The organism is Streptomyces sp. NPDC002536 (assembly GCF_053594995.1).
Window position 1 is genome coordinate 1 of record NZ_JBSFWU010000060.1, and the last position, 48,125, is coordinate 48,125.

The 48,125-nt window shown below is 71.4% G+C and carries 43 protein-coding genes and 1 pseudogene; 23 read left to right on the forward strand and 21 right to left on the reverse strand.

Annotated features, from left to right (window positions below; translation table 11 throughout):
- Positions 1 to 262, forward strand: a 262-nt coding sequence (locus ACWD4B_RS21855) for a zinc ribbon domain-containing protein (protein WP_451422296.1), incomplete at its 5' end; no start/stop codon positions are given.
- A gap of 169 nt (positions 263 to 431) precedes the next feature.
- On the opposite strand, the gene ACWD4B_RS21860 is transcribed toward ACWD4B_RS21855, so the two are convergent.
- From ACWD4B_RS21860 to ACWD4B_RS21870, 3 genes are all read right to left on the reverse strand, one after another.
- Positions 432 to 1,808, reverse strand: a complete 1,377-nt coding sequence (locus ACWD4B_RS21860; protein WP_336415124.1) for a cytochrome P450 — start codon at positions 1,806 to 1,808, stop codon at positions 432 to 434.
- Positions 1,809 to 2,055: 247 nt separating this feature from the next.
- On the reverse strand, positions 2,056 to 2,712 hold the full coding sequence (locus ACWD4B_RS21865) for an NADPH-dependent FMN reductase (RefSeq protein ID WP_451422297.1): 657 nt from the start codon (positions 2,710 to 2,712) through the stop codon (positions 2,056 to 2,058).
- A gap of 78 nt (positions 2,713 to 2,790) precedes the next feature.
- Positions 2,791 to 3,801, reverse strand: a complete 1,011-nt coding sequence (locus ACWD4B_RS21870; RefSeq protein WP_451422298.1) for an alpha/beta hydrolase — start codon at positions 3,799 to 3,801, stop codon at positions 2,791 to 2,793.
- Positions 3,802 to 4,029: 228 nt separating this feature from the next.
- On the opposite strand from ACWD4B_RS21870, the gene ACWD4B_RS21875 reads away from it, so the two are divergent.
- Together ACWD4B_RS21875 and ACWD4B_RS21880 are read left to right on the forward strand one after the other, a co-directional pair.
- On the forward strand, positions 4,030 to 5,775 hold the full coding sequence (locus ACWD4B_RS21875; protein WP_451422299.1) for a pyruvate dehydrogenase: 1,746 nt from the start codon (positions 4,030 to 4,032) through the stop codon (positions 5,773 to 5,775).
- Between the two features lie 63 nt (positions 5,776 to 5,838).
- Positions 5,839 to 7,119: an erythromycin esterase family protein gene (locus ACWD4B_RS21880; RefSeq protein ID WP_451422300.1), complete on the forward strand. Its 1,281-nt coding sequence runs from the start codon at positions 5,839 to 5,841 to the stop codon at positions 7,117 to 7,119.
- An 11-nt stretch (positions 7,120 to 7,130) separates the two neighbouring features.
- On the opposite strand, the pseudogene ACWD4B_RS21885 reads toward ACWD4B_RS21880, so the two are convergent.
- Positions 7,131 to 7,361: pseudogene (locus ACWD4B_RS21885) on the reverse strand (transposase); the annotation flags it as partial.
- A gap of 68 nt (positions 7,362 to 7,429) precedes the next feature.
- Here ACWD4B_RS21885 and ACWD4B_RS21890 point away from each other — a divergent pair.
- The 3 genes from ACWD4B_RS21890 (at position 7,430) to ACWD4B_RS21900 (ending at position 10,862) form a co-directional block, all read left to right on the forward strand.
- Positions 7,430 to 8,650: an RNA-guided endonuclease InsQ/TnpB family protein gene (locus tag ACWD4B_RS21890; RefSeq protein WP_451422330.1), complete on the forward strand. Its 1,221-nt coding sequence runs from the start codon at positions 7,430 to 7,432 to the stop codon at positions 8,648 to 8,650.
- A gap of 102 nt (positions 8,651 to 8,752) precedes the next feature.
- Entirely contained in the window at positions 8,753 to 9,430 is a 678-nt protein-coding gene (locus tag ACWD4B_RS21895; RefSeq protein ID WP_451422301.1) for a WD40/YVTN/BNR-like repeat-containing protein, read from the forward strand.
- A 181-nt stretch (positions 9,431 to 9,611) separates the two neighbouring features.
- Entirely contained in the window at positions 9,612 to 10,862 is a 1,251-nt protein-coding gene (locus ACWD4B_RS21900) for a cytochrome P450 family protein (RefSeq protein ID WP_451422302.1), read from the forward strand.
- Here ACWD4B_RS21900 and ACWD4B_RS21905 read toward each other — a convergent pair.
- Positions 10,852 to 11,091: a hypothetical protein gene (locus ACWD4B_RS21905; protein ID WP_451422303.1), complete on the reverse strand. Its 240-nt coding sequence runs from the start codon at positions 11,089 to 11,091 to the stop codon at positions 10,852 to 10,854. The genes ACWD4B_RS21900 and ACWD4B_RS21905 overlap by 11 nt on opposite strands.
- A gap of 121 nt (positions 11,092 to 11,212) precedes the next feature.
- Here ACWD4B_RS21905 and ACWD4B_RS21910 point away from each other — a divergent pair, with 121 nt between their 5' ends.
- Positions 11,213 to 11,479, forward strand: a complete 267-nt coding sequence (locus ACWD4B_RS21910; RefSeq protein ID WP_336415208.1) for a GlsB/YeaQ/YmgE family stress response membrane protein — start codon at positions 11,213 to 11,215, stop codon at positions 11,477 to 11,479.
- A gap of 90 nt (positions 11,480 to 11,569) precedes the next feature.
- Positions 11,570 to 12,178 (forward strand): TMEM175 family protein, encoded by a 609-nt coding sequence (locus ACWD4B_RS21915; RefSeq protein WP_451422304.1) that lies wholly within the window; start codon positions 11,570 to 11,572, stop codon positions 12,176 to 12,178.
- Here the strand turns inward: ACWD4B_RS21915 and ACWD4B_RS21920 are convergent.
- Positions 12,159 to 13,082: an AEC family transporter gene (locus ACWD4B_RS21920; protein WP_451422305.1), complete on the reverse strand. Its 924-nt coding sequence runs from the start codon at positions 13,080 to 13,082 to the stop codon at positions 12,159 to 12,161. The two genes, ACWD4B_RS21915 and ACWD4B_RS21920, sit on opposite strands and share 20 nt — an antisense overlap.
- 143 nt (positions 13,083 to 13,225) lie before the next feature.
- Between ACWD4B_RS21920 and ACWD4B_RS21925 the strand changes: the two genes are divergently transcribed.
- The 3 genes from ACWD4B_RS21925 (at position 13,226) to ACWD4B_RS21935 (ending at position 17,491) form a co-directional block, all read left to right on the forward strand.
- On the forward strand, positions 13,226 to 15,094 hold the full coding sequence (locus ACWD4B_RS21925) for a CASTOR/POLLUX-related putative ion channel (protein WP_451422306.1): 1,869 nt from the start codon (positions 13,226 to 13,228) through the stop codon (positions 15,092 to 15,094).
- 32 nt (positions 15,095 to 15,126) lie between these two features.
- Positions 15,127 to 16,851, forward strand: a complete 1,725-nt coding sequence (gene polX / locus ACWD4B_RS21930) for a DNA polymerase/3'-5' exonuclease PolX (protein WP_451422307.1) — start codon at positions 15,127 to 15,129, stop codon at positions 16,849 to 16,851.
- A 109-nt stretch (positions 16,852 to 16,960) separates the two neighbouring features.
- A complete protein-coding gene (locus tag ACWD4B_RS21935; RefSeq protein WP_451422308.1) occupies positions 16,961 to 17,491 on the forward strand; it encodes a hypothetical protein in 531 nt (176 codons plus the stop codon).
- Between the two features lie 57 nt (positions 17,492 to 17,548).
- Here ACWD4B_RS21935 and ACWD4B_RS21940 read toward each other — a convergent pair whose 3' ends face one another.
- From ACWD4B_RS21940 to ACWD4B_RS21965, 6 genes are all read right to left on the reverse strand, one after another.
- Entirely contained in the window at positions 17,549 to 19,000 is a 1,452-nt protein-coding gene (locus ACWD4B_RS21940; RefSeq protein WP_451422331.1) for an FtsW/RodA/SpoVE family cell cycle protein, read from the reverse strand.
- A 19-nt stretch (positions 19,001 to 19,019) separates the two neighbouring features.
- On the reverse strand, positions 19,020 to 20,357 hold the full coding sequence (locus ACWD4B_RS21945; RefSeq protein WP_451422309.1) for an LCP family protein: 1,338 nt from the start codon (positions 20,355 to 20,357) through the stop codon (positions 19,020 to 19,022).
- The gene (locus tag ACWD4B_RS21950) at positions 20,338 to 20,847 is read right to left on the reverse strand and encodes a DUF6542 domain-containing protein (RefSeq protein ID WP_451422310.1); all 510 of its coding nucleotides are present in this window, start codon (positions 20,845 to 20,847) and stop codon (positions 20,338 to 20,340) included. The genes ACWD4B_RS21945 and ACWD4B_RS21950 overlap by 20 nt, the downstream gene beginning before the upstream one ends.
- Before the next feature lie 221 nt (positions 20,848 to 21,068).
- Complete coding sequence (locus tag ACWD4B_RS21955) at positions 21,069 to 22,655, reverse strand: M4 family metallopeptidase (protein WP_451422332.1); 1,587 nt, start codon at positions 22,653 to 22,655, stop codon at positions 21,069 to 21,071.
- A 362-nt stretch (positions 22,656 to 23,017) separates the two neighbouring features.
- Positions 23,018 to 24,058, reverse strand: coding sequence for a methyltransferase (locus ACWD4B_RS21960; protein ID WP_451422311.1), 1,041 nt, complete (start codon positions 24,056 to 24,058; stop codon positions 23,018 to 23,020).
- Between the two features lie 300 nt (positions 24,059 to 24,358).
- Positions 24,359 to 25,345: an Lrp/AsnC family transcriptional regulator gene (locus ACWD4B_RS21965; protein WP_451422312.1), complete on the reverse strand. Its 987-nt coding sequence runs from the start codon at positions 25,343 to 25,345 to the stop codon at positions 24,359 to 24,361.
- A 146-nt stretch (positions 25,346 to 25,491) separates the two neighbouring features.
- Here ACWD4B_RS21965 and ACWD4B_RS21970 point away from each other — a divergent pair, with 146 nt between their 5' ends.
- The 3 genes from ACWD4B_RS21970 (at position 25,492) to ACWD4B_RS21980 (ending at position 28,593) form a co-directional block, all read left to right on the forward strand.
- Positions 25,492 to 26,958 (forward strand): MFS transporter, encoded by a 1,467-nt coding sequence (locus tag ACWD4B_RS21970; protein WP_451422313.1) that lies wholly within the window; start codon positions 25,492 to 25,494, stop codon positions 26,956 to 26,958.
- A 178-nt stretch (positions 26,959 to 27,136) separates the two neighbouring features.
- On the forward strand, positions 27,137 to 27,772 hold the full coding sequence (locus ACWD4B_RS21975) for a DUF4956 domain-containing protein (protein ID WP_451422314.1): 636 nt from the start codon (positions 27,137 to 27,139) through the stop codon (positions 27,770 to 27,772).
- Complete coding sequence (locus ACWD4B_RS21980) at positions 27,769 to 28,593, forward strand: polyphosphate polymerase domain-containing protein (RefSeq protein ID WP_451422315.1); 825 nt, start codon at positions 27,769 to 27,771, stop codon at positions 28,591 to 28,593. Before ACWD4B_RS21975 ends, ACWD4B_RS21980 begins: the two co-directional genes overlap by 4 nt.
- Positions 28,594 to 28,606: 13 nt before the next feature.
- On the opposite strand, the gene ACWD4B_RS21985 is transcribed toward ACWD4B_RS21980, so the two are convergent.
- Positions 28,607 to 29,812 carry a cytochrome P450 gene (locus ACWD4B_RS21985; protein WP_451422316.1) on the reverse strand — a complete coding sequence of 402 codons (1,206 nt, stop codon included), beginning with the start codon at positions 29,810 to 29,812 and terminating at the stop codon, positions 28,607 to 28,609.
- 259 nt (positions 29,813 to 30,071) lie between these two features.
- Here ACWD4B_RS21985 and ACWD4B_RS21990 point away from each other — a divergent pair, with 259 nt between their 5' ends.
- A complete protein-coding gene (locus ACWD4B_RS21990) occupies positions 30,072 to 31,091 on the forward strand; it encodes a DUF1259 domain-containing protein (RefSeq protein WP_451422317.1) in 1,020 nt (339 codons plus the stop codon).
- Between the two features lie 17 nt (positions 31,092 to 31,108).
- Here ACWD4B_RS21990 and ACWD4B_RS21995 read toward each other — a convergent pair whose 3' ends face one another.
- The 3 genes from ACWD4B_RS21995 to ACWD4B_RS22005 form a co-directional block, all read right to left on the reverse strand.
- Positions 31,109 to 31,270 carry a hypothetical protein gene (locus ACWD4B_RS21995; RefSeq protein ID WP_451422318.1) on the reverse strand — a complete coding sequence of 54 codons (162 nt, stop codon included), beginning with the start codon at positions 31,268 to 31,270 and terminating at the stop codon, positions 31,109 to 31,111.
- A 153-nt stretch (positions 31,271 to 31,423) separates the two neighbouring features.
- Positions 31,424 to 32,410, reverse strand: a complete 987-nt coding sequence (locus tag ACWD4B_RS22000; protein ID WP_451422319.1) for a CapA family protein — start codon at positions 32,408 to 32,410, stop codon at positions 31,424 to 31,426.
- An 85-nt stretch (positions 32,411 to 32,495) separates the two neighbouring features.
- Positions 32,496 to 33,065 carry a sugar O-acetyltransferase gene (locus ACWD4B_RS22005; protein WP_336417190.1) on the reverse strand — a complete coding sequence of 190 codons (570 nt, stop codon included), beginning with the start codon at positions 33,063 to 33,065 and terminating at the stop codon, positions 32,496 to 32,498.
- Between the two features lie 151 nt (positions 33,066 to 33,216).
- Between ACWD4B_RS22005 and ACWD4B_RS22010 the strand changes: the two genes are divergently transcribed.
- Together ACWD4B_RS22010 and ACWD4B_RS22015 are read left to right on the forward strand one after the other, a co-directional pair.
- On the forward strand, positions 33,217 to 34,260 hold the full coding sequence (locus ACWD4B_RS22010; RefSeq protein WP_451422320.1) for an ArsR/SmtB family transcription factor: 1,044 nt from the start codon (positions 33,217 to 33,219) through the stop codon (positions 34,258 to 34,260).
- Between the two features lie 220 nt (positions 34,261 to 34,480).
- On the forward strand, positions 34,481 to 34,846 hold the full coding sequence (locus ACWD4B_RS22015) for a hypothetical protein (RefSeq protein WP_414170275.1): 366 nt from the start codon (positions 34,481 to 34,483) through the stop codon (positions 34,844 to 34,846).
- Positions 34,847 to 34,855: 9 nt separating this feature from the next.
- Here ACWD4B_RS22015 and ACWD4B_RS22020 read toward each other — a convergent pair whose 3' ends face one another.
- Entirely contained in the window at positions 34,856 to 35,182 is a 327-nt protein-coding gene (locus ACWD4B_RS22020) for a putative quinol monooxygenase (RefSeq protein WP_451422321.1), read from the reverse strand.
- A 411-nt stretch (positions 35,183 to 35,593) separates the two neighbouring features.
- On the opposite strand from ACWD4B_RS22020, the gene ACWD4B_RS22025 reads away from it, so the two are divergent.
- The 4 genes from ACWD4B_RS22025 to ACWD4B_RS22040 all read left to right on the forward strand — a co-directional run bounded on the left by ACWD4B_RS22025 (position 35,594) and on the right by ACWD4B_RS22040 (position 42,705).
- Positions 35,594 to 39,475, forward strand: a complete 3,882-nt coding sequence (locus ACWD4B_RS22025; protein WP_451422322.1) for an nSTAND1 domain-containing NTPase — start codon at positions 35,594 to 35,596, stop codon at positions 39,473 to 39,475.
- 61 nt (positions 39,476 to 39,536) lie between these two features.
- A complete protein-coding gene (locus tag ACWD4B_RS22030) occupies positions 39,537 to 40,475 on the forward strand; it encodes a RimK family alpha-L-glutamate ligase (protein ID WP_451422323.1) in 939 nt (312 codons plus the stop codon).
- 11 nt (positions 40,476 to 40,486) lie between these two features.
- Entirely contained in the window at positions 40,487 to 40,990 is a 504-nt protein-coding gene (locus tag ACWD4B_RS22035; protein ID WP_451422324.1) for a nucleoside deaminase, read from the forward strand.
- A gap of 242 nt (positions 40,991 to 41,232) precedes the next feature.
- Complete coding sequence (locus ACWD4B_RS22040) at positions 41,233 to 42,705, forward strand: hypothetical protein (protein WP_451422325.1); 1,473 nt, start codon at positions 41,233 to 41,235, stop codon at positions 42,703 to 42,705.
- Between the two features lie 55 nt (positions 42,706 to 42,760).
- On the opposite strand, the gene ACWD4B_RS22045 is transcribed toward ACWD4B_RS22040, so the two are convergent.
- The 4 genes from ACWD4B_RS22045 to ACWD4B_RS22060 all read right to left on the reverse strand — a co-directional run bounded on the left by ACWD4B_RS22045 (position 42,761) and on the right by ACWD4B_RS22060 (position 46,245).
- On the reverse strand, positions 42,761 to 43,465 hold the full coding sequence (locus ACWD4B_RS22045; protein WP_451422326.1) for a class I SAM-dependent methyltransferase: 705 nt from the start codon (positions 43,463 to 43,465) through the stop codon (positions 42,761 to 42,763).
- 115 nt (positions 43,466 to 43,580) lie between these two features.
- Positions 43,581 to 44,207 carry a disulfide bond formation protein B gene (locus ACWD4B_RS22050; protein WP_451422327.1) on the reverse strand — a complete coding sequence of 209 codons (627 nt, stop codon included), beginning with the start codon at positions 44,205 to 44,207 and terminating at the stop codon, positions 43,581 to 43,583.
- A gap of 22 nt (positions 44,208 to 44,229) precedes the next feature.
- On the reverse strand, positions 44,230 to 44,391 hold the full coding sequence (locus tag ACWD4B_RS22055) for a hypothetical protein (protein WP_336417180.1): 162 nt from the start codon (positions 44,389 to 44,391) through the stop codon (positions 44,230 to 44,232).
- A 177-nt stretch (positions 44,392 to 44,568) separates the two neighbouring features.
- Positions 44,569 to 46,245 carry a bifunctional 3'-5' exonuclease/DNA polymerase gene (locus tag ACWD4B_RS22060; RefSeq protein WP_451422328.1) on the reverse strand — a complete coding sequence of 559 codons (1,677 nt, stop codon included), beginning with the start codon at positions 46,243 to 46,245 and terminating at the stop codon, positions 44,569 to 44,571.
- 261 nt (positions 46,246 to 46,506) lie between these two features.
- Between ACWD4B_RS22060 and ACWD4B_RS22065 the strand changes: the two genes are divergently transcribed.
- Positions 46,507 to 46,740 (forward strand): chaplin, encoded by a 234-nt coding sequence (locus tag ACWD4B_RS22065; RefSeq protein ID WP_336417178.1) that lies wholly within the window; start codon positions 46,507 to 46,509, stop codon positions 46,738 to 46,740.
- 215 nt (positions 46,741 to 46,955) lie between these two features.
- Complete coding sequence (gene ligD / locus ACWD4B_RS22070; protein ID WP_451422329.1) at positions 46,956 to 47,969, forward strand: non-homologous end-joining DNA ligase; 1,014 nt, start codon at positions 46,956 to 46,958, stop codon at positions 47,967 to 47,969.
- Positions 47,970 to 48,125 lie beyond the last annotated feature (156 nt).

The window sequence follows — 48,125 nt, forward strand, 5'->3', positions numbered from 1 at the left end:
GGCCGGCCGGTTCGAGCCCACCAGCCAGGTGTGCTCCGCCTGCGGTCACCGCGACGGCCCCAAACCCCTGCATGTACGGAAGTGGACCTGCACGGCCTGCAGCACCGTTCACGACCGGGACCACAACGCCGCGAAGAACGTGAAATCGGCCGCCGGACTGGCGGTTGCAGCCTGTGGAGCGCCGGTAAGACCAGAACCCGTTCTGGCACAGCGCGACGAAGCAGGAAGCCACGGAAGCCCGCCCGAAACCCGCGCCGCGTAGCGGCACAGTACCGAGCAGGCAGGCCAGAATCTCCCTCCTCCAGGAGGGAGAGCAAGTCAATTCCTCGGCATACTCGCCTCGTTGAAGGCCTCCGAGGGACCGTGGACGTACTGCGCGATCGGCTATGACAACGCGGACAACCCGACACCGCCGAAGACCGTCGGCCTTCCTACCCCGTAGGCGACTTCGCCGCGCGCAGCGTGGCACGCAGGGGGCCGTCCGGCTGGATCAGCAGGGCGGCCTTCGGCCGTACCGGGCCGGGGTCGACGTCCACGTGGAAGCGCTGGGCGAGCGTGGCGAGCAGCAACGCGGCCTCGACCTGGGCGAATCGTGCGCCGAGGCAGGTGCGCTGTCCCCCGCCGAAGGGGAACCAGGCGTGGGCGGGCACCGCCTCGGACGTGCCGGGGTCCCAGCGTTCGGGGCGGAAGGCGCCCGGGTCGGCGAACCAGCGCGGGTCGCGGTGCGCGGTCCACTGGCTGCACCACACCTTCATGCCGGCCGCGACGGGCCGGCCGCCGAGGACGGCACCCTTGCGGGCGACGGCGGAGTGCAGCCAGACGGGCGGGTAGAGCCGCAGCGACTCCTTGACGATCTGCTGGGTCCACGGCAGGCGTTCGTAGTCGTCGATGCCCGGCGGCCGCCCGCCGAGGACGCGTTGCAGTTCGTCGTCGAGCCGGGCCCGCACCTGCGGGGCGCCGGCCAGCAGGTACCAGGTCCAGGTCAGGGTCGTGGACGTGGTCTCGTGGCCGGCCGCCCAGAGCGTGACCGCCTCGTCCCGCACCTCCTGGGCGGAGAGCGGCCGGCCGTCCTCGTCGCGGGCCGCGAGCAGCCGGCTGAGCAGGTCGTCACGGTCCTCGGCGTCCGCTCCGGCGGCCCGGCGCGCACCGATCAGCCGGTGGACCTCCGCGTCGATGGTCGCCACGGCGGCGTCCACCCGGCGCCGTGCGGGGGTGCGCACCCAGCCGGGCAGGAAGAGACTCATGCTGCGCAGCTCGGCCCCGACCTCGTGCTGGGCCACGATCATGGCGTCGCCGAGCGCGCCGCCCTGGTCGCCGATGTCGTTGCCGAACAGGGTGCGGACCACCACGCGCTGGGTGAGCAGCGCCATGTCCCGCAGTACGTCGATGCGTTGGCCGTCGCGCCAGCGGTCGGCGACGGACTGCGCGCAGTCGACCATGGTGGACGCGTAGAGGCGCACCTGGCGGGGTCTGACGGTCGGCTGGACCAGGGACCGTTTGCGGCGCCACTCGGCGCCCTTGCTGAGGATGACGCTCTGCCCGGCGACGCGCCGGAACGCCCAGCCCACGTCGAGGATGTCGAAGGTCTGCTCCACCGCTCCCAGCAGTTCGCCGATGTGCTCGGGGTGCGAGACGAACAGGCTGCGCAGGGGCCCGAGCGACCAGGTCACGCCGTCGCCGTACTCGTCGCGCAGCCGGGTGAGGAAGGTCAGCGGGTCCCGGCCGAAGGCGGGGAGGTTGCCGAGCAGCGGCAGGCCGCGCGGGCCGGCGACGGGACGGAACGGAAGGACGGCGGGCGCGGCGGCCATGGCGGGAACCTCCGGGCGGCGGCACGGCCGCCCTGGCAGACAGTGGATCCCCTGATGGTGGCGTGCCCCCGGCGCAGGCAAAAGACGCAGATCGGGTGATACGGGCACAGACGTGCGGGCCGGGGCGCCTGTAAGGGGCGCGGGGAACTGCGCGATCAGCCACGACGCGCCCGCAGGTCGGTCGCGCCCACGCGGCGGAGCCGCGCAATGTCACAGCCCCGCGCCCCTACGGGGCGCCGAACGCGCCCTAATCCTGCGCGCGCTGCGTCAGCGGCGCATCCGTGCGGTCGCCGAGGAACTCGTACCAGCGCCGCTGCAAGCACACGTACCGGGTGTCCGCCTCGACCAGGCTCAGGAACGACGACACGGTCTCCCCGAGCCGGTCCTGCAGCCCGGTGTCGGACAACTGCCCGTCCGCGAGCATCTCGTGCGCCTTGGCCAGGCTGAACATGTCGGGGTACACCCGCGTGCCGAGGTGTTCGAGTGGGACCCGCAGGGCCCACAGCCCGCGGTTGCCGCCGACCATGGACGGGGAGGCCGACGCCAGCAGGGCCTGCTTGTCCTTGAACGGCTGCGGCCGGACCCGGGAGACCCAGTCGACGGCGTTCTTCAGTACACCGGGTACGGAGGCGTTGTACTCCGGCGAGGAGATGACGAAGGCGTCGCAGGCGTCCAGCCGTTCGCACAGCGCCCTGGCCCCCGGCGGGATGCCCTCGGCGGCCTCCACGTCGCCGTCGTAGAGCGGCATGGGGAAGTCCGCCAGCCGGACCGCATCGGCCACGGCGCCCGTGCCCTCGACGAGGCGCGCCAGGAGCGCGGCGAGACGGGTGTTGAGCGAGTCGGCGCGCAGCGAGGCGCTCAGGACCAGGACACGGATCGGGGCGGGTGCGGCATCGGTGGCCATGGCGCCCATCATGGCGGCGCCGGGGGCGCACGGCCACCCGGCGGGCGCCGGTCCGGTGAGTCCGTCACGGGTGCGGGATCACGGGTGCGGGACCGGTGCCTCCATGTGGGAGCTGATCCACTGGATGGGCCCCTCCCCCATGCTGGGCACGTACGTCCGCGCGTTGTGCGAGCCGTTGGGTATCTCGCGCAGCATCGTGTGGACGGGGCCGGTGTTGCCGTAGGTGGCGATGAACTGCTTCACGTCCGCCATGGCCTTCTTCTCCTTGGTGCCGACCTGGAAGGCGATGTAGACGTCCGGCCCGCCGGCGGCGATCAACTCCTTCGCCAGCACCTGCGGATTGTTCTGCTGCCGCTCCTGCTCGTGGCTGGCCCACAGCCGGGAGTCGGGCACGATGTCGGGGCCGGAGGCGATCACGGCCTTGAACTTGTCCGGCTTCTGCAGCACGGACTTCAGCCCCGCGAAGCCGCCGGTGGACGAGCCCATGAAGCACCAGCCGTCCCGGGACCTCAGCGTACGGAAGTTGGCCTTGACCAGATCGGGCACGTCCTCGGTGAGCCAGGTGCCCATTTTCGGCTGACCGGGGATGTCGCTGGCGTCGTAGTACACGCCCTTGCTCTCGGGAACCGGGTTCAGCACCGGCATGACCACGAGGAACGGGAGGCTCTTGCCCTCCTCGGCCCACGTGGTGATGGAGGACTGCAGATGCAGGTCGGTGCCCATCCAGTAGTTCTTCGGGAAGCCCGCGCCCCCGGGCAGGGCGATCATCACGGGGAAGCCGCTCTTCGCGTACGCCGGGTCGTCGTACTGCTTCGGGGCCCACACCCACACCGGGCCGGTGAAACCCGACTTGGCTCCGTGCAGGGTCGTCACGGCGATCTTCGTGCCGTCGTCCAGGGTGCTCTCGACCCGGAAGTCGGCCTCGGGCCCGGTGGGCAGCAGTGTCCGGGGGTCGGTGCTCTGCGTGGCCTGCCCGCCGCTGGGCTTCTTGCCGAACCTGATGGATTCGCCCTTGTCCGAGAAGACTCCGAAGTGGTCGAGCACCGGCCACGCGATGAGCCCGAGGACCACCAGGGAGGCCAGGACCACGCACCACTTCCTGGCGCGTGATATTCGATCACGCGCCTTCGATCGGTGAGTGCTTCCGGGCGAGTAGGACATCGCAATTCTCCAAGGGAATTCTCGCCTCCGGCCCCTGTGGTGCGCAGAACGGATGGGCCGTTCGGGTGACGCCCGTACATTCCACGGGCCGATGGCACAGGCGCGCGTTCCGTGGGTTGATGGGGGAAGAGACGGCCACGGAGGGCAGGTGCGCACATGGCGAAGCAGACGGTCGCCGAGCAGTTCGTGGACATCCTGGTACGCGCCGGGGTGCAGCGGCTCTACGGGGTGGTCGGCGACAGCCTCAACCCCGTCGTCGACGCCGTGCGCCGGCACCCCGGCATCGAGTGGATCCAGGTCCGCCACGAGGAGACCGCCGCCTTCGCCGCGGGCGCCGAGGCCCAGCTGACCGGCACGCTCGCCGCGTGCGCGGGCTCGTGCGGCCCGGGCAATCTGCACCTGATCAACGGGCTGTACGACGCGCACCGTTCGATGGCCCCGGTCCTCGCGCTCGCCTCGCACATCCCGAGCAGCGAGATCGGCACCGGGTTCTTCCAGGAGACGCACCCGGACCGGCTCTTCCAGGAGTGCAGCCACTACAGCGAACTCGTCTCCAGCCCCCGCCAGATGCCCCGGGTGCTGCAGACCGGCATCCAGCACGCGGTCGGGCAGGGCGGCGTGAGCGTCGTCGCACTGCCCGGCGACATCGCCGCCGCCCCGGCCCCCGAGCGCACCGCCGAGCACGCGCTGGTCACCAGCCGCCCCTCGGTACGGCCCGGCGACGCGGAGATCGCCGCCCTGGCCCGCATGGTCGACCAGGCGGAGAAGGTGACCCTCTTCTGCGGCAGCGGCACCGCGGGCGCCCACGACGAGGTGATGGCGTTCGCGGAACGGGTGAAGTCCCCGGTCGGGCACGCCCTGCGCGGCAAGGAGTGGATCCAGTACGAGAACCCGTACGACGTGGGCATGAGCGGCCTGCTCGGGTACGGCGCGGCCTACGAGGCCACCCACGAGTGCGACCTGCTGCTCCTGCTCGGCACCGACTTCCCGTACAACGCCTTCCTCCCCCACGACGGCGTAAAGATCGCGCAGGTGGACGTGCGGCCCGAACACCTGGGCCGGCGCGTCAAACTCGACCTCGCGGTGTGGGGCGACGTCCGCGAGACGCTGCGCTGCCTGACCCCGCAGGTCCGGCCCAAGGAGAACCGGAAGTTCCTCGACAGGATGCTCAAGAACCACGCCGACGCCCTCGAAGGCGTCGTGAAGGCCTATACGCGCAACGTCGAGAAGCACACGCCGGTCCACCCCGAGTACGTGGCCTCCGTGCTGGACGAAGAGGCTGCCGACGACGCCGTGTTCACCGTCGACACCGGCATGAACAACGTGTGGGCCGCCCGCTATCTCACCCCCAACGGCCGCCGCCGCGTGATCGGTTCCTTCACGCACGGCTCGATGGCCAACGCCCTGCCGCAGGCCATCGGCGCCCAGCTGCTCGACCGCCGCCGCCAGGTCGTCTCGATGTCCGGCGACGGCGGGTTCACGATGCTGATGGGCGACTTCCTCACCCTGGTCCAGTACGACCTGCCGGTCAAAGTGGTGCTGTTCGACAACTCCTCGCTGGGCATGGTCGAACTGGAGATGCTGGTGAGCGGCCTCCCCTCCTACGGGACCACCAACCACAACCCCGACTTCGCCGCCATCGCCCGGGCGGCGGGCGCCTTCGGCGTGCGGGTCGAGAAGCCCAAGCATGTGCGCAGTGCGCTCCGCGACGCCTTCCGGCACAAGGGCCCGGCGCTCGTGGACGTCGTCACGGACCCCAACGCCCTGTCCATTCCCCCGAAGATCACCGCGGAGATGGTCGGCGGATTCGCCGTGTCCGCAGGGAAGATCGTCCTGGACGGCGGGGTGGGCCGCATGCTCCAGATGGCCCGCTCCAACCTGCGCAACGTGCCGCGGCCGTGAGCGAGGCACGGGGCGCCCCGATATTCGATCGCAGCACCGTCGCGTGCCGGATACCGTGACCGCATGCCTCCTGTACACGACGACGCCTTTGCCGCTTGGCTCCGCGCCGACACCGCGCCGCTCGACGGTCTCGACCCCGACACCTCGCTCGACGACCTGGAGCCGCTGCGGGAGGCCGTCGGCGACGCCCGTGTGGTCGCGATCGGGGAGAGCTCGCACTTCATCGAGGAGTTCGCCCGCGCCCGCCACCGCATCCTGCGCTTCCTCGTGGAGCGCTGCGGCTTCACCGTCTTCGCGTTCGAGTACGGCTTCAGCGAGGCTTTCGCCGTCGACGCGTGGGCCAGGGGCGCGGGCGAGGAGGCCGACCTCGACGAACTCGCCCCCGCAGCACTGCCCGTGGGCATCCACGAGCCGCTGCGCTATCTGCGCCGGTACAACACCCGCGCGGCCCGCCCGGTGCAGTTCGCTGGTGTCGACATCCCCGAGGCGGGCGGCTCGCTGCTGCCCGCGCTGATCCCGGTGCTGACGTACCTGCGCGAGACCGACCCGGCCGCCGTGCCGCTGGCCGAACAGGCGATCGGCATCGCCGAGCGCTTCGCGGCCCCGTCCATGCCCGTCTCCGCGCCCGCCTGGGCCCGCCTGGGCACCGCCGACCAGGACGCCCTCAGCGCCCTGCTGATGCGGCTGTCCACCCGGTTCCGGGCCGTCGAGCCGCTGTACGTGGCCCACAGCGGCCAGGACGCCTACGACCTGGCGCTGCGGCGCGTGGAAGGCGCCTGCCACACCGACTACACCTTCCGCGCCATGTCCGAACTGTTCGCCGGCAAGGGGCTGCCCGCCGATACCTCGGCCCGCGAGGTCTACATGGCCGGCTCCGTGCTCTGGCACCTGGAGCACTCCGCGCCGGGCACCCGGATCGTGCTCGCGGCCCACAACGCCCATATCCAGAAGGCGCCCGTCGCGCACGGCGGCACGCTCTCCGCCTTCCCCATGGGGCAGCACCTGCACCGCACCCTCGGCGACGACTACTTCGCGCTCGGCCTCACCAGCACCGGCGGCGACACCGCGGAGATGCGCCTGGACGAGAACACCCGCTTCGGCTTCGCCGTCGAGCCCACCCCGCTCGGCTCCCCCGAACCGGGCAGCATCGAGGCCGCGTTCGCCGCGGCGGCCCCCGGAGCCGGTCTCGCCGCGCTGCGCGGCGCGCCCCGCTCGTCGCCCGGGCCCGACCGGATCCGGATGCAGGGCGCATACCTGCACACGCCCGTCCTGGAGGCCTTCGACGGCATACTGCACGTCCCGGAGTCCACGGTGTTCAAAGGTCTCAACGCGTTCGGCTTCTGATTTCTTCTGAGGGCGTCGAACTCCTGGCGCAGGCGTCGCCAGAACACGCCCTTGGGGGAGTTGACGAGTTTGGCCACGGGGGCCGTTGGTGGAAAGTACACCAGCAGATGGGCTTGTTTGTCCGCGCCGTTGAACCCCACGAGCTCACGCTCGAGGTCTCCTCCCCCCATGCGCCGAAGATGAAAGCACTCGAACACCTCGCGCCGGAAAGTGGTCACAAAAATCAAGTGACCGTGCACCACGAAAGCAGAGTTCCGGCTAGTGCGAACATCCTTTGTCGGCCATAACGCACGTATGTATGCTGCTCACCATGCAGCTCCGGTATGCCTTCAGGTTGTACCCGGAGCCTGGCCAACGCACCGCGCTGGCACGGGCATTCGGGTGCGCTCGCGTCGTGTTCAACGACGCTTTGCGAGCCCGTGAGGGTGCCCGCGCCCAAGGTCTGCCGTTCGTCAAGTCGGCGGAGCTGTCCAGGGCGCTGACGGTCGCGAAGAGTACGCCCGAGCGGGCGTGGCTGGGCGAGGTGTCCTCCGTAGTACTGCAACAGTCCCTCCGAGACCTGGACACCGCCTACCGAAACTTCATCGACGGCCTCAAGGGAAAGCGGCCGAAGGTGGGGCCACCCCGATTGAAATCCCGCAAGGATGCACGGCAGGCGATCCGGTTCACCGCGAACGCCCGCTGGAAGATCACCAGCCGGGGTCGGCTGTCGCTGCCGAAGATCGGCGAAATCAAGGTGAAATGGTCGCGGGAGCTGCCTGTGACGCCGTCGAGCGTGACAGTGGTCAAAGATGCGGCCGGGCGGTACTTCGCGAGCTTCGTCATCGACACCGATTGCGCCACGGATCAGGCCCGCTGGGGTGCCCTCGATCCGGATGCCGCGATCGGCATCGACCTGGGCCTGACCCACTTCGCGACTCTCTCGGACGGCACAAAGATCGACAGTCCGCGGTTTTTGCGCCGGGCGGAGAAGAAGCTGAAGAAGGCACAGCGGAAGCTATCGCGCAAACAGAAGGGAACGAAGAACCGGGCCAAAGCCCGCCTGAAGCTTGCCCGTGCTCATGCCAGGGTGGTCGACGCGCGTAAGGAGTTTCACCACCAGCTCTCCACGAAGCTGATCCGCGAGAACCAAGCGGTCGCGGTGGAGGATCTGGCAGTGTCCGGGCTCGCGCGCAGCAGGCTGGCCAAGAGCGTGCATGATGCGGGTTGGTCGCAGTTCGTGTCCATGCTCGAGTACAAAGCACAGCGATACGGGCGCGCGTTCGTGAAGGTCGGCCGGTTCGAGCCGACCAGCCAGGTGTGCTCCGACTGTGGCCACAGGGACGGACCCAAACCTCTAAACGTGCGGGAGTGGACCTGCCCCGCCTGCGGCACCCGGCACGACCGGGACCACAATGCCGCGAAAAATGTGAAAGCGGCCGCCGGACTGGTGGCATCAGCCTGCGGAGTGCCAGTAAGACCAGGACCCGTCCTGGCGCAGCGCGATGAAACAGGAAGTCACGGAATCTCGCCTGAATCCTGCGCCGCGTAGCGGCACAGCAGCGAGTGAGACGGCCAGAATCTACCTCCATCAGGAGGGAGAACAAGTCAACAGTACGGCAGTTGTGCCCGTTCCACCGACGGCGGCGCGACGATGACGTCCTTCGACTCCGCCACCACCGCGGACCGCCGCAACTGGTTCACGCCGGTGCAGTTCGACCCGGTGGACCCGCGCGTCCTGTACTACGGCGGCAACCGGCTCAACCGCTCGGCCGACGGCGGGGCGACCTGGAAGCCGATCAGCCCGGACCTGACCGGCGGCCCCGGCCGCGACACCTACCCGTACGGCACGATCACCACGGTCGCGGCGGCACGCGACGGCGCCACCGTGTGGGCGGGCACCGACGACGGCCGCCTCTGGGTGACCCGCGACCTGGGCCGTCACTGGTCCGAAGTGCTCCACGGGCAGCCGTGGGTGACCCGGGTGACCGCCGACCCCCGCAACCCGTCAGGGGCCTGGGTCGCGCTCTCCGGCTACCGCTCCGGCTCGCCCCTGCCCCACCTGCTGCACACCGCCGATGCCGGACGCACCTGGACCGACCTGTCCGGGAACCTGCCCCAGGCCCCGGTCAACGACGTGCTGAGCGGGGACGACGGCAGGCTCTACGCGGCCACCGACCAAGGGGTGTTCACGCGCACGGCCCGCGGCTGGCACCGCCTCGGCTCCGGCCTCCCGCTGGTCCCCGTGCCGGGCATCGCGTACGATCACGCCGCCCACCGGCTGGTGGCCGCCACGTTCGGGCGCGGCTTCTACGCCATCCCCGTCCCGTAGCACCACCCCCACGGAGACGGTCTTCCGGAGATCCCCCTCACATCGCCCCGCTGTGCGCCGGTGATAGAAATGAGTCCGCCGCGCCGGACCGGCCAGGGGAACTGACGCAACGTCAGAAGTGCCGACCGGCACGACCGTGCCGGGCCGGGGCGCCGTCCCCGTACCCGCAGCAAGAGAGCACATGAACACTCAGCACACCGCAACCGCCTGCCCGTTCGCCCTCGACCCGGCCGCATCCGACGTCCACGGCGAGGCGGCCCGGCTGCGCGCCCTCGGACCCGCCGCGCGCGTCGAGCTGCCCGGCGGCGTGCAGGCCTGGTCGGTGACCGACACCGCCCTGGCCAAGCGGCTGCTCACCGACGCCCGCGTCTCCAAGGACGCCCACCGGCACTGGCCCGCCCTCATCGACGGCGAGATCCCCGAGGACTGGCCGCTGCGCTCCTGGGTGGACGTGCGCAACGCGCTCACCGCCTACGGCGACGAGCACACCCGGCTGCGCCGGCTGATCGGCACCGCCTTCGGGCCGCGCCGCGTACGGGCCCTGGCCCCGGCCGTCGAGGAGATCACCGCAGATCTCCTCGACGGGCTCGCCCCGGACGAGGACGGCGTGGTCGACCTGCGCGCCGCGTTCGCGTGGCTGCTGCCCCTGCGCGTCGTCAACACCCTGCTCGGCGTCCCCGATGCGATGCACGACTCCTTCCGCACCGCAGTCGGCGGCCTCTTCGACACCAGCGCCTCCGAGGAGGAGGCCATGGCGAACGTGCAGACGGTGTACGGGCTGCTGACGGAGCTCGTCGCCGTCAAGCGGGAGACCCCGGGCGACGACGTGACCAGCGTGCTCATCGGGGCGCGCGACGACGAGGCCGGCACCCGGCTGAGCGAGCAGGAGCTGCTCGACAGCCTGCTGCTGCTCATCGGCGCCGGGCACGAGACGACCGTCAACCTCCTCGACCACGCGATCGTCAACCTGCTCACCCACCCCGGCCAGCTGGACCTGGTCCGCGAGGGGCGGGCCGGATGGTCGGACGTCATCGAGGAGACACTGCGGCACCAGTCGCCGGTGGCGACGGTCCTGCCGCGCTTCGCGGTCGAGGACATCCACGTCCCGGAGTCCGGCGTGACCATCCGCCGGGGCGAGATGATCGTCGTCAACTTCGCCGCCATCGGACGCGACCCGCGCGTACACGGCGAGGACGCCGACCGCTTCGACATCGTCCGGCCGGGCCGCCGCGAGCACTTGTCCTTCGGCCACGGCACCCACTACTGCCTGGGCGCCGAGCTGGCCCGCCTGGAGGCCCGGATCGCCCTGCCCGCGCTCTTCGAGCGGTTCCCGGACCTGGCGCTCGCGGTGCCGGCGGAGGAGCTGCGGCCGCTGGAGTCGTTCATCTCCAACGGCCACCGCACGCTGCCGGTCCGCACGGTCAGGGGCTGACTGCGTCGAAGCCGTAGCGCAGCGGCTCGGCGGCGACCCGCAGATCGCGGCGGTAGACGTACATCGCCGCCACCTGCATGGCGGGTCCGTCGGCCGGCGGGTTCTCGACGGCGCACGGCCGGGTGACCTGGACGACACCCGGCCGGTCCGCCACCCGGATCCGCAGGCCGTCGGCGGGCCCACCGTCGAGGACCGCCGTCTCCCACATGGTCACACCGTCCTGAGTCATGATCGACACCATACTTCAGCACTTACGCAAGTATGCAATCGCCGGGCATGCAACCCCGTCGGCCGGGCATGCGTCCGTGAACAGTACAGACGTAGCAACAACGGAAGGCAGGACCACCACCATGGGCATCCTCGGCTGGATCATTCTGGGGCTGCTGGCAGGCGCGATCGCGAAGATCCTGCTTCCCGGCCGCGACCCGGGCGGCTTCATCGGCACCACGCTCATCGGCGTCGCGGGGGCGTTCGTCGGCGGCTGGCTGTCCGCGAAGTTCCTCCACAAGCCCATCGCCAAGCACTTCTTCGACGCACCCACCTGGGGTGCGGCGATCGTCGGCTCGCTGGTGCTGCTGATCGGCTACCGGATCCTCTTCGGGAACTCACGGGACTGAGCGACGCCCAGTCCGTGCACTCTTCACCCGATCGCGTGGTTTCGGGCGGATCATACGCAAAACACACCCGGCGTCCCCCAGCCTGGGGGCGTGGCGCGCGAAACGTACGCGATCGACGTGGACCGGCTGCTGGCGTTCTCCGATGCGGTGATCGCCATCGCCATCACCCTGCTGGCGCTCGAACTCCATGTGCCCGACGGCCTCCCGGCGGCGGAGCTCGGTCACGCCCTGCACGAACTGCTGATGAAGGTCTACGCCTATCTGCTCACGTTCGTCGTGATCGGCCTGCTGTGGCTCGCGCACCACAGGCTGTTCGGCATGGTCGCCACGCTTGACCGCACCATGGTGCGCCTGGAGCTCGGCCTGCTGGCCGTCATCGCCGCGCTGCCGTTCCCGACCCGGTTGATCAGCGAATACGGCCAGACCGCCGCCGCCACGGCCGTCTACGGCGGCACCCTCGCGACGGCCGCCGCCCTGATGACCGTCATGTGCCTGCGCCTGCGTCGCCCCGGGCCGCTGCGCGCACCCGGAGTGACGCAACAGCAGGTGAAGCAGACCGTGTTCGGCAGTGCCACGTTTGCCGCCGTGTTCGCCACATCGGTCCCGCTGGCCTTCGCTTCACCCACGCTGGCCAAGTACTGGTGGTGGCTGGCCTTCCTGGTCCGGCTGGCGCCCCGCTTCAGGCAAGCAGCCACGTGATCAGCGACAGCGTGCCGAACGACAGCAGCGTCGACCCCACCACGGTGTCCCTCGCCACGTCGGTGCGCAGCCGGTACTCGGCGGCGTAGATGAACGCGTTCTGTGCCGTCGGCAGGCCCGCGCACAGGGTCGCGGCCAGCAGCGTGTGCCGGTCCAGGCCGAAGGCCCAGCGGCCGAGCGCGTAGGCGGCCGCCGGCTGCACGGCGACTTTCAGCACCACGAGGGCGAGCCGCTCGGCAAGTTCCTTGGCGTCCGGAAGCACCCGGGTGTTGAGGGACATGCCGAGTGCGAACAGCGCGGTCGGCACCCCGGCGCCGCCGATCATGTGCAGTGGCTGGACGACGACTCCGGGCAGTCGCAAGCCCGCCGCGGAGACGGCCACCCCGGCCGCGGCGGACCCGATGACCGCGTTGCGCAGGGGCAGTTGCGCCAGGCGCCGCCAGCGGCCCCGCGCGCTCCGGTGGGCGTCGAGTTCGATCATCACCATGATCAGCGGAGTGACCACCAGCATCTGGAACACGGCCGCGGCGGCGATGAACGAGGTGTCCCCCAGCACCCCGAGCGCCACCGGGATGCCGAGGTTGGCCGAGTTGACGTAGGACGCGGCCATGGCGTTCACGGCCCGGTCGGCCGGACGCATCGGCCAGAGCAGCCGGCAGAGCAGCAGCGTCGCCGCGAACACCAGGACCAGGCTGAGCGCGAACACGGCGACCCCGGGGTCCGCGATCCTGCCCAGGGGTGCCTGGGACAGGGTGAGGAACAGCAGGGCCGGCATCGCGCACACGAAGGCGAAGCGGGCGAGCACGGGCTGGGCCTGCGGGCCGAGTATCCCGGTGCGCCCCGCGCCCCAACCCGCCGCCGTCACCGCCCAGATGGGAACGAAGCCCGATATGACCGACTGCACAGCACTCCACCCATTCGCCGGACGTCCATGATCCACTGCCCACAGTTGCATGCATGCTTTACGGAATCCACGGAGGTCGCGTGCAACTGCACGGTCCCGTGCGGGTAGAGCTCTCTATCCGTACCGGACGACGGGGGATGCACATGAAACGACGGGACCGGCTGCGGTACTGGTTCGACAGCACGATGGACCGCGGCACACCGGCTCTGATCGGCTGGCTGGCGCTGGCCTCCGTGGTGCTGATAGCCGTCACCGCCACGCTCGTCGTGCTGTTCACCGACACCGACACCGCGCGCAACGGCGGCTGGCTGGGCGTGGCCTGGATGAGCCTGCTGCGCGCCATGGACCCCGCCACCATGGGCAACGACACCGGAACTCCGGTGTTCCTGGGGCTGATGCTGCTGGTGACAGTGGGCGGGATCTTCATCGTCAGCACCCTCATCGGTGTGCTGACCACGGGCCTGGACCACCGGATCCAGCAGCTGCGCAAGGGCCGTTCGCAGCTCCTGGAGCGCGGGCACACCATCGTGCTGGGCTGGTCGGAACAGGTCTTCACGGTGATCGAGGAGCTCGTGATGGCCAATCAGAGCGAGCGCCGCTCGTGCGTGGCCGTCCTCGCGGACCGCGACAAGATCGACATGGAGGAGCAGATCCGGATGCGCGTCCCCGACACGGGCCGCACCAAGGTGGTCTGCCGGTCCGGCAATCCGCTCAAGCAGGACGACCTGGAGCTGGTCAGTCCGGACACCGCCAAGTCCGTCATGGTGCTGCCGGCGTTCGGGCCCGACAGCGACACGACGGTCATCAAGACACTGCTGGTGCTCAACAACAGGGCCTGGACCAAGGGCCGTCCGCCGGTGGTCGCCGCGGTGCAGGACTCGGGCAACCTGGCGGCCGCCCGGCTCGCCGCGGGCGCGAACGGCCTGGTCATCGACGCCGACGACCTCGCCGTGCGCCTGGTGGTGCAGTCGCACCGGCAGACCGGGCTGTCCACCGTGTGGAACGAGCTCCTGAGCTTCTACGGCAACGAGTTCTACATCCACCATGCCCCGGCGCTCGCCGGCTCGTCCTACGGCGACGCGCTGAACCGCTACGGCGCCGGCATACCGGTCGGGCTGTTCCGGCAGGACGGCCGGATACTGGTCAAGCCCGCGATGGACACTCCCATCACCGCGGACGACAGGATCGTCGTGGTGGCCGAGGACGACACGCTCATCCGGCTCGCCCACTCCGCTCCCCCGGTCGTCGAGCAGGCCATCGTCCCCCCGTCCACGAGGCCGCCGAAGCCCGGCCGGACGCTGCTGGTCGGCTGGAACGCCCGGGCCGCCAAGACCATTGAGCTGCTGGACCGGTTCGCCCTGCCCGGCTCGGCCCTCGACGTCGCCTCTCCCGTCCGCCCCGACGCGCTCTCGAACGTCACGACCGCGAACCTCGCCCTCGGGCACAAGCGCTGCGAACCGACCGGCCGGCAGTCGCTGGAGGAGCTGGACCCCGGGGGCTACCAGCACATCATCGTGCTCTCGGACGACACCCACGACCCCGAACACGCCGACAACCGCACCCTGGTGACGCTGCTTCATCTGAGGGACATCGACGTCGGCCTGGGCGACCCGTACTCGATCGTCTCGGAGATGAACCACGACAACAACCGCGAGGTGGCCCAGGTCACCAAGGCCGACGACTTCATCGTCAGCACCAAGCTCGTCAGCCTGATGCTCTCCCAGCTCTCCGAGGACGTGGACGTGTACGCCCTCCTGAGCGCGCTCTTCGACCCCGAGGGGCCGGAGATCTACCTCAAGCCGGCCGGCGACTACCTCCGGCCCGGCGCCGAGGCCACCTTCGCCACCGCCATCGAGGCGGCCCGGCGGCGCGGGGAGACCGCCATCGGCTACCGGCTCGACAGCACCCGCGAGACGCCGCCCGCCTACGGCATCCACCTCAACCCGCCGAAAGCCGCGCCACTCACCCTGCACGAGGAGGACCACCTGGTCGTCATCGCCGATCACGAGTAGCCGGACCCCCGGGCCGGTGGCACGCTGAACACATGGGCCGGCCCAACGAGGAGGTCGAGGCGCTGCTGCAGGAGTACGCGGACCTCGTCGCGATCTCCGGCGGCGACGCCTTCAAGGCGCGCGCCTACGAGAAGGCCGCCCGGGCCATCGGCGGCCACCCCACGGACGTCTCCACACTCGACGCCAAGGGCCTGCAGGAGATCCCCAACGTCGGCAGGTCGATCGCCGAGAAGGTCGTGGAGTTCCTGAGCACGGGCCGGGTCGCCGCCGTCGAGGAGACCCGGGCGTCGGTCCCGGCCGGGGTCCGGGAGCTGCTCGGCATCCCCATGCTCGGGCCCAGGAAGGCCATGACCCTCTACGAGGAGCTGCAGATCTCCTCCGTGGAGCAGTTGCTCGACGCCGTCCACGAGCACCGGCTGCGCGATCTGAAGGGCTTCGGGGAGAAGACCGAGGCGAACATCCTGCACGGCATCGCCCTGATGCAGAAGGCCGGCAAGCGGATCCTGATCAGCGCCGCCACGGACGTCGCGGACCAGGTGGTCGCGGACCTGTCGCAGGTGGAGGGGTGCGAGGGGTGCGCGTACGCGGGGTCGCTGCGGCGGATGCAGGAGACCATCGGGGACATCGACGTGCTGGTGGCCGCCGAGGCGTCCGGCCCCTTCATGGAGGCGTTCAGCAGCCTGCCGTACGCCGCCGAAGTCATCGCGGGCGGGCGGAAGAAGACGTCCATCCGCACCACCAAGGGCCTTCAGGTCGACCTGCGGGTGCTGCCGCCGGAATCCTGGGGCGCGGGCCTGCTGTACTTCACCGGTTCCAAGGCGCACAACATCCGCATCCGCGAGCTCGCGGTGCGGGACGGGCTCAAGCTCTCCGAGTACGGCCTCTTCCGGACCGAGGACGGCGTGAAGGTCGTCTCGGAGACCGAGGAGGAGATCTACGCCCGGCTCGGTCTGCCCTGGATCCCGCCCACCCTGCGCGAGGACCGCGGCGAGATCGCCGCCGGGCTGCGCGACGAACTCCCCGAGCCGGTCGAGGAAAGCGACATCCGGGGCGACCTGCACACCCACACCGACCTCACGGACGGCCTCGCCTCCCTGGAGGACATGGTCACCGCGGCCGCGGCCCGCGGCTACGCGTACTACGCCGTCACCGACCACGCCCCGAACCTGTACATGCAGCGGATGACCGACGCCAAGATCCTGGCGCAGCGCGAGCAGGTGCGGAAGCTCGACGGCAAGCACCGCCGGATGCGGCTGCTGCACGGCACCGAGCTCAACATCGGTCCGGACGGCGAGGTGGACTGGCCGGACGACTTCCTCGCGGGGTTCGACCTGTGCGTCGCCTCGGTGCACTCCCACTTCAACCAGAGCCGCGAGAAGCTGACGCGCCGGCTCGTGCGTGCCTGCGAGAACCCGCACGTGGCGGTCATCGGCCACCCCACCACCCGGCTGATCGGCAAACGCCCCGGGATCGACGCCGACTTCGACGCGGTCTTCGCGGCGTGCGCGCGCACGGGCACGGCCCTGGAGATCAATGCGCACCCCGAGCGGCTGGACCTGTGCGACGAGGACATCCTGCGTGCCAAGCGGTACGGCGTGAAGTTCGCGGTGAACACGGATGCGCACGCCACGACGCACCTGCCGTACATGCGGTACGGCGTGGGCACGGCGCAGCGCGGCTGGCTGACCAAGGACGACGTGATCAACACCTGGCCCCTGCAACGGCTGCGGCGCTTCCTGGCCGGGCCGAGAACATGATCGTTGACCAGGAATTCACTCTTCAGGCCCTGTTCACGGGGCACTTCACGATGCTGTCATGAACGCAACACCCCGGAAACCTCCGGGTCTTCATCGTGCGGAGCCCCCCATGAACTCCCTGCGCCGTATCACGGCCGCGGCAGCATGCCTGCTTCTCCCGACCGCCGGAGTGGCCCTCACCGGCGGCACCGCCCACGCGGCCGGCGCCTCCTCGTGCAGCCAGGCGAACCTGCCGCTGCCCGACCCGTCCTGCCAGCCCGGTGCCTTCAACCCGGACGTCACCCAGGCCACCATAGGCTCGACGATCTGCGTGTCGGGCTGGACGAAGACCGTCCGCCCGCCGGCCTCGTACACCAACAAGCTCAAGGCACAGCAGATCACCCAGTACGGGTACGACGACACCGACCCCGCCGACTACGAAGAGGACCACTTCGTCCCGCTGGAGCTGGGCGGTGCGCCCAGGGACGCCAAGAACCTGTGGCCCGAGCCCCGTTACGGGAACGAGCAGGCAGGCGACAAGGACCAGGTGGAGAACAAGCTCAAGCAGGCCGTCTGCAGCGGCACCGTCACCCTCGACGCCGCTCGCAACGCGATCGTCACCGACTGGACGACGGCCCTGTCGAACCTCGGTCTGGAGTAACAGAAAGGGCCCTCCGGGACGGGGAGTTGCGTCCTGGAGGGCCCGTCGGGCGCGCCCTTATCCGAGGGCGACGCCCTGCTGCAGGGCCCGGCCCGCCCGGATCTCCTCGGCGGACAGCGTGACCGTCCCGTCCGGGTCGGGTCCCGGTTCGAGCTGGGTGCGTCCCGCCGCGTCGCTCAGCTTCAACAGCAGGGCGACCAGCAGCCAGTTGGCGAGCATCGACGAGCCGCCCTGGGCGAGGAACGGCAGAGCCTTGCCGGTGAGCGGAATGAGGCCGCTGGCACCGCCCGCCACCACGAACACCTGCAGCACGAGCGCGGCCGCCAGGCCCGACGCCAGCAGCTTGCCGAAGGGGTCGGTCAGCACCAGGGCGGTGCGCAGCCCACGTTCGGCGAGCAGGGCGTACACCAGCAGGAGCGCCAGCACGCCCGCGGCGCCCAGTTCCTCGCCGACGGTGGTGAGGATGAAGTCGCTGCGGCCCGCGAAGCCGATCAGCCACGGGTAGCCCTGGCCGAGGCCGGAGCCCAGGATGCCGCCGCTGCCGAAGCTGAACATCGCCTGGGCGCCCTGCTCGGAGATCAGGCCGGGCGGCGGGTGGGGCAGGTAGATGTCCATCGGGTGCAGCCAGGCGACCACGCGGCCGTGCACGTGCGGTTCCATCGAGCCGACGACCCCGGCGCCGACGCACGCCAGCAGCAGGCCGATGACCACCCAGCCGGTGCGCTCGGTGGCCACGTACAGCATCACCACGAAGATCCCGAAGAAGATCAGCGAGGTGCCCAGGTCGCGCTCGAAGATCAGCACCAGCAGGCTGGCGGCCCAGATGGCCACCACCGGGCCGAGGTTGCGGCCGCGCGGCAGGTACATCCCCAGCACCCGGCGGCTGGCCAGGGCGAGCGCATCACGCTGGACCATCAGGTAGCCGGCGAAGAAGATCGTGATGACGAGCTTGGTGAACTCGTCCGGCTCGAAGGAGAATCCGCCCAGCCGGATCCAGCGCTTGGCCCCGTAGGTGTCGCCGGGGAAGAACGCCGGGGCCGCCAGCAGCACCAGCGCGCCCGCCATGAGCACATACGTGTAGCGCTGGAGGATGCGGTGGTGCTTGAGCCCGACCGTCACGGCGACGAAGGCCGCGACGCCGATGCACAGCCACATCACCTGGCCGCCGGCGACGGGCGCGGACTTGTACTTGGCCGCGTACGAGATGTCGAGCCGGTGCAGCAGCACCAGGCCCATCCCGCTGAGGAACACCGCCAGGGGCAGGATGAGGGGGTCCGCGTACGGGGCGAAGCGCCGCACGGCGAGGTGGGCCAGCACGGCGACCGCCCCCAGCCCGCACACCTGCAGGGCGAACGCGCCGGGGATCCCCCCGTGCAGAGCGCACTCCGCGTCGGCGTCCGCGAACGCGGCGGTCAGCACCGCGAAGAGCACCAGCACCAGCTCGGTGTTCCGGCGGCGCCGGACCCCGTCGGCCCCGGCGCCCGTCGGCACCCGCCGTGCTCCCGGCAGGCCCCGGCCCGGCCGGATGTCAGTCAACACAGGGAATTCCCCCCATTTTCACGGTCGCCCCCGCCTGCTCGTCGTCCGATGCGGACGGGGATGCACTCGGGGCCGGTGAGGAGTCCGCCGCGGGAGCGGAGGACTGTCCGGCGGACGGCGACGGCGTGCCCCCGGATTTGGCGTCGGCGGTGCCGTCGGACGGGGTGGGAGAGGAGGACGGGGCCTGGCCGGTGGCCGCCCGCACGATCTCCTTGATCTTATCGGGGTCGACGAGGTTCACGTCCTCTCCCGCGCGCGTGGCGAACCCGGTGATGGGCAGGGTGTGGAAGTCCACCTTGCCGCCGGTGAGGCTGGGGACCTGCTGCATGAAGTCCAGGACGTCCCAGGAGCTGTCGAGCACGACGTCCTTCTTGACGGTGTCGAACAGGCCCTGGAGCTTGCCGAGATCGCCCCAGACGCCCTCCGACTTGAGCTTGTGCGTGACGGACGACAGGAACGCCTGCTGGCGGTGGGTGCGGTCCAGGTCGCCGTTGTCGAGACCGTGCCGCTGGCGCACGAAGGCCAGCGCCTGCTTGGGATTGAGCTCCTGGAGGCCGGCGGGGAAGTCGGCACCGGAGTACCTGTCCTTCACCGGGTGGTTGAGGCACACCTGGATGGGCTGGAGCACCTTGGCGATGTCGTAGAAGCCCAGCAGGTTGACCTCGGCGAAGTGGTCGATCGGGACGCCGAGGAAGCTCTGCACGGTCGCCAGCGTCGCCTCGCGGCCCGCTTCGCGGCTCCGGTGCTCCAGGTCGGGCCCCTTGACGCCCTCCGCGTCGAGCTTCTCCCGCTCCTTGGTGTAGGCGATGGAGTACGCCTCCTTGATCTTGAAGTGCCCCTGGGGGGAGCCGTCCCCGTTGAGGGTCTGCACATAGTCGTCCCGCGGGACGGAGAAGGCGGTGGCCCGGCCGCCGTCCGCAGGTATGTGCATCAGGATCAGGGTGTTGGTGTTGTAGTAGCCGATCTCGCTCGACCCGGCGTGCAGTTCGTCCTGGACGAACTCCTTCGGCAGGTCGTTGCCGTCCATGTCCTTGCGGGAGTCCAGGCCGACCAGCAGGAGGTTGACCGAGTTGTCCAGGTGCTTGGGCGCGCGCTTGCGGATCGCGTCCAGCGCGTCGGACGTCTTCAGCCCGTTGGTCAGCGAGTGGTGCGCGAACCAGCCGACGCCGCTGACCGCGAGGACGGCCGAGGAGACGGCGCACACCACGAACCGGGCGGCCACGACGGACCGGGAGGTCTTCCTCTTCTTCGCGGCGTTCTTCGCGTTCTTCGCGTTCTTCTTCGTACCCGGGGTATCCCGGTCCCGCTCATCCTTGTGCTCGGACATCGCCGCTCCTCCCACGACGGCGGGAGCGGACGAAGCGCACCCCCACAACGATCAACACGGCGGCCTCCGCGGCAGCCATCGCCGGAAACGCGTCCACGGCCCAGCGCACCGCCTCGGCCGGCAGTGCCGCGCCCTTGCCGGAGGACGTACCCGTGACGAGCGCCACAGCCATCGTCACGGCGGCGGCCACCGGGGGCGGCGCGGGGACCACCCACCACAGCTGGGCCGGGCGGACGGCCGCCCCCGCCCAGACGGCGGCCAGCACCAGCCCCACGGCGAAGCCCCAGCCCACGTGCGGCCCGGCGGCCCGGTCCGCGCAGGCGCCCAGCACCGGCAGCAGGGGGGCGATCAGCAGCGCCCGGCGGGCCGGGCGCGCCCCCTTGCAGGCGCGGTGCTGCCCCCGCCCCCGGCGTCCGGCGGACGGGCCGCCGGGCGCACGCGGCGCCGGGATCGTTCCCGGATCGGCCGAGGTCACCCTGGGATTGGTCACGGTCACACCCCCACGCTCAGGCCGGTATCGCCCGACGACGACTAAGACGGTCGTCTGCGAGACTTGGTGCGGCACACTTTGATTGCATACTTGCGCAACTTAGCAAACTACAGCGCAATCGTGCGCCCCGCACCGCTCCTCACCAGCAATGGAGCGAAAAAACACACTGCCGCCGCACTCGGATGTGCGGCGGCAGCTCGGCATGACTCGGTATGACGGGGTCAGGAGACGTTGACGGCCGTCCAGGCGGCCCCGACGGTCTGGTACTCGGTGCTGTCGGCGCCGTAGAGGTCCGCAGTCGCCTGCAGGGTCGCCTGGCGGGCGCCCGCGTAGTCGGTGCTGGAGGTGAAGTACGTGGTCAGCGCCTTGTACCAGATGGCCAGCGCCTTGTCCCGGCCGATGCCGGAGACGGTGGAGCCGTCGGCGGTGGGGCTGTTGTAGCCGACCCCGTTGATCGTCTTCGCCCCGCTGCCCTCGGAGAGCAGGTAGAAGAAGTGGTTGGCGATGCCGGACGAGTAGTGCACGTCCACGTTGCCGGCGTCCGCACTCCAGGAGTCCAGCGAGGAGCCGTCCTTGCTGGGCTGGTCCATGTAGCGCAGCGGGGTGCCGTCGCCGTTGATGTTGATCTGCTCGCCGATGAGGTAGTTGCCGGGGTTGTTGGCGTTGTGGGCGAAGAACTCGACGCCGGTGCCCATGATGTCGCTGGTCGCCTCGTTCAGGCCGCCGGACTCACCGCTGTAGGTCAGGCCCGCCGTGGCCGAGGTCACACCGTGCGTCATCTCGTGCCCGACGACGTCGAGCGAGGTGAGCGGGTGGGTGTTGCTCTGGCCGTCGCCGTAGGTCATGCAGAAGCAGGAGTCGTCCCAGAACGCGTTCACGTAGTTGCTGCCGTAGTGGACGCGGGAGTAGGAGGCGACGCCGTCGTTGCGGATGCCGCTGCGGCCGAAGGTCTGCTTGTAGAAGTCCCAGGTCTCCTGCGCACCGTAGTGCGCGTCCACGGCGGCGCTCTGGCTGTTGCTCGCGCTGCCGTTGCCCCAGACGTCCGAGGAGTTGGTGAAGAGCGTGCCGCTGCCGGAGGTGCCGCCGCGCAGGTTCGTGGTCTTGTGGCCGCCGCGCGTGGAGTCGAGCAGCTGGTAGGAGCTGCCGCTCTTCGTCGTGGTGATGTTCACGTTGCCGCTGTAGACGCCGGTGCCGGTGCCGGTCTCGATGCCGTCGAAGGAGTACAGCTTCTTGCCGGTGGTGGCGTCGGTGATCACGTGCAGCTGGCTGGGGGTGCCGTCCTTCTGGACGCCCGTGACCACGGCCTCCCACGCCAGGACGGGCTTGCCGGAGGCGGCCCAGACGACCTTGCGCACGTTGTTCTTCGCCGGGGCGGCGAGCTTCTCGTCCGAGGCGTGCGCCATCGCCTTGTTCTGCGCCACGGAGGCGGAGACCTTCGGGGTGGTGCTGGGGACGGCGATGTCGTGCGAGGTCGCCTTGGTGATGCTGCGCTTCTTGCCCTTGACGTGCACGACGAGGTCGCCGCCGAGGACGGGCAGCCCGGCGTACGTCCGCTCGTAGCGGGTGTGCACGGTGCCGTCGGCGTCCTTGACGACGTCCTTGACCACCAGTCGCTCCTGCGACCCCAGGCCCAGCGAGTGCGCGGTGGAGGACGCTCCGTCCCGGGCCGCCGATATCAGCGCGGTGTGCTGGGCGGGGGTCGGCTGGGCGGTCGCGGCGCTCCTCGCGATGCTGGGGTCGGCGTCGGCGGTCCCGACCTGGGCGCCCAGCGCCACCATGGCGGCCGTGGCGACGAAGGCGGCGCTCATGCGCGTACGGCGGGACGTGCCGGCGACGTGGGGGGTAGATCTCACACGAACTCCTCTGGCCTGGCCGCCTGTCGGCGGCCTGCTCTGACCCGGCGACGGGATGCCGGCGGGGTGGTGCCTGTCCTGCGTTCGGTGGGGTGCTCGCGCACGTTCGCCACCGGGCCGGCCGAAGAGCCGCCCGGGGTCTGCGGTGCGAGTGGGGTGAGCTTGCCATCGAACAGGCGTCGTTGACAGGTCCACGAAGAAAAACTTGGTCGTCAGTTGACCGTTGAGAGCGAGAAGGTGTCCGTTATCCGGAATCAGGAAGCGGAGCCCACCATTTCCCGTCGACTCTCATATCCGCCCCGTCACCATCCGTGAGATCAGGCGGACTTGGCCTCCACCACGGCCTCCACGACCGACAGCGTCGAAGCCGTGGGCAGAATGCGCGTCAGGCGCAGGCCCGCTGCGGACAGCAGGCGGTGGAATTCCTGCGCGCTGCGCTCGCGCCCGTCGAGCGACGTCATCATCAGCACGTCGAGGATCTTTCCCGGATGCGGCTCGTTGCCCTGCGGAATGACGGCGTCGACGACCAGCAGCCGGCTGCCGGTCGTCATCGCGGCCCGGCAGGCGCGCAGGATGCGCAGGCAGTCCTCGTCGTCCCAGTCGTGCAGGATCCGCTTCATCAGGTACACCTCGGCACCGGAGGGCACGGAGGCGAAGAAGTCGCCGGGGCACGCCTGCCAGCGCCCGGCCAGCTCCGGCCCGTCGAGGGTGTGGTCGCGCAGCACCTGTTCCCGGTCGTACAGAACCCCGCGGAGCCCCGGGTTCCGCACGAGGGTACGGCGCAGCAGCCCGCCGCGGCCGCCGCCGATGTCGACGACGGTGCCGCACTCCGGAAAGGCACAGGCGGCGGCGATGGCGTCGTCCTCGCTCGTGGACAGGCCCGCCATACCGGTGTCGAAATCCTCGCCGGCCTGCGGGATGCGGGCGAGGTGCTCGAAGAACGGCGCCCCGAAGATCTCCTCGAAGACCGTGTGCCCGGCGCGGACGGTGTCCTCCAGGCGCTCGGCGGGCTTCCAGAACGTCTCGTCCGTGAGCATGACCACCGCGGTGCGCAGGGACGACGGCCCGTCCGAGCGCAGGAGCGAGGCGGCCGGGGTGAGGCGGAAGGCGCCCGTGACGTCCTCGGCGAACACCCCGCGCGTGGCCAGCAGGCGCAGGGCGCGGCGCAGGTGCGGGGCGCTGACGCCGGTCAGGGAGGCGAGTTCCTCGGCGGTGCGCGGGCCGGCGGTGAGGTGGTCGGCCACTTCGAGGCGCGCCGCGGTGCGCAGGGCGGCGGAGTGCAGGTAGCCCAGCGCGTGTTCGGTCAGCAGCGCGGCGAGGGAGTCCTCGGCGGCGCGGTGCGGCCGGGCCTCGTCCATGGCTGCTCCTCCTCCTGGCGGTGGGGGGTGTCCGATGGGTCAGTGCGGGCCCTGCGGTGTCTGGTGCTGGGGGCACCTCCCAGCGGTAGCTGGGGGAGCATCGCCCTCGGACTGGGCGTCCTTGGGTGATGCGACAACGCAGCGAGGCGCCGTACTGGGGGCACCCCCAGCGGTAGCTGGGGGAGCCGCAGGGCCCGTGCTGACCCATCGGACACCCCCTGGTCCGGCACCACCCTGGCCGGGACGGACGCCGGGCGCCAGAGCGCCTTTCCGCCATGCGCGGTGGAGGCTTTTCCGCCGTCACCGCGCGCGGGGCCCGCGGGCTGCGGGGACGAGGGTGCCCGCCGCCTTGAGGGTGTGGACGACGGGGGCGGTCTCCAGGGTGTGGATCTCCTCGAGTGCGCCGAGGCGGCGGGTGAGGTAGCGGTGCAGGTCGGCCGGGTCCGAACACAGGGCGTGGGCCAGGAGGTTGGTGGGGCCGGTGGTGGCGGCGACGACCGCGAGTTCACGGTGCCCGGCCAGGGCCCCGGCGACGGCGTCGAGGTGGGCGGGCGGGACGGACATCCAGAGCAGGGCCTGGGTGCCGGCCCCGAGGGCGCGCGGCTCGATCTCCACGTCGAAGAACAGCGTGCCGTGGGCGCGCAGTTCGGCCAGCATGCGGGCCACCGTGGCCTGGGACCGGCCGGTGGCGGCGGCGAGTTCGGCATGCCCGGCCCGGCCGTCGTGGCGCAGGGCGCCGATCAGGTCGCGGTCGGCCTGCGTCAGCGGCGGCCCGTCGCCGCCCGGGGGCGTGCTCTCCGGTGCGAGCCGGTCCTGCTGCTCGGCGGTGAGGGCTTCGAGGCGTCCTCGCCATGCGGCAGGGCCGCCGAGGTAGGTGTGGAGCATGCAGTGGGCGGAGACCGCGGTGATGCCCGCCTTGCGGGGTATGTCGTGCAGCAGCAGTGTGCGGGAGAACTCCGCGTCGTGCGGGGCGTGGACGACGGCGAAGACCTCCGTGCCGCCCGACGTCAGCTTGACCCACGAGGTGTCGGGCCGCCGGGCCAGCGCATGGGCCAGGTGCTCGGTGGCCGCCGGGGCGGTGGTGAGCCGGAGGGTCCACTGGGCCTGCCCGGCCCGGTGCGGATCGGGCAGCCCGACCACGCGCAGCCCTGCCTCGGTGCGCAGCCTCCGGTAACGGCGCGCCACGGTCTGCGTGGAGACGCCGAGCACCTCGGCGATACGGCTGAAGGGTGCCCGGCCGTCGATGTGCAGGGCGTGGACCAGAGCGCGGTCCAGGTCGTCGAGCATGAGCACTTTTCCTCGCTACGTCGTCACCGATGGAAGAAATCATCCAGGATCCCGGCCTGACTGGAAACGGCAATACCGGCCGCCCAGGCTGGGGTTCGCGCCGCGGGGCGCACGGACGACCGGGAAGGGCAAGGAAAGCAATGCACGTGAGGGAGCATGCGGCAACCACGGTGACGGACCGGCGGTGGCGATGGGCCGCACTGGCCGCGCTGTTGACCGCCGAGGCGATGAACCTGCTGGACGCCACGGTCGTTCAGGTCGCGGCTCCCGTGATCCGCGCCGACCTCGGCGGGGCCGACTCCGTCGTCCAGTGGGTCAGCGCCGCCTATACCCTTCCGTTCGCCGCACTGCTGATCACGGGCGGCCGGCTCGGTGACGCGCTCGGCCGCAAGCGGGTGTTCACGGCAGGCACGGCCGCCTTCGCCCTGGCGTCGGTGGCCTGCGCCCTCGCGCCGTCGACGGGCGTGCTGCTCGCCGCGCGGGCTGTCCAGGGCACGGCGGCCGCGCTGGTCGTCCCGCAGACCTTCGGGCTGATCAAGGCGATGTTCGCGGGGCCCGAACTGGCCCGCGCCCTGGGCTCGATCGGGCCGGTCATGGGTCTGGCCGCGGTGTGCGGTCCCGTCCTCGGCTCCGTGCTGACGCACGCCGACCTGTGCGGCTCGTCGTGGCGGGCCGCGTTCCTCGTCAATGTGCCCCTCGCCGCCGCCGTCCTGGCCGCGGCCCCGCTGCTGCGCGAGGACCGGGCGGCGCAGCGGCCGCGTCCGGACCTGCCCGGCACGGGACTTGCGGTCCTGGGCACGGTACTCGTCGTCCATCCCCTCATCGCCGGCGGTGCGGCCGGCCTGCCGGCCCGGAGCTCGGCCGAGCTGTTCGCCGGCACGCTGGTGCTCGTGCTGTTCGCACTGCAGCAGCAGCGCAGCGCCCGGACGGGCCGCAGTCCCCTGGTCGAGCCGTCGTTGTTCCGCGGCCGGGGCTTCCCCGCCGCGCTGGTTGCCTCGGCATTGTTCTTCGCCGTGGTCAACGGCCTGACGTCGGTCGTGGTGCTGCAGCTGCAACTGGGCCTGGGCAGTGGCGTGCTGGCCGCCGGGCTGAGCCTGCTGCCGTGGTCCTGCGCGCTGGCCGCCGCCTCCTGGACAGCAGGGGCGCACCTGGTGCCGCGGCACGGCTCGCGGGTGATGTTCGCCGGGCTCGCCGTGCTGCTGGCGGGGCTGCTCTGCGCGCTCGCCGCCTACCACGCCGCCCGGCCCGGCTGTTACCCGTGGCCGCTGCTCGCGGCGCTGGCCGTGGGCGGAGCAGGGAACGGGCTCTTCACCGTCCCGTTCTTCGCGGCCGCCCTGTCCCGCGTCCGTCCGCACGAGACGGGGTCGGCGGCCGGACTGCTCAACGCCGTCCAGCAGTTCGGCGGCACCCTCGGCATCGCCCTCCTCGGCTCGGTCTTCTTCCGCGCCCTGTCCTCCGGTGCGCCGGGGGCCGGTTCGCTCGCGGGCGCCCGGCACGCCTTCTGGCTCGCGGCAGGCCTCCTCGCCGCGGCCGCCGCGGCGGCGGCTCTCCTGCACGCGGACGGGCGCTCGCGACCCGTCCCCCCAGGTCCGGCGGCCGATACCGTCATGTGACGCACTGCGGCAAGAGTGCCTCGTGCGACAGGTGGTGCAGCGTTCCGGACACCCGGCCTCCGATTGCGTTAAGGGGGAGCAACGTTTCTCCACAGGCAAACACATGTTCACCGGAAGTTTCCCTATCGTCTGTGCTCGTTCCGTCACTCAGCGAACGCACAAGAGGGGGCTCACTTCAATGGACGCTCTGCGGCACCTCGCCGCCCACCTGGGACTGGATCTCGCGGCCGTCTGCCTGCTGACCTTCGGCATCTACTACCCGCGGCACCGGCGCCGCGACCTCGTGCCGGCCTATCTCGCCCTGAACGTCGGCCTGTTCACCGTCGTCTCCGCGTTCGCCGCCGTCGGCGGCCGCAGCGGCACGGCGCTGGGCCTCGGCCTGTTCGGCGTGCTCTCGATCGTCCGGCTCCGCTCCGACGCCGTGCAGCACGAAGAGGTCGCGTACTACTTCACCACGCTGGTGCTCGGTCTCCTCTGCGGGCTGCCGCACCTCGAGTTCGCCCTGACCGCAGGCCTCGGCGCCGTCCTGCTGCTGGTGGTCTACGTGGCCGACCACCCCCGCCTCCTGGCCCGCTCCCGCCGCAGCCTGGTCACCCTGGACACCGTCCACGACGACCCTGCCGCACTGCGCGCCGACCTCGCCCGGCGGCTGGGCGAGCCGCTGCACTGGACGGTCATGGAAGTCGACTTCGTCCGCGACCTGACCGTCGTCGACGTCCGCTACCGCGAGCCCCTCCCGCAGCAGGACACTCCCGGTACCCGCACCTCCACCGAACCCGCGCGCCGCACGACGCCCGCCTGGGAGACCGTGTGACCACCGTCGCGCAGACCCGCCCCGAGCCGGCCGCCGTCCACGGCATCCGCACCGCCGCACACGCCGCCGAACCCATCACCCTCGCCGAACTCAACGAACGGGCCGAGCTCCTGGCCCGCTTCGACAACAGCTACCTCGTCCCCGCCGAGATCTTCCTGCGGCTGGCCGAGCGGCTGACGGACCCGCACCGCCCCGGCGGACCCTTCCGGGCGCTGACGATCGACGGCAGGCGCGCCTTCCGCTACCACTCCGTCTACTACGACACCCCCGGCCTCCGCTCCTTCCACGACCACCGCCAGGGCCGCCGGCTCCGCTTCAAGATCCGCGAGCGGGTGTACGAGGACTCCGGGGAGCGGCAGTTCGAGATCAAGCTCAAGGGGCGCCGCGGCGACACCGTCAAGCACCGCCGCCCGCTCACCGGCGCCGCCACCCCGCTCGACACCGGCCACCGCACCTTCCTCGCCGACACCCTGCACCACGCCTACGGCATCGACTCCCCCACGGCGCTGGCCCCTTCGCTCACCACCGACTATCTGCGCGCGACCCTGGTGGCCGACGGCGAGCGCATCACCTGCGACGCCGGGCTGGTCTGCCACGACCTGCGCGCGCAGCGGACGGTGCAGTGCGACGGGGGCCTCGTCCTCGTCGAGACGAAGACCGCCGGCCATCTCACCGAGGCGGACCTGCTGTTGCACTCCTACGGCGTACGGCCGGCGGTCTTCACCAAGTACTGCGGGGCCCTGGCGGCTTTACGCCCGGCCCTGCCCGCCAACCGCTGGCGGCGCGCGGCGCGCAGGGCCTTCGGCGACGGCAGCGGCTGAGCCCGCTCCACCGTCACCAGGTGACGGGCAGCTCCAGGGGATAGCGCCAGATCGAGTTCGTGTTCCACGTCACCTCGGCGGGCGGCACCGCCAGTTCGAGGCCGGGGAAGCGCTTGATCAGCGTGCTGAACGCCACCTGGAGCTCCATGGCGGCGAGCGGGGCGCCGAGGCAGTGGTGCGAGCCCCAGCCGAAGGTCATGTGTGCCGGCTTCGGCCGGTCGAGGTCCAGCTCGTCGGGCCGGTCGAACTTGCCGGCATCGCGGTTGGCCGTCAGGTAGGAGACGTGCACGATGTCGCCGGCCCTGATCTTCACCCCGCTCAGCACCACGTCCTCCATGGCCACGCGCGGGATCCCGACGCCCTTGCGGAACGGGATGTAGCGCAGCAGCTCCTCGATCGCCTGCGGCAGCGTGTCCGGCTGCTCGCGCAGCCGCGCCAGCAGCTCGGGGCGGCTGAGCAGGGTGTAGGAGATGTTGCCCAGCTCGTAGGAGGTGGTGTCCTGGCCCGTGATGAGCAGGACCATGGCCATGACGGTCAGCTCCTGGTCGTCGAGGATCTCGTCCCCGTCGCGGGCCTGGGCCAGGGTGCTGATCAGGTCGTCGGCGGGATTGGCCCGCCGTTCGGCCGTCAACTCGGCGAAATAGGAGCGCAGTTCGGCCTTGGAGCGCTTCGCGTCCTCACGGCCGCTGGCCCCGATGCGCATCATCGTCCAGGCGTGGGAGCGCAGTTGGGGCCGCTCCGCCTCGGGGATGTCCAGGACCTCGCAGATCGTCGTCATGGGCAGCGGCGACGTCATGTGCTGCACGAGGTCGGCCGGGGAGCCGCTCGCCTCCAGGCCGTCCAGCAGGGTGTCGACGACGTGCTGGGTGCGCTCGCGCATACGGTCCACGTGCTGCGGCGCGAAGCCCTTGGCGATCAGGCTGCGCAGGCGGCTGCTGGCCGGCGGGTCCATCACATTGATCGCCTCGGCCTGGATGATCGGCTCGGGCGTCATGCGCGGGTAGTCCCGGCCGACGACGGCACTGCGGCTGAAGCGGCGGTCCGTGGTGACCGTGCGCACGTCCTCGTAGCCGGTGACGAGCCAGGCTTCGCCGTCGCCGTAGGGCATGCGGATGCGGGAGACGGGCTCTTCCGTCATCAGCCGCCTGAGCTGCGGGTCGAATTCGAGGGCGTCGGCGAAGTCGAAGGGGCAGGTCCATACGGTGGCGCCGGGTTCCATTGCGGGTACTCCAGTTCCAGTGCTCCGGGCGAGGGTGCGGGATACGGGGATACGGGGCTGAGCGGTCGTCCGGCAGGCCAGGGCCGGATGTCGCATGGATACCCACCACCCTGCCCCGGGACGTACCCGGGCGCCCGAATTAGCCCAAACAGGTGTCCGTCGTTCTCACCAGGCCGCTCGGCCCCTAGCCCGGATGGCCCTCTTCGACCCCGGGGCCCCGGTCCGGCCGTGCTTCGATCTGGTGGTGGAGGTGCATTTGATGACCGCAGAGCAAGAGCAGGAGACCGGCACACGATCGGCCATAGCCAGGAGAAACATCCTGGCCGCAGCCGCGGCGGCACCCGTGCTGGCGGGAGTGGGGGCGCATACCGCCCATGCCCTGCCGCCCCCGGTACGGAGCGCGGCGGGCGCGGCACTGCTCGAACCGGTCACCACCACCGAGGCGGACTGGAAGGGGGTCGCCAAGGCGCTGGGCCGCGGGGGCAGCCTGATGCGCAAGATGGTCTTCCGGACCGGCTTCGGCCGCACCGACCTGCACGTCGTCTCCCGTGACGTCGAGGTCACCGCCGGGCTCGCCCTCGGCTCGCACGCGGCCTTCATCCGCTACTCCGACGGCAGCACGCTGATGATGGGCGACATCGTCTCCACCGAGGAGGAACTGCAGCGCATGCTCGACACCATGCATGCGCACGGGATCCGGCAGACGGCCATCCACAAGCACCTGCTCGCCCACACCCCGGACATGTGGTGGACGCACGTCCACGGGCACAGCAAGGACGCGGCGGCGCTCGCCGCCGGCCTGCGCGAGGCGCTGGAGTGCACCGGCACTCCGGCCGCGGTGCCACCGTCGAAGACGCCGCCGCCCGTCGACCTGGACACCGCGGGAATCGACCGGGCGCTCGGCGCCAAGGGCTCCAACGACCAGGGCATCTACAAGTGCGTCTTCGCCCGCCGGGAGCGGATCAGCGACGACGGCCTGCTCCTTCCGGCAGGCTCCGGAGCGACCTCGGCGTTCAACTTCCAGCCCCTCGGCCACGGCCGGGCCGCGCTCAACGGCGACTTCGCCATGATCGCGGAGGAGGTCCACGACGTCCTCAAGGCGCTGCGGAAGGGCGGGATCGAGATCGTCGAGCTCCACAATCACGGGCTGACGGACGAACCCCGGCTGTTCTTCACCCACTTGTGGGCCGTGGACGACGCCGTGAAGATCGCGAAGGCGCTGCGCTCCGCGGTGGACTGCACCAACGTGACCCCGACGTCCATCAAGGCGCCGATGTAGGCCCCGTGCAGGGGAGTTCAGGTCGCAGCGTCGGGCTTCGGCCCGAGCTTCCCCTTCAACAGCAGTGACGCCGCGCGCCCGTCGTCGATCGTGAACGGACGGGCGCGCGGCTCGTCCTCGCCCGTCGCACGGGACGGGCCGGAGAGGAGACCGAGGAGTGCGGCGGCACCGAGAGTCATGACAGCAGTACGGCGCATGAACTACCTCTTATCCGGTGATTTATCCGGTGATCGGTCTGGACACTTCACCTTTGCCCTTGCCCTCGCCCGTCCCCGTGCATGCGCTGTGTCCCTCGTACGGGGCGGTACGGGAACGGAGGACCGGTCAGCCGGTCAGCGGCTCCAGTCCACGGTCAGCCGTTCCCCCTCGACGGTGACGGGCGTCCCGAACTCGGCACAGGCGCGGGTGAATCGGTCACGGACCCGCTCCCAGGCCCCGCCGGTCGCCGGCACCGTGCGGCAGTAGTCCAGGTACAGCGGCAGCGCCTCCAGGCGCACCGGCCGGTGGGAGGCAGGGTCGGGGCCGTCCAGGGTCACGAGGAACAGCAGGCCGAGGTCGTTGCGCAGCCGGGAGTCGACGGCGTAGTCGTCGACGAAGTCGCCCATGTCGTAGATCACGCGGTCGGCGACGCCGTGGAAGACGTGCGCGGAGTGCCCGGCGATCAGCGTCGCCCCGGCCCGCTGCAGCACCGGTACCGCGTCCCGTACGTGGGGCGGCGGCCGGGAGGTCATGTTGGGCCCCCAGTGCGGGGTGACCAGCACGACGTCCGCCTCCTCGGACGCCCGCCGCACGAGGTCGGTGAGCCACCCTGGGACGCCCCGGCGCAGGTCCGCGAAGGAGACTCCCGCGCGGTCGGCCTCGGCGGCGTAGTCGTCCGGGTGGTCGGTCACGCCGACCACCGCCAGCCGGACGCCGCCCGCCTCCAGCACGGTGTACGCGCGGGCGGCGGCCGCGTCCGGGCCCGCGCCCACCGTGCGCACGCCGGCCCGGGCCAGCAGCTCCGTGGTGTCCGCCAGGGCGTCGTACCCGAAGTCCAGCGCATGGTTGTTGGCGAGCGTCACGCAGTCCACGCCGAGCTCCGCCAGGACCTCCGCGGCGTCCGGCGGGGCGCGGAAGAAGAACGGCTTGCCCGGAGCCGGCCAGGGCTCGCCCCGGCCGGAGACGCAGCACTCCAGGTTCAGGACGCACAGGTCGGCCTCGGCGACCGCGGCTCTGACCTCGTCGGACAGGATGGTCTCCGGGCGCGGCGCGAGGTCCAGCTGCTCCGCCACGCTGCGGCCCAGCATGGTGTCGCCGGCCAATGCCACTGTGATCGCCACGGGTGGGCCGCCTTCCGTCCGTTCTGCTCGTTGCCTATCACGGCGCAGGGCGGCCCACCAGCGGAGCGGTGCGCATGCGCGGTGTTCAGCGGTCCTGCGGTTCCAGGGCCCTGACGACGCGGGCCGGGTTGCCGACGGCCAGGACTCCGGGCGGCAGGTCCTTGGTGACAACGGCACCGGCGCCCACCACCGTGTCCGCGCCGATGGTCACGCCGGGGCACACGACGACCCCGCCGCCGAGCCAGACGTTGTCCCCGACGGTCACCGGTTCGGCCTTCTCCCAGCCGGCCCGGCGGCGTTCGGCGTCGAGCGGGTGCGTGGGGGTCAGCAGCTGGACGTTCGGGCCGATCTGCACGTCCTCGCCGATGGTGATCGGTGCCGCGTCGAGGAAGACCGCGCCGAAGTTGACGAACGTGCCGGTGCCGATGCTGATGTGGTAGCCGAAGTCGCAGTGGAAGGGCGGGCGGATCCGTACCATGGCGCCGACGGATCCGAGCAGTTGTCCGAGGATCTTCGCGCGCTCGGCCGGGGTGGCCGTGGCCGCCGCGTTGTAGGCCGCGCAGAGCGCGATGCGCCGTTCGGTGTCGGTGCGCAGCTCGGGGTCGTCGGGGAGGTACCAGTCACCGGCCAGCATGCGCTGCTTGTTGTCGCCCATGAGCATCCTCTCGTCACAGGAGTGTTCACGGTACCGGCCACCCGAAAGGGTCATCCGCCCGGTGCCGCGCAACCTCTGTGAGTGGCGGCGGCGTCTGAGTGCTCAGCAGCAGGAAGTTCCCGGTGCGGGAACGTGGGAGGACGGATGAACGGTGCTGCGGATCCACTTCACCGGTGAGGATTTGGCCAGGACGCGCATCGCGAGCGGGCCGGACGTGCTGTGGGAGGCGTTGCTCAGTATCCATATGGTCCAGGACCGCAGCGCGGCGCAAGTGACCCCGGCGTCGGCGGACTTCGCGCGGTGGCGCCGGGCCGTGCGCCCCGGAATCTCCGCACATCTGAAGGAACAAGCCCTTCTTCTGGGGGATTTGGCGCCGCCCGTGGGCTACTCCGCGGACTTCCTCACGCCCACCGCCGGATCGGGCGACATGGAGTCCGCCGTCGACACGGTCCTGTCCACGCCGCGCCCGCACCTGCAGCGGGACGTCGGCCGCCTGGCCGCCGCGCGGCGGCCGGCGTCGGGCCGTCTCGCGCTCCTCTCCGAGGGCGACCCGCGGACGCTCGGTTTCCTGGGCCACGCGCTGCACTCCTATCACCGCATCGCGCTCGCTCCCTACTGGCACCACGTCCAGGAGCAGATCGCGGCCGACCGCGCCGTGCGCGTCGCGGCGCTGGCGGAAGGCGGTACGGAGCAGTTGCTGGCCGGGCTGCATCCGGGGGCGCGGTGGGAGCCGCCCGTGCTGGTGCTGGCGTACCCGCGGTCGCAGGACCTGCACCTGGAGGGGCGGGGGCTGATCCTCGTCCCGTCCTTCTTCTGCTGGGGGATGCCGATCACTCTGCGGGAGCCCGGGGTCACTCCGGTGGTGGTGTACCCCATCGCCCGGCGCAGCGGCTGGACGGGCGAGGAGGCCCGCGGGACGGCCGTGCCGGATCCGCTGGTCACGCTGCTCGGGCGGACGCGTGCGCAGGTGCTGTACGAGCTGACGCACGGGTGCGGGACGCGCGAACTGGCCCGGCGCATCGGGGTGTCCGACGCCTCGGCCAGCCAGCATGCGACGGCGTTGCGGCAGGCGGGCCTGGTGATCAGCCGGCGCTCGGGCAACACCGTGCACCACTCGCTCACCGGGCTCGGCCTGGACCTGCTGCTGGCCGGCGGCCCGTGGGCCACGGGCCGGGCACCGCGCCCGGCCGGCTGAGCGGTCCGCTCCGCTGGAAGTGCCGCGACGGGTGGTCGATCGGCTGCGGCACCGTCGTGGCTGTTCGCGCAGTTCCCCGCGCCCCTTCGGGGCGCTGCCGAGCCGCGGTCGAGTAGGCCGGAAAACCTCTCCCTCCGGCCCCGCGGTTCCCCTTGAGTGGCCTCGACGATCACGATCATGCGCCGGGGTCGAGGACTGCGGCGCCCTTTCAGGAGGATCCATGCGAAGATTCCGCGCCGCCGGTCTGGTGCTGCTGGGCACGGCGCTTGCCGCCACCGTCACGGCGGGCCCCGCCCAGGCGGCCCCCGGCGACACGATGACCCTGTGCGGCAGCACGCTCACCCCTGCGGGCTGGGTCGACGTCAACTGGGGCATCAGCGCCTCGTGCGGCGCGTCCATGAGCCCCAACGTCAAGATGGTCAAGCAGCTGACCGGGCTGCCGGTCGGCAGCACCGTCAACGCCTGTGCCACCACTTACCCGCCCGCTGGGTGGACCCAGGTGAGCACGTACTACAGCAGCGGCTGCCAGGCCTTCCTCAACCCGAGCTTCCAGCCGAACACCTGGACCCTGAAGCGCGTCTCCTGACCCGCCGCGTCAGGCGCGGGGCGTCAGCTCCGCCATCGCCGACCAGGACGTGCCCGGCACCTCGACGTTGATGATCTGCGGGGTGCTCGCGACCACGTCCGGCATCCAGGCCATCGCGGTCCTGAAGTGCTCGGAGTTCACGTGCACCTCGCCCGCCTCGGCGTTCTCGAAGCCCTCCAGCAGCACGAACTGGTGCGGTTCGTCCACGCTCCTGGACCACTCGTAGAAGAGGTTGCCCGGCTCGTTGCGGGTGGCACGGGTGAAGTCCTCGACCAGATCCAGCCACTCGGCGCTGCGCTCGGGGCGGACGGTGAACTTGACGGCGATGAAGATCATTGGGGCTCCTGCCTCTCGGTCCGACCCGCAGGATCCTGCCCCGTACGCACCCCGGCCGCGAACGGGAACCGCCCCGATTCCGGCCCTGCCGGAAAACCTGGAAAACCTGGAAAACGGGGCACCCGTGCCGCCGCGGCCGGGAGCGGGCTCACCCATGCCGCCCCCCGCGACGGCACGGGTGAGCCCCGGCCAGTGCCGTGCAGCCGCCCGCCGCACGCCTGGCGTCCGATGCACCGGGCAACAACCCCCGTACGGCATCCCTCCGATGCCCTTTGCCCCCGGTGTCGGCTCACTCCACCATGGGGCAGTGGGGAGTTGTCCGAAAGCCCAGTTCACGCTGGACAAACAACTCGGACAAAGTTTCAGGTCGTACGGACAGGCCCCCTCCGGGGCCATGGCGGAGGCGGCGACATGACGGACTCGGGCAGGGCGGGCCGGGCACGGCTGGGCCGTCCGGAGCGCCCCGTCGACCCGGACGCGGGACCGGTGGAGCACCTGGCGTGGGAGCTGCGGCAGTTGCGCGAACGGGCCGGGAAACCGAGCTACCGCGTCCTGGCGCGGCGGGCCCACTACTCGGTCAGCACGCTGGCGGAGGCGGCCAAGGGGGAGAAGCTGCCCTCGCTGCCGGTGGTCCTGGCGTACGCGCAGGCGTGCGGGGGCGACGCGGTGGAGTGGGAGGCCCGGTGGCGGGCCGCCTCGGCCGCGCTCCCCGAGGACGGCGGCGACGGGCAGGGCGCGCAGGAGAAGGACGCACGGTGCCCGTATCCGGGGCTGACGGCCTTCGCGCCGCAGGACGCCGACGTCTACTTCGGCCGGACGGAGCTGGTCAAAGAGTTGCAGCTGCACGTCGAACAGGGGCCGCTGGTGGCCGTGTTCGGGGCCTCGGGCTGCGGGAAGTCCTCGCTGCTGCGCGCCGGGCTGCTGCCGGGGCTCGGCCCGCAGCGGCACCCGGTGCTGCTGGTGCCCGGGGCCCGTCCCCTGGCGGCCCTGGCCTCGGCGGTGGCCTCCGTGGTGGGCGGCTCCCCCGAACCGCTGCACCGCCGGCTCGCCGAGGACCCCGCGGCGCTGGGCCTGGCACTGGGCACCTGGCTGGCGTCCCGGCCGGAGGACGAGCGCGTGGTGCTCGTCGTCGACCAGTTCGAGGAGGTCTTCATTCTCTGCGAGGACGAGGGCGAACGCGCCGCGTTCCTCGGCGCGTTGGCCGGGCTGGCGCACGCCGGCACCCCGCGGATCCGTACGGTCCTGGCGGTGCGCGCCGACTTCTACGCATCCTGCTTCTCCCACGCGGACCTGGTCGCCGCCCTGCGCTCGGGGGTGCAGATGCCCGTCGGCCCGCCGTCCCGGGAGGAGCTGCGGGAGATCATCACCGGGCCGGCCGCCGCGGCCGGGGTGAGTACGGAGGCCGGGCTGACCGAGGCCGTGGTGGCCGAGGCCGCCGGCCAGCCCGGGGCCCTGCCGCTGGTGGCCCACGCGATGCGCGAGGTCTGGCAGCGCCGCGGCGGCCGGGTGCTGCGGCTGGCGGACTACCGGGCCAGCGGCGGCATGCAGGGGGCCGTCGCCCAGACCGCCGAGCACCTCTACACCACCGCTCCCGAGGAGCAACAGGAGGTCCTGCAGGCCCTGTTCGTCCGCCTGACCGCCCTGGGCGAGGGTACCGAGGACACCCGGCGCCGGGTGGACCGCGGCGAACTGCGGGGGCTCGCCGGTCCCGAGGTCCTCGACGCCCTGCTGCACCGCCTGGCCGCCGCCCGGCTCGTCGTCCTGGACGGCGCCACCGTCGAGGTGGCCCACGAGGCCGTCATCCGCGCCTGGCCCCGGCTGCGCCGCTGGCTCACCGACGACCGCGACGCCCTGCGCACCCACCGCCGCCTCACCACCGCCGCCCGCACCTGGGAGGACCTCGGCCGCGACCCCGGCGCCCTGTACCGGGGCACCCAGCTCGCCACCGCCCGGTCCTGGGCACGGGACCGGGCCGGCGCGCTCAACGAGCTGGAGTCCGCCTTCCTCCAGGCCGGCATCACCGCCGACCAGCGGCGCGTGCGCCGCGCGCAGCGGGCCATCGCCGCACTCAGCACCCTGCTGGCGCTGGCGCTGATCTCCACCGCCGTGGCCATCTGGCAGCGCAGCGACGCCGTGCAGCAGCGCGCGGACGCCGAGTTCCGCTCCGTGGTGGCCGAGGCGGACCGGACACGGATGTCCGACCCGTCGCTCTCGGCCCAACTGGCCCTGGCGGCCCACCGGATGCGCCCGGAGGACCAGAACGTCGACGACACCCTGATCTCCACGGCCAACATGCCGCTCGCCACCCCGCTGCGCGGCCACAGCGGTGCGGTGTATCTGACGTCGTTCAGCCCGGACGGGCACACCCTCGCCACCGCGAGCTACGACCGCACGGTCCGGCTGTGGGACCTGCGCGACCCGGCCGGCCCCAAGCCCCTCGGTCCGCCGCTGACCGGCCATTCCAGCTGGCTGACCTCGGCCGTGTTCAGCCCCGACGGGAAGACCCTGGCCTCCGCCGGGGACGACCGCTCGGTCCGGCTGTGGAACGTGGCCGACCCCGCGCACCCCACCCCGCTGGGCAGCCCCCTCATGGGCGGCAACGGCACCGTCTACCTGGTGGCGTTCAGCCCCGACGGGCACGTCCTCGCCACCGCGGACGAGGACCGCACGGTACGGCTGTGGGACCTGAGCGACCGGCTCCGTCCCAAACCGCTGGGCGAGCCCCTCACCGGCCATACGGCACAGGTGCGTTCGGTGGCGATCAGCCGGGACGGGCGGCTGCTCGCGGCGGGCGGCGACGACGACACCGTCCTCGTCTGGAACATCTCCGACCCCGCCCGCCCCGAGCGACTGGGCCCGCCGCTCACCGGCCACACCGGGACCGTGCACTCGGTGGCCTTCAGCCCGGACGGGCGCGTCCTGGCCACGGGGAGCGACGACAAGTCCATCAGGCTGTGGGACACCGGCGACCCCGCGCACATCGCTCCCCTCGGCACCGCCCTCATCGCCCACGCCGCTCCCGTGTGGTCGGTGAACTTCGGCCCGGACGGCCTGCTGCTGGCCTCCGCCGGGGCCGACGGCACCACGCGGCTGTGGAACGTGGCCGACCCGCGGCGGATCCTGCAGTTCGGGCAGCCGCTGGCGGGCAGCGGCGGCGGCATGTTCACCGCGGTCTTCAGCCCGGACGGGCACAGCCTCGCCACCGGGAGCGACGACGGCACGGCCCTGCTGTGGTCCCTGCCCGCCGACACCCTGGTGGGCCACACGGCCAACGTGGCCGGTGCGGCGTTCAGCCCCGACGGGCATCTGCTCGTGACCGCGAGCGACGACAGGACCGCTCGCCTGTGGGACACCGCCGACCCCGACCGCCCCAAACCCGCCGGCCGGCCCCTCACCGGCCACACCAACTACCTGAGCGGCGCCGCATGGCACCCCAACGGCCGCATCCTCGCCACCTCAGGCGAGGACGGCACGGCGCGGCTGTGGAACGTCTCCGACCCCTCCTCCCCCACACCGCTGGGCAAGCCGCTCACGCTGCACACGCGTTACTCCGGCCCGCTCGCGTTCAGCCCGAACGGCCATGTGCTGGTCACGGGTTCCGACGACCAGAGCCTGCAGCTGTGGAACATCGACGACCCCGCGCACCCGACCCCCGTCGGCCCTCCGCTCACCGGCCACACGGGCTATATCAACGCCATCGCCTTCAGCCCCGACGCGAGCACGCTCGCCACCGCGAGCAGCGACCGCACCGTCCGTCTGTGGGACGTCGACGACCCCACGCACCCGGAGCTGCTCTGCGACCCGCTGACCGGCCACACCGCGGACGTCCGAGCGGCGGCCTTCAGCCCGGACGGGCACGTCCTCGCAACCGCCGGGAACGACAAGGCGATCCGCCTGTGGAACGTGCGGGACCCGGAGCACCCCAAGCCCCTGGGCTCCCCCCTGCCCGGCCACCGCGAGCCCGTGCTGTCCCTGGCGTTCAGCCCCGACGGGCGGACGCTCGCCAGCAGCGGCAACGACACCACCGTGCGGCTGTGGGACGTCTCCCACCCGGCGGACGGCGTGCCGTCGCGGCAGCTCGCCACCGGACACACGGCCTCGGTGCGGACGGTCGTCTTCAGCCCCGACGGCCGGCATATGGCGACGGCCAGCGCGGACAACACGGCGCGGCTGTGGGACCTGGACCTGGAACGCTCCGTGCGGCGGATCTGTGACGCGAGCCGCGGCACCCTGACGCCGGATCAGTGGAAGCAGCACGTGCCGCGGCAGGAGTACCGGGCGCCGTGCAGGTAGGCCGTGCGGAGCGGGGATAGGCTGCCAGCCGGTGCCGGTCGCGGAAGGGGAGAGAAGACGTATGGAGCATGCGGCGGTACAAACGCCTGCCGACGTGTGGCTGCTGGTGCGGGAGCACCCGATGCCGCTCATGCGGACGAGCGAGCAACTGGCCGACGCACTCAGAGCGGTTCACGGCGACCGGTTCGCCGTCTGGCACACCGACGAGCTCGTCATCGGCGTCCACGACGGGCGGTTGACACTGCGCACCTTGAGCGGCCTGGACGTCCCCGCCCCGAAGGTGGCGTGCGTGCGCCAGCTGCCCGGCTCGATGCACCACGACCGCGAGGTCTCGCTGCTGCGGCACCTGGAGCGCATGGGGACCGTGCTCCTCAACCCGCTGGACGCGCACCTCGTGTGCCGCAACAAGGTCTGGCAGCTCCAGGAACTCGCCCTGGCCGGGCTGCCGGTGCCCGACACCCTCTCCTACGCCACCGCCCCGCTGGAGGGCGTGGTGCGCACACCCGGTATCGACGCGCCGTGCGTGGTCAAGTCCGTCATCGGCCACCGGGGCAGGCGGGTCTTTCTCGCGCCCGATACGCATCTGCTGCACGACGTGGCCGGCAGTCTCGCCCAGGACGTTCCCCTCCTCTTCCAGGAACACGTGGCGGCCTCGCACGGCCGCGACCTGCGCGTGGTGGTGGTCGACGGCGAACCCGTCGCCGCGGAGGTACGCGCCTCCCGCAACGGCGTCCTCGCCTCGAACCTCGGCCGGGGCGGCCGGGCCACCCTGTGCCTGGGCCGCTATCCGCAGGCCGAGGCCCTGGCCGTCCGGGCCGCCCGCACCATGGGGCTCGCCGTCGCCGGCGTGGACCTGCTGTTCGCCCCGGCGGACACGTACACGATCTGCGAGGTCAACGCCGTCCCGGGGTGGCGCCCGGAGATGACGGCGGTGGTCCCCGCCATCGCCGCGTGCGTCGCACGCCGCCTCGACGGCCGGGGGGATCGGGAACCACTGTGAGGAGAACGGCCTTGACCGACATCAGCCCCGCCGACGTCGCCTTCCTGCAGCGCGCCGTCGCCATCTCCCGGCGCGCGCTGGAAGCGCCCGGCATCACCCCGTTCGGAGCACTCGTCGTCGTCGGCGGCGCCGTCGTGGGCGAGGGCAGCAGCTCGGTCGTCAAGCTGCACGACCCCACCGCGCACGCCGAGGTCATGGCCCTGCGGGCGGCGGGTGCGGCGCTGGAGCGGCACATCCTCGCGGACGGGGTGATGTACACCAGCAGCGAGCCGTGCCCGATGTGCCTCACCGCCTGCTATTGGGCGCGCATTCCGCGGGTGGTGTACGCGGCGGACAGCCGCGACGTGGCGGCGCACGGCTTCGAGGACCTGCGGCTCTACCGCGAGCTGACGCTGGACAGCACGGACCGCACCCTGCGGGGCGTGCCCGTGGACGGCCCGGTCCGGGCGGAGGCGGTGTCCGTGCTCAAGGCCTGGACCGATGGGCTGCCCGAGCCGGTTGTTCCGAAATTCTGAACGCTGCCGCATTGCCCTCTTTGGCCGGAAGGTTGCTGTACACACCCGCTCTTTGGTGCGGACGATCGATGAGTGCGACATTGCACGCGATCCCGGAAATGAGAACTCATCGTCCATTTCGGGTTCTTCAAGCATCGGCACCGCACGGGGGAAGACACATGGCTTCTTCGGCAACCCAACTGCTTCTGTCTGCACCGGCCCTTTCACCGGACGATGCACACGTCCCCACCGGTCGAATTCTGATGATCCATCCGCCCTATGTGCACGACGACTACCTCGGCGCCGGCACCCCGTTCTCCCCGGACCGGCTTCCCTTCCTGCCCGTTGCGCCGCTGTACGCGGCCGAATTGCTGGAGAGGCAGGGCCTCGCCGAACCCGTCCTGTTCGACTGCCAGCTCCACGACCTGCGCAGCGCCGAGAACCTGGAGGACTACGACGCGTTCGGCATCGCCGTCATGGGCGCGCAGAACATCAGCCCGGCGGCCCAGGTCCACCGCCACCTCACGGTCGAGCGCGAACTGCCCGCCCACCGGGTGCACGTCGGCGGTCAGGGGGTGGAACGGCTCTCCCCCGAGGAGTTCGAGCGGATCTTCCCCGGGGCGCACCAGACGGACCGGCGGTGGCTGTCCGCGGTCCCCGGCGCCATGGACATCGACCTGCGCCACCAGCTCGGCCGCCTCCCCGAGGACGACCTGCGCACCTACCTCACCCATGAACTGACCCTGCCGTTCAGCCAGGGCTGCCTGTTCGGGTGCAGTTTCTGCGGGGCACAGATCCAGCAGCGCGAGTCGTTCTTCAACGTCCGCGCCCATCTGGAGAACGCCTGCCGGATCGCGGAACGCCTCGGCCTGTCGTCGCTGTACCTCTACTGCACCTCGCTGGACTTCTTCCAGCAGGGCCTCCCGGGCGGCAACCTCGGGCTGCTCACCGCCCAGCTGGAGGCGGTCATCGAGGTCGAGGAGCGGTACCCGGGGATCCGCATCGGTCTGCACGCCCTGACCCGCGCCGACTCCTACAACGCCGCGATGCGCTCGGAGCAGGTCCGCGACCTCGTACTGCGCGCAGGGTTCGACCGGTTCGGCTTCGGCGCCGACGGCGCGGCGTCCGTCGCGGTGCTGCGGGCCATGCGCAAGCACGCCGACACGCTGCGCTCCGACCTGATCACGGCCTTCCAGCACATGGAGGAGAACCGGTTCGTCCCGGAGATCCTCTACGTGTTCGGCATCCCCGAGGAGACGGAGGAGACGCTCGCCGAGACGCGCATGCTCTGCGGTCTGCTGCTGGAGACCTTCCCGTCGTCGGAGTACCGCGGGTTCCCCGCGAAGAACGAGATTCCGGGCAACTCCAACTGGAAGCGCCCCGGATGGCGGGGCTCGGCGGCCCACCGCACGCTGCTCGACCACCCGGACCATTTCCTGAACCTGGGGTTCGAAGCACTGGCGAACGAGACCTCGCACCGCGATCCGGAGATGCGCATGATGGTCAACCGGTATGCCGTGGACATGAGCCGGCACGCACATGACCTCGGCCGGGTCCGCAGCTATCTGACCCTGCCGGTGGCAAGCCCCGGCGCTGCGGTCATGGACGAGGAGACGCTGGACGGTTTCCGCAGCATCGCCGCGCACTACGCCCCGGACGCCGCCGCCGAACTGCGGACGGACAATCTGGCCGAACTGCGACCGGTGCTCAACTCGGCCATTCCCAAGGACTACTGAGGACTACCGGGGACTACTGAGCTGTTTCACAGTGAATTCATGTTCGTGGGGGTGATCACAACGGCTTGGTGCCGGACACGACCGTGGTCGGCACCCACGGCCCGGTACACCACATCCGCGCCCCCACTCCTCGGCGAGTGACGTCGCGCAGTCCCAGCCGTTCCATATCGGCGCGGTACTGACGCGTGTTGCGGATGTCGGCGATCACCAGGCGACCGCCGGGCCTGAGCACCCGCGCCGCCTCCTCGATCGCTGCGGTGCGGCCGACCCCGTCCGAGATGTTGTGGATCGCCATGCTGCTCACCACGGCATCGAACATGCCGCTCTCGAAGGGGAGTCGGGCCATGTCGGCAGTGTGGAGCTCGACGCGGTCGGCCACGCCCTCCGCCCGTGCATTGCGCTCGGTGACAGCAGGATCGTTGCCGCTCTGATCCTGACTGCGCCACAAGTCGACGCCGTGCGCCCGGCCTTCGGGGAGCCGGCGGGCCGCCGCCAGGAGCACCGCGCCCCGCCCGCAGCCCAGGTCGACGACGTTCTCGTCACCGCGCAGCGCCAGTTCGTCGAGAAGCCTCTCCCAGACGGCGAACTTGCCGCGCCGTGTCGCGTACATGTAGAGGCCCGCGGCAATGAGCGCGAAGCAGCCGAAGAAGAGCACCCAGGCTGCAAGTGCCGGCCTGTCCATGGCCAAGGAGACGATGCCCCCGGCCAGCAGCACGATGCCCACGGCGCCGTAGAAGGCAGGGACGTACGGAGCGTCCACTCCGTACTCTCCCTGATGCCGGACAGCGGGCTGAGCAGATAAGCGGGAAGGCAAGACCACTCCTGACGTTCCGGGAACGAACAGCATCCACGGTTCAGGCTATCTGTGCGATCCCTCAGAAACCGAGGTCGGTGAAGAACTGGTAGCCGGTGGGATCACCGGTCATCCGGAAGTGGAACCCCTGGATGAAGAAGCAGGCCACGAGGTTGCTGACGGCGAAGACAGTCAGCAGGGTCGGAGTGATGGCACTGGCCTTGCGCAGTGCGGGAGAGGCAGCGGCGGCGTCCAGCGGCTCGGCCTCCTGGCTCAGCACCAGGGCGGTTCCGCCGGCCAGTACGGCCAGGACGAAGCTCACCAGAGCCCAGGTGTACAGGTGCAGTCCGAACAGGGCGCCGGCGTAGCCAGGGTCCGGCGGCACGATGTGCATCAGCACCTGAGCTGCGGAGACGACGCTGCCGCAGATGGCGGCGACGATGGCCCAGCCCCATCCGGAGGCGAACTCGCGCGTGGTCACCGGCCCCTTGCGGGAACGGGCGATGACGTAGGCCGGTCCCAGAGCGCTGAGCAGGAAGAACATGCGCTGCAGCAGACACATCGGGCAGGGGTACTCCCACAGTCCGAACTGGAAGAAGTAGGCGCCGCCCAGCACGCCGCACATCCCCAGCACGTAGGCGTGGGCGAACCACAGGCCCAAGCGGTTGGACAGGCGGGCAGAACGTGTGGTGATTGCCGTGGTGGTCATGGAAACGTTCCTCCTCCGAGGATCAAACGGCCAGGTGGTAGGCGTGGTTGATGACGTGCGGGACGAACGCGATCAGCGCCGCGACCAGAGTCCCCGCCCACAGCACCAGCCGCCTCCTGCGAGGCCAGTCGCGGAGCACCGCCAGGACGCACAGAGAGATGAGGAGGAAGAGGAGGGTGTACATGATGTCCTTGCTTCATCGACCGACAGCTTGCGTCTCACACCATCCGCCTCGGCGCATGCCACAGGTAGTCGCCATGGGCCGATGAGCTCATAACGTGGGCCTATGCCTCAGCGGTCATGGCCGGGACCGGCTGGCACGGCGAGGTGGATCACGGCTTCGGGGCGAGCCGCGTCTGCCCTACCCCTTCGCGTCCGCGTAGCACTGCACCACAGCCGTCGAGAACGGGAAGCGCACGGGCGTCTCGCCGAAGGCCGTCCGGCCGGCGAGGTCGCCCGCTGCGCGGATGGCCTCCGCGACGGCCTCCGCCTCCTCCTGCGGGCAGTGGACGATGACCTCGTCGTGTTGGAAGAACACCAGCTCCGCCCGCAGTCCGGCGATCGCCTGCCGTACCGCGGCCAGCATGATCAGCGCCCAGTCGGCGGCGCTGCCCTGGACCACGAAGTTGCGCGTGAACCGTCCGCGGGCCCGGGCGCCCGCCGTGCTGCCGGGGGCGGCGGACGGCTCGTCCTGGGGGATGCCCGCCTCGTCGTCCACCGTGGTGGAGGAGGGCGGGCAGGTGCGGCCGAGCCAGGTGCGCACCAGGCGGCCCTCCTCGCCGGCGCGCGCCGCGTCGTCGACGTAGGCGACGGCCCGCGGGAAGCGGCGGCGCAGGTCGGCCAGATGCTTGAGGCCGTCGCCGGAGGTCTGTCCGTAGATCGCGCCGAGCATGGCGAGCTTGGCCCGGTCGCGGTCGCCGGAGAAGGCGCGCTCGGCGAGGTCCGCGTACAGATCCCGGCCGCTGCCGGCCACTTCCATCAGGCCGGGGTCGCGGGAGATCGCGGCCAGCACGCGCGGCTCCATCTGGTCGGCGTCGGAAACGACCAGGCACCAGCCGGGGTCGGCCACGACCGCGCGCCGGATCACGCGGGGGATCTGCAGGGCACCGCCGCCGTTGGCCGTCCAGCGGCCGGAGACCGTGCCGCCGGGCAGGTACTCGGGGCGGAAGCGGCCGTCGCGCACCCAGGTCTGCAGCCAGGACCAGCCGTGGGCCGTGTGCACGCGGTAGAGCTTCTTGTACTCCAGGAGCGCTGGGACGGCGGGGTGGTCGATGCCCTGCAGCTCCCAGGCCCGGGTGGAGGTGAGGGCGATGCCCTGGCGCGCGAAGGCCCGGACGATGTCGGCCGCCAGGTCGGGCCGGACGCGCTCGCCGAACGCCCGGGAGACCTCTTCGGCCAGTTCGGCCAGGCGCCGGGTCTCCTGGCCGCCCGGATAGCGCTCGCCCAGCAGGGACGTGAGCAGCTCGCGGTGCACGTCCGCGCGCCAGGGCACCCCGGTGCGTCCCATCTCGGCGGCGACGAGCATGCCTGCCGACTCCGCGGCGGTCAGCAGCCGCATCCTGCCCGGGTGTGCGGTGCGCTCCGTGCGGGCGAGCTGGGCCGCGTACACCTCGAGCAGCGCGTGCAGCTCGTCGGTGCCCGGCGGCAGGGGCACCGGGCCGGGCTCGAACAGCGAGGGCTGGGTGTCGGCCGTGCGCACGGGCGGATCCTCCGGCACGGGCAGCCCGTGCAGCCGCGCCCAGCCGGCGGCCAGCGAGCGCGGCTGGCCCGCCTGGCCCTCCTCGTGGCCGGTGAGCAGGGCCTCGGCGGCCTCCACGTCGTAGCACCGGTCCACGCGGACGCCCTCGGCGAGCAGCCGCCCGTAGACCTCCCGCGTGGCGCGCCACACCCACCGGTCGGCCTCGGGCCGGGCCCGCACCGCCTCGGCCAGGCTCCGCTCCGCCACGACCGGCCCGGCGGCCCGTCCTTCGCCGTCGACCGGGCACAGGCGCACGCCCTCGCCGCCCGTCCCTGCTGCCACTGCCCATCTCACGGGCACGACTCTGCCACCGGGGTCTGACAATCGCCGGTGACCCCGGGCGGGGCCGACGGTCGATACCGCCCGGAGAACGGGCAACTCCCGTCACCTTCAAGACCGTTGACGTGGCCGGATGCACCCACAAGTGGTCAAGGCCGGACCGGCCGTCGCCGGAGGGGATGAACATATCGACTGCTCGTATGGGAAGCGGTTTTCCATGAGCAAGACTCTCTCTTGCCGGAGCTTTTGCTCTGCCAAACCCCCTTCCACGATGGAGACATCATGAGCATCCGCAACGCCGCCACCGTGACCGCCCTGGCCGCCGCCGCCATCGGCGCCGGAGCCGCCAGCGCCGCCGCCGACGGCGCCCACGCCGCGACGTGCAAGGACCCGGGCGTCGTCGCCGGGAACATCGCCCAGGTCGCGCCGCGCGTCTCGCCGAACGTCGGCGGCAACACCATCTCGGTCGTCGGCATCCTCAACAGCTCCACCGGCAACACGCTCGTCAACGAGTGAGCAGCCCCGGTTCCAGCCGCCGTGGGCACCGCGGGTGAGGCGCTGAAGCGCCCCGCACCCGCACCGGCCGCGCGTTCCTCGTCCTCCTCCCGGCGAGGGCGCGCGGCCGTTCCCGTGAACCCGGAAGCGGACCCGGAATGCGGGCCGCCGCTCCGGGCGGGAAGCTGGAGACGTCCAGCACCACGCACCCGCCCGACCGGGACGGACGAATGCCGATGGCGGAGCCCGGGCCCCTCGACCGGCTCACCCCCGCACAGCTCGCCCGGCTGCGTCCGGCCCGGGAGCAGGACACCGCCCACCCCATGCTCGCCGTGCCGAGCGAGCGCCGGGCGTTCGGCGCCGGCTGGCTCTTCGAGCGGAAGCTGGACGGCGTGCGTGTCCTCGCCTCGCGCCGCGCGGACCGGGTGCGCCTGGTCTCGCGGACCGGGCAGGCGGTCGGCACCGCCTATCCCGAACTGGTCGACGCCCTGGAGGCGCAGGACTGCGGCGACTTCACGGTCGACGGCGAGGTGGTCGCCCTGTCCCGGGGGCGGACCGACTTCGGCCGGCTGCAGCAGCGGATGCAGATCACCGACCCCGCCGCGGCGAGGGCTAGCAGGGTCCGCGTCGTCTACTACCTCTTCGACCTGCTCAGCCTGAACGGCGTGGACACCACCGGACTCCCGCTGCACACCCGCAAGGCCCTGCTCCGCGACGTCCTCGCCCTCCGGCCGCCGCTCCGCTTCACCGCGCACCGCACGGGAGACGCCGGGGCCCTGCTGGCCGAGGCCTGCGCGCGGGGCTGGGAAGGACTGATGGCCAAGCGCGCCGACGCCCCGTACGTGCACCGGCGTTCCCGGGACTGGCTCAAGCTCAAGTGCACCACCGGGCAGGAGTTCGTCATCGGCGGCTTCACCGACCCGTCCGGCAGCCGCACCGGCTTCGGCGCGCTGCTCCTCGGCCACTTCGAGGACGGCCGGCTGCGGTACGCGGGCAAGGTGGGCACGGGGTTCTCCACGGCCGTACTGGCCGGGCTGCGCCGCCGCCTCGACGGGCTCGGGCAGCAGGGCTCGCCGTTCCACGACGAGGTCCGGGAGAAGGGCGCCCACTGGGTGCGCCCCGAACTGGTCGCGCAGATCGCCTTCGCCGAATGGACCCCGGCGGGCCGGCTCCGGCACCCCCGCTACCTGGGGCTGCGCGACGACAAGGCCGCCGCGGACGTGGTCCGCGAGCGGCCCGCGCAAGCGTGACGGATTCACGCCAATGTCGGACCGGCATCTACAGAACTCCCCTACTCCGCACGATCATTCCTGCCGGGCGGCCGGGCACGGCAGGACCCGGCTGGAGGAGTTCGTGCCCGACGGGCCGGACGAGCTGACGGTGCAGTGCGGCATCCTCGACGGCCC

Excerpts from the sequence above, each read along its gene's own strand:
- ACWD4B_RS22065 (WP_336417178.1), top strand. The coding sequence starts at position 46,507 with ATGAGCATCCGCAACGCCGCCACCGTGACCGCCCTGGCCGCCGCCGCC.
- ACWD4B_RS21905 (WP_451422303.1), bottom strand. The coding sequence starts at position 11,091 with ATGACTCAGGACGGTGTGACCATGTGGGAGACGGCGGTCCTCGACGGT.
- ACWD4B_RS21935 (WP_451422308.1), top strand. The coding sequence starts at position 16,961 with ATGAACTCCCTGCGCCGTATCACGGCCGCGGCAGCATGCCTGCTTCTC.
- ACWD4B_RS22030 (WP_451422323.1), top strand. The coding sequence starts at position 39,537 with ATGGAGCATGCGGCGGTACAAACGCCTGCCGACGTGTGGCTGCTGGTG.
- ACWD4B_RS21955 (WP_451422332.1), bottom strand. The coding sequence starts at position 22,655 with ATGAGCGCCGCCTTCGTCGCCACGGCCGCCATGGTGGCGCTGGGCGCC.
- ACWD4B_RS21960 (WP_451422311.1), bottom strand. The coding sequence starts at position 24,058 with ATGGACGAGGCCCGGCCGCACCGCGCCGCCGAGGACTCCCTCGCCGCG.
- ACWD4B_RS21945 (WP_451422309.1), bottom strand. The coding sequence starts at position 20,357 with ATGTCCGAGCACAAGGATGAGCGGGACCGGGATACCCCGGGTACGAAG.
- ACWD4B_RS21975 (WP_451422314.1), top strand. The coding sequence starts at position 27,137 with ATGGACGCTCTGCGGCACCTCGCCGCCCACCTGGGACTGGATCTCGCG.
- ACWD4B_RS21890 (WP_451422330.1), top strand. The coding sequence starts at position 7,430 with ATGCAGCTCCGGTATGCCTTCAGGTTGTACCCGGAGCCTGGCCAACGC.
- ACWD4B_RS21965 (WP_451422312.1), bottom strand. The coding sequence starts at position 25,345 with ATGCTCGACGACCTGGACCGCGCTCTGGTCCACGCCCTGCACATCGAC.
- ACWD4B_RS21985 (WP_451422316.1), bottom strand. The coding sequence starts at position 29,812 with ATGGAACCCGGCGCCACCGTATGGACCTGCCCCTTCGACTTCGCCGAC.
- ACWD4B_RS22055 (WP_336417180.1), bottom strand. The coding sequence starts at position 44,391 with ATGTACACCCTCCTCTTCCTCCTCATCTCTCTGTGCGTCCTGGCGGTG.
- ACWD4B_RS21990 (WP_451422317.1), top strand. The coding sequence starts at position 30,072 with ATGACCGCAGAGCAAGAGCAGGAGACCGGCACACGATCGGCCATAGCC.
- ACWD4B_RS22005 (WP_336417190.1), bottom strand. The coding sequence starts at position 33,065 with ATGGGCGACAACAAGCAGCGCATGCTGGCCGGTGACTGGTACCTCCCC.
- ACWD4B_RS22025 (WP_451422322.1), top strand. The coding sequence starts at position 35,594 with ATGACGGACTCGGGCAGGGCGGGCCGGGCACGGCTGGGCCGTCCGGAG.
- ACWD4B_RS21925 (WP_451422306.1), top strand. The coding sequence starts at position 13,226 with ATGAAACGACGGGACCGGCTGCGGTACTGGTTCGACAGCACGATGGAC.
- ACWD4B_RS22020 (WP_451422321.1), bottom strand. The coding sequence starts at position 35,182 with ATGATCTTCATCGCCGTCAAGTTCACCGTCCGCCCCGAGCGCAGCGCC.
- ACWD4B_RS21880 (WP_451422300.1), top strand. The coding sequence starts at position 5,839 with ATGCCTCCTGTACACGACGACGCCTTTGCCGCTTGGCTCCGCGCCGAC.
- ligD (WP_451422329.1), top strand. The coding sequence starts at position 46,956 with ATGGCGGAGCCCGGGCCCCTCGACCGGCTCACCCCCGCACAGCTCGCC.
- ACWD4B_RS21875 (WP_451422299.1), top strand. The coding sequence starts at position 4,030 with ATGGCGAAGCAGACGGTCGCCGAGCAGTTCGTGGACATCCTGGTACGC.
- ACWD4B_RS21995 (WP_451422318.1), bottom strand. The coding sequence starts at position 31,270 with ATGACTCTCGGTGCCGCCGCACTCCTCGGTCTCCTCTCCGGCCCGTCC.
- ACWD4B_RS21900 (WP_451422302.1), top strand. The coding sequence starts at position 9,612 with ATGAACACTCAGCACACCGCAACCGCCTGCCCGTTCGCCCTCGACCCG.
- ACWD4B_RS21865 (WP_451422297.1), bottom strand. The coding sequence starts at position 2,712 with ATGGCCACCGATGCCGCACCCGCCCCGATCCGTGTCCTGGTCCTGAGC.
- ACWD4B_RS21895 (WP_451422301.1), top strand. The coding sequence starts at position 8,753 with ATGACGTCCTTCGACTCCGCCACCACCGCGGACCGCCGCAACTGGTTC.
- ACWD4B_RS22040 (WP_451422325.1), top strand. The coding sequence starts at position 41,233 with ATGATCCATCCGCCCTATGTGCACGACGACTACCTCGGCGCCGGCACC.
- ACWD4B_RS22015 (WP_414170275.1), top strand. The coding sequence starts at position 34,481 with ATGCGAAGATTCCGCGCCGCCGGTCTGGTGCTGCTGGGCACGGCGCTT.
- ACWD4B_RS21860 (WP_336415124.1), bottom strand. The coding sequence starts at position 1,808 with ATGGCCGCCGCGCCCGCCGTCCTTCCGTTCCGTCCCGTCGCCGGCCCG.
- polX (WP_451422307.1), top strand. The coding sequence starts at position 15,127 with ATGGGCCGGCCCAACGAGGAGGTCGAGGCGCTGCTGCAGGAGTACGCG.
- ACWD4B_RS22050 (WP_451422327.1), bottom strand. The coding sequence starts at position 44,207 with ATGACCACCACGGCAATCACCACACGTTCTGCCCGCCTGTCCAACCGC.
- ACWD4B_RS21910 (WP_336415208.1), top strand. The coding sequence starts at position 11,213 with ATGGGCATCCTCGGCTGGATCATTCTGGGGCTGCTGGCAGGCGCGATC.